This is a genomic window from Sporosarcina gallistercoris (assembly GCF_014836415.1).
GTDB lineage: Bacteria > Bacillota > Bacilli > Bacillales_A > Planococcaceae > Sporosarcina > Sporosarcina gallistercoris.
In genome coordinates, this window is the sequence record NZ_JACSQY010000007.1 from 1 (window position 1) to 57,671 (window position 57,671).

Sequence of the window (57,671 nt, forward strand, 5' to 3'; positions counted from 1 at the left end):
ATCGCCGGTTCAATACCGACAATTGGCTGCATAATAAGGTGTTTTTTACTTGTCTCAAAAAGGTTAGTCAGTGCCGACGCTGCAGGTGGTTTCATTTCATTAATTTCCAAACTTCGCAGCTGCCACAATCAGCATAATCCAGCCGGCGATAAATGCAACGCCGCCAATCGGTGTAATGGCACCGAGGATTCCGATTCCCGATAGACTTAATACATACAGGCTTCCTGAGAAAATGATGATCCCAGCTAACAGGAGATATCCTGCCCATGATAGGGCGGTCGATGAACCGAACAGCGCCGGACTCATCAGAATTCCGATCGCGAGCAGTGCGATTGCATGGAACATTTGATAATGGACCGCTTTCTCCCAAACATCCAAGTAATGTGCAGATAATTTGTCAGCTAGTGCATGCGCGCCAAACGCTCCGAGCGCAACAGCAATCGCCCCGTTTACTGCACCTGCAATAATGAAAAATGGCATAGGTTATCCCTCTTTCCGATTAGTTTACATTAAAAATCAAACAGCGAGCCGCCGTTTGCATCTTCTTCGTCTAAAACTTTTCCTTCAAGACCAGATTGCATAGGAGCGGAGTATGCCTCTTTTGCGGGTGACATTCCGATTGGAGGCACTCCCTGAACTGGCCTATTCTCTTTCAACTCACCATCACGGAATGGCGGCTGTGGAGTCTTCTCTCCAAGTATCAAACCGCATAGCGACTGCATTGCAGCAATCGATTCGCGCATCGCGGCTTCATCAGAAGTCGTTTTCGCATTCGTCAGTTGACGTTGTAGTTCTTCCAGAATACGATTTGTTGAAATCATGCGCCACCGCTTCCTTTCTTCGGTTCAAACTTCATGCATTCCAATCCTGAGGAACGCAGAACCACTGCAGAAGGCAGCTCGCGCGTTTTAAATCCATACGCTTTGCAGCCCCGGGGGTGTTTCTGATCCCACGTTACGTAGAAATGACGGCATTGAAAACAATTCACAGCCATGACAGCGGCCCCCTTCCTTCATTCAGGATTCAACTCATTTTCTACAGTTCTGTTCTGCACCAATCAATCCCGAGTTCTCCCCACGAAGCAAGCTGTTCGTTCGTTTTCGAAAACGGACGCGACCCGAAGAATCCTCGATTCGCACTGAGTGGACTTGGGTGCACTGACTCAATCGTAACATGCTTTGTCAAATCGATGAGACGCTTTTTCTCTTGCGCAGGGCGCCCCCAGAGGATGAACACAATCGGCTCGTCGCGGTCCGACAGCTTCCTGATCACCTCATCTGTGAACGCTTCCCACCCTTGCTTACGATGAGAATGGGCCTCCCCCTCCCGGACAGTCAATACGGTGTTCATCAGAAGCACGCCTTGCTCCGCCCATCCTAGCAAGGAACCCGATTCAGGGATCGAACAGCCGATATCGCTAGCAAGTTCTTTAAAAATATTGCGCAAACTAGGTGGTTTTTTGACACCGGGTTGGACCGAGAAACTTAAGCCATGTGCTTGGCCTTTTCCGTGGTAGGGATCTTGTCCCAAAATAACCACTTTCACCGATTCATAGGGGGTACGCTTAAATGCATTCCATATATGATCCATCTCCGGATAGACGATGTGCTCTCCATATTCCTTCTTCAAAAACTCACGCAACTGCGCATAGGATGGGGCTTCAAATGCTTCTTGAAGCACTGCATCCCACTGACTTCCGAATTGTGGTTTCAACTTGATCACTCCTCAAACTGGATTGTCACGTCGTATCCCGCCAGTGAAAACATTTCACGGAGTGTTTGTTCCGCATTTTTTTCGGCAGTTTCCAACACACCTTGACCAGCGCTCTCTTCGCGGATCAATCTCTTTGCTTCTTCTGCAAGTTCATACGCTTCTTCGATGTCGGCTTTCTCTCGGAATACCCCTTCAAACGAGTACACTTCGACCTGGTCAAAGAAGATTTCGGCGCCCCCAAGGAATTCGGGTTTCGGCAACGTGAGTGTCGCGGTTTTTTTCCCCTCATTGATGTCCAGGTCTTTCTTGCTTAATGTCGATAAATCCACGCCTGCTTTGATAGCTCCGGGGATTACGACGAGCAGCTGCCGCTGTGTCCCTGGGAGGTTCAGTCCGATACTTTGTCCGAACAGCTGGTTATCTTGACGTTCAATAATGACTTTCGTATAGGCTTCCGCCGTCGCCATTTCATTCAAATCCTGAATTTGTTCTAAGAAACTTGTTTTCTGTTCGGTGAATGTGCTGCCTTGCTTCAATAGATAGAAAGCGATAAACGGCAGTGAAGCGACAAAGAGAATGACAATCAATGCAATTATGAGAAACGATTTGCGCCATAGCGAGAAGAAAAGTGTGAGAATGTGCCATAGACTTCTGCGCTTCTTTTTCGGACGGGCGAATGCTTCATCCACCGTGACCGCACTTTCTTTGTCCGAGGCTTTCAACTCTTTCAATAATTTCTCGATTTCTTCCAGTTTCCGCTCGTCATTCGATTTGTTGTCGTTCTTCATGTCAGCCCTCCTTTCCAACAGCGATTCTAGCTATTGGTCTTTCTTTATAGTCGATAAAAAACAGCCTTAATCAGTACGTACAGTTTGCAGGAAAGTTCCCGTGCAGACAAGCAATCCGGCATGGTATGATGGCGCGAAGGAGGGATTGCCTTGTCTAACGTTCCGATCCGTGAAAAAGTAAAGCGTATTGCAGAAGCCGCAAAAGATGGAGAATCGTATTCTGAGTCCTCAAAAAGTGCAGGAATGCTTTTCTTTTATAGCATCTTCGGCATCGCTATGTTGTTTCTCATTGCGCTAACAATCGGTCTCGCACAAGGAGGCCATTATATAGGAAGTGCAATTTGTCTCGTCGCAGGAGGGGGGCTTGGATTCATCCTCCTCAAGCTGGCACGGGCATAATTCGCACAATTTGTATTTACTTTTCTGTTTGAGTACACTTAAGTATACCCTATTCGTAAAGGAGTCCTCTACAATGACGTTGAAAAAGACATTGACAATTGCAGGATCAGATACATCCGGCGGTGCCGGCATTCAGGCGGACCTCAAAACCTTCCAGGAACTCGGTACATATGGGATGACGGCATTGACAGTGGTTGTCACAATGGATCCGGACAAGCATTGGAGCCATAATGTCTACTCCCTTCCGATTGATGTGATTAAATCGCAAATCAAAACTGCCCTTTCCACTGGCATCGATGCCATTAAGACAGGCATGTTAAGCACGGAAGAAGTCATCCAGACTGCAGGTGAAGCGATTGCAGAATCCGAGCTTTCACACGTCGTGATCGACCCCGTCATGGTTTGTAAAGGGGAGGATGAAGTCTTGAACCCCGGAACTGTAGATGCCATGATCGAATACTTGCTTCCGCGTGCTGAAATCGTGACGCCGAACTTATTTGAAGCGGGTCAGCTTGCTGGCATGAAAACCCCCGGGACAATCGAGCAGATGAAAGCGGCAGCTGAGAAGATCCATTCCCTCGGTGCACGCAATGTCGTCATTAAAGGCGGCAAGCAGCTGCAGCACGATAAAGCAGCAGACTTGTTCTACGATGGAAAAACCCATCTTTTGTTGGAATCCGAAAAAACGGATACCCATTACAACCACGGAGCAGGCTGTACGTTTGCCGCAGCGATTACAGCAAACCTAGCAAATGGGCAAGATATTAAAGAGGCAGTGATTGAAGCGAAAGAATTCGTTGCAGCTGCTATAGCGAACGGCTGGAAATTGAACGAGTATGTAGGACCTGTTATGCACGGTGCGAAAAACCGTTTTGGCGGATCTGAAATCACGACAACTGAAGTGTAATATTTTCAAGCACAGGGGGACATGTCCTTCTGTGCTTTTTGTTGCTGAAACGGCATAATCGCAATTGCTTCTCTTTCCGGATATAATTGAAGGCAGAGTAAAAATACAGCCAGAGGAGGAAGACATGTGGAACTTGTACAACGAGATCAGCTTCAACGCCTGATCGATTCCTTTGCGGGCAAAGATGTCTACATTCATTTGGAGACGACAAACGGCTCCTATGCTGCGCATTTTCAAGAAGGTTTCTTTAACGCAGGTGCGTTCATCCGCAATATTGTTGTAAATTATGAACTCGGAAAAGTGGCGGGCGACTCCCCTCACCGTATCGGATTAAAACTGCCTTCAGGGTGGATTTACGCACAAGGGATTACACACTGTGAATTGGACGAACACGGACGTCTGCTAATGGCAGGTCTAGGGCCGGATGGCAAATTGGCCGTTGCCTTAGAAATTAGCGAAACTCCGTTCACGTATTAATAAAAGGAGGTCCAATAGAGATGGAAAAAGAACGTCATGTATTAGTCATTTTCCCACACCCGGATGATGAAGCATTCGGTGTTTCAGGAACAATTTCAACTTATATCGAAATGGGCGTCCCTGTGACATACGCTTGCTTGACACTCGGTGAAATGGGACGCAATCTTGGAAATCCTCCATTTGCCAACCGCGAAACGTTACCGATGATCCGTAAGAAAGAGCTGCAGGCATCTGCAGACGCTATGGGACTAACGGATCTACGGATGATGGGTCTACGCGATAAGACGGTAGAGTTCGAGGATGATGAAAAAATGGTGAAGCTCGTTGCAGATTTAATCGACGAATTGAATCCTTCCCTGATGATTTCGTTCTATCCAGGATTGTCTGTTCACCCGGATCACGATGCTACTGGACGCGCTGTAGTCGAAGCGATTAGAAGAATGGCAGAATCTGAGCGTCCGAAATTGTACACGATTGCGTTCGATAACAAGACAGTTGAGCAAATCGGGCATCCCGATGTACACCATGATGTGTCAGGTGTGACTGAGAAAAAGCTGGGAGCCATGAATGCCCATGCATCTCAAACCGTTTGGATGATGGAAGATATGCAAAAACGTCTGGACGCGCAGGAACCTGATGCGTTAAGATGGTTAAAGACAGAACATTTCTACACATATTCCTTTAAGTAAGGAAACCGCTTTCAAACGCGGTCACGCCCGGATCGCTAGTTTTCAACTACTGAATCCGGGTATACATATAGGGCTTTGGAGAAAATTTCTTGTTTACTTTTTGATATTCATTCATTAATATGAATAAATATACATAGTATGCATTACTAATTAAGAAGGAGCTCATTCATGAAAAAAGCGTCTTTATCCAACTGGCTATTGTTTTTAGTTCCATCCATTATCGGAGTCATCCTCTTCATGATTCCACTGAAGATCGGCGACGGCTGGAAAGTCCCGATTGCGTTTCTGGCAGATAAACTAGCTGGTTTTGTAGAACCTGCAATGCCGTTTGCCGCAATGGTGCTCATTATCATTTCTGCTGTAGGTTCGGTAATCTTCCTATTCATCCGTAAAGACGAAAGCACGAAGCCTCCTTTCGTTCAAACGTTGTTCAAAGTGACACCGTTCTGGACATTGACGCGCGTAGTCGGTGCGGTTTTCGCTGTCATGGTGACATACAAACTCGGGCCTGAAGCGATTTGGAGTGAAAACACAGGTGGATTGTTACTGTCACCTGATGGGCTGGTTTCGTTCTTATATACCATTTTCCTATTCGCAGGTTTGTTCTTGCCGTTACTATTGAATTTTGGATTGCTTGAGTTCTTTGGAACGATGATGGTGAAAGTCATGCGTCCGTTGTTCAAGCTTCCGGGGCGATCTTCCATTGATGCTTTGACGTCATGGGTTGGAGACGGGACAATTGGCGTCCTGTTGACGAGCAAGCAATACGAGGATGGCCATTATACGAAACGGGAAGCAGCCGTAATTGCGACGACGTTCTCAATCGTCTCGATTACATTCTCTATTGTTATCATCACTACTGTCGGTCTCGAAAACTATTTCGTACCGTTTTACGCAACGGTTGCATTGATCGGACTCGTTCTCGGTTTGATCATGCCTAGAATTTATCCTCTTTCGAAGAAACCGGATGAATTCATCGATGGCTCGCCGCAGACAGGAACCGAAGAAAGTCTGCCTGAAGGATATAATGTCATCTCTCATGGACTGGAAAATGCGCTCGCGACTGCGGATAAAAACCGTTCTCCAGGTAAAATGGTGAATGAAGGGTTCCGCAACGTTCTAGACATGTGGATCGGTGTAGCACCGATTGTTATGGCGTTCGGTACGATTGCGACGATGCTCGCAGAATACACAAGTATTTTCACGATTCTCGGAAAGCCATTCGTTCCGTATTTGAATCTTCTCGGTATTCCACAAGCAGCTGAAGCCGGTTCTCTGATGGTTGTCGGAATTACAGATATGTTCTTGCCTGCTCTTCTGGCAGAAGGTATGATCTCTGATCCGATTACACTATTCACCGTGGCGACCATCTCTGTCATTCAGCTCATTTACTTGTCAGAAGTCGGAGGATTGATTCTCGGCACGAAGATTCCGGTCAACATCTGGGATTTAATTGTGATTTTCTTACTCCGTACGGTCATCGCGCTGCCAATCGTAGCAGGCGTTGCACACTTGTTATTTTAATGGAAATTAGAAACTCCGTCACGCGGCTGCGTGGCGGAGTTTGTCGTTTTAGGGGAGATCTATGAGTGCTTTCCATAGGTTATGATCACTTTTCATGATTTATGAGCGTTTTCTCACTGTTATGATCACTTTCTGCGATTTATGAGCGTTTCCCAACGGGTATGATCACTTTCTGCGATTTATGAGCGTTTTCTCACGGGTATGATCACTTTTCGCGATTTATGAGCGTTTTCTCACGGGTATGATCATTTTCCGTGATTTATGAGCGTTTTCTCACTGTTATGATCACTTTTCGCGATTTATGAGCGTTTTCTCACGGGTATGATCATTTTCCGTGATTTATGAGCGTTTCCCAACGGTTATGATCACTTTTCATGATTTATGAGCGTTTTCTCACAGTTATGATCACTTTCCATGATTTATGAGCGCTTTACAAAGGTTATGATTACTTTACACGATTTATGATCACTTCCCTCATACTTGTTCCGAGCAAAACCCCCGCAGGCTAGTAAAAACTGGCAAGCGGGGGTTCATATTTTAGGCATTCACTTTTTCGCGGATCTTTTCCAGCATATCTGCGACCATTGAATCGAGATCGTAGGTGGCTTTGAAACCCCATTCGGATTCTGCGACAGAGATATCGAGAGAGTTTGGCCAGCTGTCTGCAATCGATTGGCGAACCGGATCGACGTCGTAGCTGATTTCGAACGTCGGAATGTGCTTTTTGATAGCAGCCGCGAGTTCAGATGGTTCGAAGCTCATCGCTGTTACGTTGAATGCATTGCGATGTTTCAAGTTCGCTGCATCCGTTTCCATCAAGTCCACGATCGCTTGGAGCGCATCTGGCATATACATCATATCCATGTAAGTGCCTTCTGCGATGAACGACGTATACTTACCTTCTTCTACAGCTTTATAGAAGATATCCACCGCGTAATCTGTTGTTCCTCCACCTGGTTGCGCAACATATGAAATAAGTCCAGGGAATCGGACACCACGCGTATCAACGCCGAACTTTTGATAATAATAATCACATAGCAATTCGCCAGCCACTTTGTTGACGCCATACATCGTCGTAGGACGCTGGAACGTATCTTGTGGCGTGTTGTCTTTCGGTGTAGAAGGTCCGAATGAGCCGATTGAGCTTGGCGTGAAAAACTGGAGGTCGAGCTCACGTGCTGTCTCCAGCGCATTCACGAGTCCTCCCATGTTCAAGTTCCATGCGAGCATCGGATTCTCTTCCGCCTTTGCAGAAAGTAATGCAGCCATGTGCATCAGCGTGTCTGCCCCGAATTCTCTTGCAAGTTGAGTCATTTTTTCTCCGTCTGTGACGTCGAGAATTGCAAATGGTCCGTTCATTTCTGTTTGCGGCTCACGAATATCGGTTGCCAACACATTTTCAGTACCGTATTCAGCCCGTAGCTTGGTGATTAGTTCCGAACCGATTTGACCGAGTGCTCCAGTCACCATAATCTTTTTCATCATGTATTCCCCCTATGAATGATTGTCTTTTTGGAGAGGACAGTTGGTATTCATCAAATAAAATAACAAGTTTCAATAGCTGAAACTGATTATAAACTGTTCTGCTGAAAAACACAATTCTCCTACTGGCAATCCCTCTCGTTATCGGAATTGTATGTTATAATGAAGGTAACAGGAGGGTATGTAGCTTGAAAGATAATCCATTTCTCATTGGCGGTGTATCCCGCTGGCTGTTACTATTTGGTGGCGGAGTTCTCCTCACCGTCGTTCTATTGTTTCTGAACATTCCTTTTTGGGCAGTATTCGTTATTGTCATGGTTGTGTATATGGCTAGCACAATGGGATGGCCTGTTTATATTATTTACGTGACGAAAGATATGAAAAAGATCGATGCATTTCTAACAAAGAATCGTACCAATGCCATTTTCGCTTATGGCTATGCAATCTCCCATGAATCTGACGAAAAGATCATCGAGACGATTGAAACCATTTTACAAACCTATAAACAAGCTAAAGTCCAAGCAATTTATGGCGCGAATCTTGCTGTTTGGCAACAAGATGCTGAGGCACTCCATCGAATCGCCATCCATCTGCCTACAGCCGATTATGTGAATTATTATACGGCCAGTGCACTTTTGATGGAAGGGAATATGGAACGTGCTCAAACTCTCCAAACCTCTATTAAAAAACCGTGGATGAAACACGCGCTGCAAGCTAGTATAGCCAAGGAGTCGGGCGATCAAACCGCCTATCGACGGGAAGTGGAATTAGCCACTTCCAACGCACGCGGTGTTCAGTATTATGTATTGGTTTCTCTGTTCCAACGCGAAGACCAAGTATCTCCCATTATTCAATAGGAGGGATGGCCATGATTTACGAAGAAGAGACTTACGTAGAGCTGCATGACGGTCGTAAAGGACTTATTGTACTTGTCCGATCTGATGATCGCACCCAATATGATATCGAACTTGCACACGGTGAATTGACGACTGTGTATCACGAAGAAGTCGCACGGCGTGTTGAAATGCCAACGAAATAAAAGCAGTCTGGAAAGGATAACTCCCTTTCCAGACTGCTTTTTTATTCAAATTCCATTACTGAATAACGCCAAGTTCTTTGCCGACTTTTTCATAAATCTTAAGTGCATCGTCGAGCATTTCTTTCGTATGGGCTGCAGTCGGCATGTTGCGAACGCGGCCTGTCCCTTTTGGCACGGTCGGAAAGACGATCGATTTTGCATAGACGCCTTCTTCCGCAAGTCGTTTCGAGAATTGCTGTGTCAGTTTTTCTTCTCCGATAATACATGGAGTAATCGGTGTTTCAGAATTCCCGATATTGAAGCCGAGTTTTTTCAAGCCCGCTTTCAAATAGTCTCCGTTCTCCCAAAGCTTATCGTGCAGTTCAGTGGACGCACTGATTTTATCGAGCGCCCCCATAATTGCTGCAACGTCACCTGGTGGCACTGCTGTAGAGAACAAGAATGGACGTGAACGGACTTTCAGCCAATCGATCAGTTTTTGTGTTCCGGCTACATAACCGCCAACGACGCCCACTGCTTTTGAGAGTGTTCCCATCTGCATGTCGATTTCTTTTTCAAGACCGAAGTGCTTCACAGTACCTTTCCCTTTACCTGTGACGCCTGAACCGTGCGCATCATCTACGTATGTGATGAGGTCGAATTCTTTCGCGACTTCAACAGCACCCGGAAGGTTTGCGATATCCCCATCCATCGAGAATACGCCATCCGTAATGTACATGACTTTTCCGTATAACCCTGACTCTGTCGCTTCTTTTGCTTTCGCACGCAGATCATCCATGTCCTGGTGTTTCACACGGATGATTTTTGCGCCTGATAGACGGCAGCCGTCGATGATCGATGCATGATTCAATTCATCTGACAAAATCGCATCATTTTTATTCATGACTGCAGAAATTGCGGCCATGTTGCAATTGAATCCGGATTGGAATGAAATCGCCGCTTCCGTCCCTTTGAATTCAGCAAGCTTTTTCTCAAGTTCGATATGGATATCAAGTGTACCATTGATGGTACGTACAGCTCCCGCACCGACACCGTATTTATTCACAGCTGCAATATTCAGCTTTTTCAAGTCTTCGTCTGTCGCAAGACCTAAATAGTTGTTCGATGATAAGTTAATGAGGTCGTTGCCTTTAATTTTAATGATCGGACCATTCGGACCTTCGACCGGCTCAATTTCGTTATAGAGACCTTGGTCACGAAGTTCTTGCAAGTTCTCGTCTAGAAATGCATTCAATATGTTAGACAAACTCATCTTCCTTTCAGACACGTAATGCTCTTAGTGTAGCATATTTGTGCCCTTCCCCCTAACTGAAGCGTGTTAAGGTGCAATGAGTTTTGTCAGCAGTTCCGCTTTTTCATGAAACGCTTTCAAATCCAGCGCGCTGTCCATCCCTGCGTCGATTTGACTCGACAAACGTGCATAAGATTGCATATACCCGGCCGCATTCGCAATTGTTTCTTTGTAGCGTGTGCGGATGCCATCGATTTCCTGCTCCGCCTTTTCGCTCGGCACACACATCTCAACGAGGTCCAGGATTTCATCGCCTTCTCGTTCTGCATCATAGACGTGGGGCTCCGTTGCATCGAAGATACAAACGGAAAGCTCAGGAAATTGGACAAGATCGATACTTCCCGTATCTAACCCGCACCAGCCATACAGCACATCTATCCCGCGTTTTTCCGCTTCCTCTCCAAGCGCTTTCATCATCGTGGACTTGCCGGTTCCTGGCAGGGCTTTGATCAACAGTCTTCGCTTTATGGATTTAGTGATGGACGGGATGAAGTCGTGCGCACCTTTTGAAGATAATGACCCAATGATGCGATGGGAAACGGCGGCATTTTTGTGTAAATCCAGTGAGCCGAATAAATCATTTGCGAGCGACTGGATTTTTGCTTCGTGTGCTGGCCAATCCATACGACGGATGTTGACGGTTTCCCATTCGTCATGGATCGCTTTCGCTTCAGAGAGTGACGCAAGTGCTTTTTCCAAGTAAGTGGCCGCCTCTTCGAGATGCCCCGCAATTTGTGGGTTGTTTTCACGTAATTTGGTTTCATCATAGACATCATAAAAACTGACTACGCGGTGCTTTCCACCAAGGTCTGTCGGCTCGAGTGGAATTGGATAGGAAGCTGAAACGTAAAAGAGCTCGGGCCCCTTCACGTAAATCCCATCCGTTTTTTCGATATGCAACGGGCTCCGGAAACGATCTACATCGTATCCTCGTTTTACATAGAAGACTGCAAGCTCATTCAATATGTTGGATAACGCAAAGGTGGGGGGTGATTTTATGAAGACAGTCGTCGCAGCTTGTTGAATGAGATGCTCGTACTTATGAGTCAGTCCCCCTCCGGTATAGGCCGTTCCCATTGATTCTGTTAATTTCCCGTTCATCGTGACCATCCCTTTCTGGTGTTCTTCAGAACAGCTTATGAAATGGCGACGAAAAAAAGCACAGCCACGGAGGACTATGCTCTTCATTATAATAAAACTTCACTATTTTCCTGCTTGGCCACTTTAAGTAACAACCGCTGGCATTGCGGCATTGCGTAATGAACGAATTGTCCAATCAGTAAGGCGATAAGCACAGTCCCGATTCCAACCGGTCCTCCGAGTGCCCACCCCAGCAGTGCAACAATAACTTCAATGGAAGTTCTCACGAGCTTTACACTGATATTGAACTTGTGCACGATGAGCAGCATCAGACTATCCCGCGGGCCTGCCCCCATATTCGGAGACACATATAGTCCGATCCCATAAGACATGATCACAACGCCTGTTACGAAAAACACGACTTGTGCTGCAATTGACGTCACATCCGGCAGCAGCCAATTGAATAGATCGATAAAAGTGCCGAGCAGCAGCATATTGAGCCATGTCCCATACTTCGGCCACTTTTTTTGCGCGGCTGCTGTAATGAGAACGATGAGCAATCCTGTGAGGATACTCCACGATCCAATGGACAACCCGATATTTTGATAAAGCCCGACGTGCAGGACGTCCCATGGACCAATACCGAGCAATTGCCCTTTGATGGTCATCGCAATCCCTAATGAGAGGATCATTTGCCCTACTATGAAAAAGATCCATCTCCACTGTTTTAACGTCATCATACACATTCTTCTTTCCACGAGCCGCTCTTTGAAGTAGCGGCGTATTCTCTAAAGGCAATTGTAGCATGTATGGCGCTTGTGGTGAGGGATTTCTGTGTTAGAAGTGGTGATTATGAGCGGATTTCTTCGGATTATGAGCGGTTCCGCTAGGTTATGAGCGCTTTTCTCGGTTTATGAGCGGTTTCGCTGCGTTACGAGCGCTTTTCTCGGTTTATGAGCGGTCCCGCTGAGTTATGAGCGTTTTTCTCGATTTATGAGCGGTTCTGCTGCGTTATGAGCGGTTTTCCCGGGTTATGAGCGGTTCCGCTGCGTTATGAGCGCTTTTCTCGATTTATGAGCGGTTCCGCTGAGTTATGAGCGGTTTTCCCGGGTTATGAGCGGTTCCGCTGCGTTATGAGCGCTTTTCCCGGGTTATGAGCGCTTTTCTCGATTTATGAGCGGTTCCGCTAGGTTATGAGCGCTTTTCTCGATTTATGAGCGGTTTCGCTGCGTTATGAGCGCTTTTCTCGGTTTATGAGCGGTTCCGCTGGGTTATGCGCGCTTTTCCCGGGTTGATCTAACTGCTTTAAGTTTCATTTACACAATTCCACAAACGAAGCACCCGTCACTTTCGCGTAATCTGCCGGGGCGAGTTTCATCTGGAAGCCTGGTTTCCCAGCGCTCGCGTAGATCAACGGTTTCGATTGGGCAGAAATGTCCAGGAACGTAGGAAGCACCTTCTTCATACCGATTGCCGAACATCCCCCGCGGATATAGCCCGTTACTTCTGTCAGTTGTTTGAGCGGAAGCATTTCCAATTTCTTCTCTCCGGCTGCGCGTGCCGCTTTTTTCAAGTCAAGCTCGCAGACAACTGGAATGACAAACACATAATGACGTGCCGTTCCAGCTGTCGTTACGAGTGTTTTGTAGACATCCATCTCGTCCCCGCCGTCTGCTGCAGCATTTGCCTCTTCTGACAGATCGCGTTCCAACAACTCATGGGGGATTCCTTCAAACTCCAATATGCGAATCGCATTGGTTTTAATATGTTTATTCTTCTTCGCCATAATAAGTGCCTCCCATTTTCCAATTCAAAAACCCGCCAATGTGTAGGCGGGTTGTCGATTTTGATCAAGCAATAAGTGAGTATACCGGGCTGGCTCCCATGTATCCATGCTGTTTCGCACTCGTTTGGATGGCATAAGCTGCTGCAGCTTGGTCATATAATTTGCGCATTGCGTCGGCCAGCGAGGAATCCGTTGCCGAATTCGACTGCTGTGGCTGAACCAATGAAGCTTCACGACTCGCTTCTGCTAGTTGTGCAGAGCGTAGGCGATCTTCCAATGCTAGCTGGGCCTCAGCTTCCATGATTTTAGCGGAAGCCGCTGCTGCCAGCTGATGGTCCACTTCAGATGAATCTGTTTTAGATAGTGCTTCGCTGCGCACATTCCGCCAGCTCGCAATTGTTTCTTCCAATGTTTCACCGAGCGGAAGTGCGACTTGTTTCAGTTGACCCGCACCCAGTTTCCGGAATTCTTGAGGCTGCGGATCTGCCTGAGTAGCAGTCAGCCGTTGCGCCAACTCATTCCGTTTAGCTTCGTTACCACCTGTATAATCCGCGTGACGGGCATAAGCCACTTCTGCAGAACGCTTTTTTGCATTCTCATATCTTGTATTTTCCGTAACTGCCGGATTTGTTGAAATAGAGACCATGAACTCACCCCGCCATTAATTAGTCTGTTAATTATACAGCTTCTTTGCCTTCGATTCATGAGGCAAACGATTTCAATTATTACTTGTCAAATAGTTTCTTTAGCGCATCCGCCATTGCCGTGTTTTCAGGTTCTTCATTCTCTTGCTTCTTAAGGTACTTCTGAACATCACGTTTGTCAGCCTTTTTACCTGTTGTTTGGGCTCTTCGTTTTTCAAATGAGGATAGCTTTTCACGATATCCACACTTACAAACAAAAATCTTACCGTCACCGTGTCCGCGGAGCTCCAATTTCTTCTTGCAATTCGGGCAGCGTGCGTTCGTCAGTGTAGAGATCGTTTGACGATGACCGCATTCACGATCTTGGCAGACGAGCAGTTTGCCTCGTTTTCCGTTCACTTCAAGCATCGGTTTTCCGCAATCCGGACACATTTTCCCGGTTACGTTATCATGTTTGAATTTCGTGTCATCCGATTTTATATCCACGATTGTCTTCTTCGAGAAGTCGATCATCGTGCGGATGAACTGATCTTTCTTCAGTTTTCCAGCTGCAATTTTAGATAAGTCGCTTTCCCATTCAGCAGTGAGTGCCGGGGATTTCAAATCTTCCGGGACCAGTTCCAACAACTGGCGTCCTTTAGATGTCGTGTAAATATCGTTCCCTTTTTTCTCTATGACAAACATGCCGAATAAGCGTTCGATGACGTCCGCTCTCGTCGCAACGGTCCCGAGTCCACCGGTTTCACCGAGTGTTTTGATCAATTCCTTGGACTCGCCAGCCATGAACTGCGCAGGATTCTCCATCGCAGCAAGAAGCGTTCCTTCATTGAACCGTGCAGGTGGCTTCGTTTTACCTTCTGTTCTTGAAAACGCACGGATCTGCAAAGTTTCTCCTTTTTTCATTGCAGGAAGTGCATCTGTGTCCGCTTCTTCTTCATCGGATGAATAGACCGCCTTCCAACCTTCGTCCGTCACGGTACGACCTTTCAATGTAAAGATTTCGCTGCCCGCCTGTAATTCAGCACTCAATTGTTCGTATTGGAATGGAGGATAGAACACAGCCAAAAACCGTTTTACGATGATGTCGTAGAGACGTTGTTCTTTGTCCGAAAGCGAATGCAAAGAAGGAGTTTCCTCCGTTGGGATAATCGCATGGTGATCGGACACTTTACTGTCATTGATCACACCTTTTTGTGGTTTGACAGGTCCTTTTCGGAGCAACAAATTGACAGCTTTCCGATAAGGGCCGATTTCCACCGCTTTGACGCGATCTTTCAACGTACTTGTCATATCCGCAGTCAAATGCTTGGAATCGGTCCGTGGATAGGTAACCGCCTTATGTCGCTCGTACAAGTTCTGCAAAGTCGATAACGTCTCCTTGGCGGACCATGACCAACGGCGATGTGCTTCTTTTTGCAGTTCAGTCAAGTCGAATAACGGAGGAGCCGGCTGAGATTTCGGCGTCGATTTCAGGTCGATGATCTTGCCCTCTGTGATGCCGTCCAACGCGTTCATTTTCGCATCGATGACGGTTTCATCGAAGAGTTGAGTTTGACCTTTCGTATCCCGCCATGTAAAACGGCCAGCTTCCGTTAGGGCTTGCATACCCCAGTACGGCTTCGGCTGGAACTTCTGAATCGCCCGTTCGCGTTCAGCAATCATCGCAAGCGTTGGTGTTTGCACGCGACCTGTTGAAAGTTGGGCATTGTGTTTAACTGTGAGCGCACGTGTTGCGTTAATGCCGACGACCCAATCCGCTTCCGCACGTGCAGCTGCAGCTTCATACAAGTTTTCATACGCTTTTCCGTCTTTCAGGTTGGCAAATCCGTCTTTGATGGCTTTGTCCGTTACGGATGAAATCCATAACCGCTTGATCGGCTTGCGGTTTTTCGCGAGTTCCAAAATCCATCGAGCCACGAGCTCCCCTTCCCGCCCTGCATCCGTTGCGATGATAACGTCCTTTACATCTGCGCGACGTAACTGTGCTTTGACCGCATTATATTGTTTCGAAGTCTGTTTGATAGGGGTGAGCTTGAATGGCTCAGGAATGATTGGCAGATGCTCCATTTTCCATTCTTTGAATTCCTGACCATACCCTTCAGGATCTGCGTGTGTCACTAAATGGCCCAGTGCCCAAGTGACGATGTACCGATCTCCCTCTAAAAATCCGTTCCCTTTTTTATGACAACCGAGCACACGGGCAATATCGCGTGCGACAGATGGTTTTTCTGCAAGTACGAGTGATTTAGACATCGTTTAATCCCCTTTCGTTCTTTCCATTATACGCAAGTTAGACGGTTTCTTCAGTTTTGACCATACGAAAAACGTCCATCCCGCGGAATTCCGCTCGGACGGACGTTCAAATTTGTTATTGTGCGTCAAGCATGCCATGGGTCAGTTCTTTACCCATTTCTGTATATTTCACGAAAACACGTGCTAATTCCTTCAATCGATCGTGCACATTTTCATCTATAATTTTACTGTTTTCGTCAAAATGATCACGATGCGTGTACACATAATTCGGTGTTACGAGGCACCGGAAATAGTCAAGAATCGGTTTCAACTGATTCTCTACAACGAGGTGATGCTGATACGTCCCCCCGTTTGCAACGATGGAAACGGGTTTGTAGCGCATCGTATGCGGATGCAGCAAATCGAACGCATTTTTCAGGACCCCTGGGATGGACCCTTGGAATACAGGCGTCGCAATAATATAGCCATCCGCTTCTTCAAACTTGCGGATCAGCTTTTTCATATCTTCATTATACTTTTCTGCAGGTCGCCCATCGACAAACTGGTGTTCATACTCCGAGAAATTCAATCTCTCTATCTCGAAACCGCAGCCTGTTTCTTCAATATACTGCTGCACCGCTTCGAGTACGACACCCGTTTTGTTGCCGATAATGGTCCCGTCCACAAACAAAACTTTCAAAATAACCGTACCTCCTAGTTATATTCTCACTCTACATCCTATCAGAATGTATGGGAATTTACTTGCAATTAGCTTGATGGACTTTTTGTCGGGCCGGCTTGGATCGAAGGGGGTGCTTCACCCGGAATCGGTGATTTCGTTTTCCCATGATCCTCACTGAAACGTTTCTCTATTTCCTCATGCCTAACGTCCGTCTCACCTTTTTCTTCAGCAATCCGCTCTATCGCACGTTCAATCTGTTTATTCGGATGGGATAGCGCAACAATCGTGTCTCCTGCTACTGCTTGCAGCTCTTCTTTCGGCGTGTAGAATTCGACGGTACCGTCTTCCCGTAAAATGTAGAGCAGTACAGATCGATCGTCCCGCTCACGCAAATATTGTGTGTAACTATACTGATGGGAGAGTACCGTTTTACGGAATACATGCCCAGAATTCATACGTTCCTCCAAATCATAGATCGATAACGCAGGAGTGAATAATGTGCGTCCACCTGTGACGTTAAACGATGCCACTCCATCCCCTACATGGAATGCTGTTTGGAATAAATTCTCACGTCCTATGTCGTACAGGAAATCCGCACAAATATGTGCATTGTACGTATCCGCTTTTGTCATCGCAAGCATGTATCGATACGGTGACAAATCCAGTGTATATTCCGTTTGCTCCGTCAAAATATCCCCTACATGACTGGACAACCCAAGTTTCCGCGCATGTGATAAGCCTGCCCAAGAAGTATCCATCAACAGTACTTCATTTCCAGTATCTTGAATGGACTGCGCCAGTTCTGCCGCGAATTTCGTCCCCCCGACGATGAGCACACCTGATTCATCAGTCGTCGTTAAATTGAGTCGCCGTGCAATCGGGCCAATCGAAAATCCATGCAGCACAACAGTTGAAAGCACAAGTGCAAACGTAAGGGCTGTAAGCAATTCAGCATCTTTGTAACCATTTTCAAGTAATATCGATGCGAAGTATCCCGATACGGTGAGTGCGACGATCCCACGAGGAGCCACCCAACCTATCAGATTCTTTTCCCGGTTCGACAAATCCGTACCTATAGTAGACACCCAAATCGACAATGGGCGGACGATGAATAACATCGCCAATACGTACGTGATGATACGCCAATCGAAAATTTCAATCAGTATATGAGGGTTTAACGATGCAGTAAGCATCACAAATATTCCCGAAATGAGAAGCACGGATATATTCTCTTTGAACTGGCGGATATCATGGATGGACGTCAAGTGCATATTGGCCATCACGATCCCCATCGCAGTGACGGCGAGCAATCCCGTTTCATGCATGAGTTCATCTGATAGGACGAATGCAAACAAGACAACCGCAAACAGTACGGGTGCTTTCAGAAATTCAGGGACATTCCCTTTTTCGAACGCACTACCAAGAATCCGGGCAGACGCCCAACCGATGAATACAGCGAAAATTGAAGCGACTACGAATAGTCCAAGCGCTGCGAGAGTAACTTGCCCATTGACGAATTTGATGAATTCAAAAGCGAAGACAGCAAGTAACGCACCGAATGGATCGACAATAATCCCTTCCCATTTCAGTAGGGCTGCTGGACGCGGCTTCAATTTCGCCTGTCTCAGCATCGGTAGAATCACCGTAGGTCCCGTTACGATAAACAGCCCGCCGATAATGAAGGCGACTGCCCACGAAAGTCCCGCCAAATAGTGCGCCGCAAGTGATCCGGCGATCCATGCGATGAATGCGCCAAACGTAACGATACGTGTGAGCGGCTTACTGAATCCTTTGATTTCACGGAAGTCGAGATTCAGACTTCCTTCAAATAAGATGATTGCAACCGCAAATGAGATAATCGGACTGAATAGCTCTCCTAATGTTTCTTTCGGGTTGATGAATCCGAATATAGGTCCGACGAGCAGACCTGCGATTGCCATAACGACAATTGCAGGAAGGCGATAGCGCCAGGCAACCCATTGCGAGAGGATACCAATCAAAACAACGAGCATAAGGTCTGCAGCTATAGATCCGAACATGGGATTTCGCCACTCCTATCGAGTTGAAATTTCGTACTAGTGTACCACAACTATTCTATGAAACCACTTTTTGAGGTTTTTCGGATGACGGGTCCCGAAATCTGTCCAACCCCTGGTTCCGCAGAGGAAATCACACGCTCTATACTGCACAATCTCTTGCCCAGTCAACAGCAGGCGCAGATGGTGCTCATAAGCTTTGAAAATTGATCATAAATCTCGGATTCTGCTCATAACTCCAGCTTTTTGATCATAAACCTCGAATTCCGCTCATAAATCCACCTTTGTGATCATAAACTTCGAATTCCGCTCATAACTCCAGCATTATAATCATAAACCCCGGATTCCGCTCATAACTCCAGCTTTTTGATCATAAACCCCGGATTCCGCTCATAAATCTAGCATTATGATCATAAATTCAAAATTCCGCTCATAAATCTAACATTATGATCATAAATTCAAAATTCCGCTCACAACTCCAGCATTATGATCATAAATCCCGAATTCCGCTCATAACTCCCACAAAATGATCATAAACCCACATCCACCCACAGTTCCCACCTGAAAAATCCTTTCCATACATTCCCTCATAACTCCCGTATCCTCTTCATAGACTGGGAGGTGAAGAGACTGCATAGAAAGGATGATTCCTATTACGACTCAAACAACTAAGCTGATTGCACTCTGTCTTTCATCTACAGAAGAAAAAAATGGCTATCCTTTACGGAGAGCGTTACGAATTGCTGAAGAACTATCTACTGAAGCAACGATTGTTTTCATTACAGATACCCCTAACCCCGACCTGCCGACTGCTTATCGAAGTATGGAGGCGAGTAACCATCGTGCCCTTCTTCAAGTTGTGTCCTTTTTGAAACCCGACCTACTCATTCGTGATACGGGCAGCACAGTAAAAGAAGAGGTCGAGGCAATTTGCAAGATCGTCCCCTCTATTTTACATTTCGATGATTTCGGCGAAGGCGGACATGCCGCTGACTTTGTTATCCAAACATTATATGGAGAAAATGCGACGGACGTGACTGATCAATTCAAAACGGGAATCCGGACGTTCATGCCAGATCCGCGCTGCGCTTATTTACGCACAAAGCGGGATCAGCAAACGTTTGGCGATCCTCCTCGACTACTTATTGCGTTCGGCGAGAAAGATCCGGGTAACTTGACGTTCCGTGCGTTCCGTCATGTAATGAACTTGCAAATACCTCTCAATGTAACGGTTTTGCTCGGGAAATCGTATGAACACGATGCAGGCACTCTTCAAATGATGGCGCTGAGCCGAAGGAATACGACTGTCAAAAAGGCTCCACACGATTTCCTCGATCTCTCAGCAGAAGCGGATATCGTCCTTTGCGGTGGAGGTTACATGCCATATGACGTAGCAAGCATCGGGGTGCCATGTATCGTGCTTGCACAAAACAGCTTCGAGTCCGAGCTGCAATTCCCCACTGACCGGGATGGATTCTCCCACTTAGGACTTGGACGCAAAGTGAAGCAATCCAACCTCTTGAACGCGATTATGGAGCCTTTGCTGCACGACTCCCTCCGAAAGCGCGACATCGATCGTCAGCTCGCTTTGCCACTCGGAGAAGAAGCAGACACCGTAGTTGAAACAGTTCGCTACTTACTCGATCACCCGAAGCGTTCAGTCCCCGGCAAACCCATACGCGATGTGGTAAACTGAGGGAAAAGCTAGTAGGAGGAACACGGACATGACTAAATCACAAATCGAATCCGAGATTGCAGAACTCAAAATGGACTACATCAGTCTCCAAGGCGACATCGAAAAACTGGAATCCACAGGTCACGGCGACTCCGTGCAAAAAGCAGAAATGCGTCTCGCGAAGATGGAAGAGCGTCTCGCTGAGCTTAACCAGCAGCTCGCTGCCTTTTGAAATCGCCTTCCTTAAGATGAGCATTCACCCTGTTCACTACCCGGACATTCAGATGTGGATGCAAACTAAAATCCTCTCACCTGCAATTAGGTAAGAGGATTTTTGTCTTCCAGCGTTACAACTCGATTAGTAAGAAGTCAATTTCAACCACTCCTGTAATGCATAGATGACACGCTGCGGACGAGTGAATGTATTTTGGTATTCTTCCATATCGAGTGTGAACAGAGCATCTTCGTTATTCCACAATCGTTCGAAATACGCACCCAACTCACCAGCCAGTTCGCTGTCTGTCGGGGCGATGACATATAAATCATTCTCTAAATTGTAGTTGTCAAGAGTCCGCTCCGTTAAATTAGCAGATCCGTTCAGAATATGCACATTGTCGCCTCGTTCAATCATGACGAGTTTTGTATGATACTGGCCGACTACTGTGTTGTACCAGCGGACTTCAATCGCTCCCTCACTGTCTTCTACCAGCTTTTGTACGACAGGACGATTGGGAAGACCGGACTTCTCGTTTCCGAAAGAATTCTGATTCGGATCTAAAATGAGTTTCACTTCGACGCCGCGCTTCGCTGCTTCCGTCACTTCCTTCACCACATCCGGCTCCGCAATGAAAAACATCCCCATCCGGATTCGGTCACCTGATTGTGCAGCGGTAAGCTGATCCAGCAACACGTCTTTAATCTTCTTCTCGGTTACATATTGAACGGCGTATTCCCCGTCCTCAGGCTCTTCCGCTTCAATTCTCGGCAAGGTTTGCCCGGTCTTTCCTGTCGTATAATTCAGTACCGCTTCTTCTGCTTCCAACAAATCGTTAATGATGGGTCCGGATACTTTAAGTGCTACATTTCCGTGGAAACCACTCGCATCATGCGGATTGGAAGAGGTGACGAGACCTGCTTTTTCCGTTGCGATCACTTTTCGGTGATTCGACTTCACATTGAGCAGTTCAACATACGACGCTAACCGGAATTTCGGTGCTTCAGAAGCCATCGCGTTCGGAATCCATCCCTTTCCGCCAATGTCCCCCCAGCGGAACAACGTCCGATACAATCCCGAATAGAGCGGCATTGAATCGCGTAAGGGTTCCAAATCGGTATATACGACTTCCACTCCTGCATCCTTCAACTTGCCAAACCATTTCGACTCGTATGACCCATACCCTTTGTTGATCGGATCTGTGATGAAGACGATCGGCATGTCGGGATGAGCTTTCTTTTTCTCAACCAACTTCTTTGTGATCGTTTCAGCAATCTTCGGAAAGTCTAACTTTTCGTCTGAATAATGATCCATCAAAAAGAAATCGAGTACGATGAATTCATCCGCTTCTTCTATCATTGAATACACTTCGTCAAAAATATTCAGTTCATGCTGCATGTCGTCTTTCTTCTTTGTCTTCGAATAGGTTAGATCTGTAAAAACTTCTACATCATCAGTCCAATGGACCTCCCCTTTGTAGTTAACACCTTCCGGCAAGGGTTTGTATGTATGATACAAAATGACAGCAATATAAATAAGCAGAAAAACCGCTGCTGCGAGCCACAATATTTGTTTTTGCTTTTTTGTAAATCTCTTTCGTTTCGGTTGTTTCTTCCCCATGACTTCCCCCCGCTCCAAATCCATCACTGTAACATTCCCTGTCTACCAATCAACCAAACACAAAAAAGACTTCCCCTGATCCAGGGGAAGTCCAAAAGCGTTATGATCACGCAATCACAAGTTCGTTGATAGACTGATCTTGCGTTAATAGCTCTTTTAAATACTTTTTTGCACGGAACAGGCGTGATTTCACCGTACCGATAGACACTTGCATCATTTCAGCGATTTCAATAAGCGAGTATTGGTTCACATAAAAGTACTCGATTGTCGTCTTATAAATGCCATCGAGTTCGTCGATCTTACTGCGGACTGCAGCACGAAGATCTTGTTTCTCGACGATATCACCCGGCAGCGGACTGCCGCTTGGCACTAAGTCGAGCAAAGGGATGTCCAGCGTATCCGGCTGATTCATGACATACTTGCTGCGACGGACGTCCTTACGATAACGATCTCTGAACGTATTCATGCAAATCGTCGTCAACCAGGCTTTCATGCGGTCTACACCTTCCATACGATCGCTCGTGCGGACTACTTTGACCCAAACGTCTTGCATGAGATCTTCAGCTTCTTCTTTATTACGTGTCAATTTCAAACATAAGTGATATAAGTATCTGCCATATTCTTCATGTAATTCATTAAGTGTTGGTTTCATCCGTTAACGCCTCCGTGTTCTAGCTGTTACGTTAAGTATGCACTAGAACAATCAGCTGAACTATCGGAGTTTCTTTCAGTTACCTTACAAACGTGTAAGGTTGCTGTATTTTAAGATTCATCATCTATCCATTCTTCTGGACGGCGGATGATTCGAAGACGTACGATTCGATTGCGATCCATCTCTTCGATTTCAAACAGTAACGGGCCGTATGTGAATCGTTCTCCGGGGTCTGGAACATGGTCCAGCTCCTGGAAAGCGAAGCCGCCAATCGTTTCGTTTTCAGTCGGCAAATCGATTCCTAGAAGCCTGACTGCCTCTTCGATTTCGAGACGTCCCTGACAAACGAGCATGTCTTCCGTATGTTCATAGACCATTGCGTCTTCGGCCTCATCGGTTTCATCTTCAATTTCCTGACCGATCATTTCCTCGATAATATCTTCGTGAGTTACGATACCAAGCGTTCCCCCGTACTCATCCAATACAATCGCCATATGCTTTTTATGCGCAAGCATCATTTTAAACACTTTTTCGACACTCGCTGTCTGGACAACAAACAATGGATCATGGTCAATCATATCTTTGAATGGTTCATCCGGTGTCATCGACCATTCGATCAGCCGCTTGGAATAGAACACACCGATAATCTTATCGATGCTTTCTTCATAGATCGGGTAACGCGTATAGAAATACTCGAGCACCGTACTGCGAACGTCTTCATAGCTAGAATCCAGTGGCAGGGCAACGACGTCTGTCCGGTGGGTTCCCATGACGTCTGATACGTCTTTTTCCGGAAAGTCGAGGACCCCTTTTAACCGCAGGGATTCGTCTTGTTGGAACGTTCCTTCAGTTGACGCAAGATCGACCATGGAACGCAGATCTTCTTTAGTCAGTGTCGCTTCTGTCACTTTCCCTTTAGACAGGATGCGGATGAACAGATTGGTGAAAAGCGATAGCAGGTAAGTGAGCGGGGTCATCAGCTTGACAATCACCCGGATCACAGGGGCTACCGAATACGCCAGCTTGTCCGCAAATGTTGCGGCAATCGTCTTCGGTAATACCTCGCCGAAAATGATCAGGATGACGGTTAATACTCCCGTCATGAGACCGACATTCAGTCCCTTGTCGATTGCAATCATGGTCACAATCGTCGGCATCATGATATTCGCGACATTATTGCCGATTAAGATGGCTGTAATCATTCGATCCGGTTTCGAAACGAGGGCGCGGAGCCGAATTGCTTTAGGGTCTCCTTGCTCTGCTCGCATTTGGATTTTCATCCGGTTGACGGCGGTTAGTGCAGTTTCACTTCCTGATAAGAAAAAGGACATTGCCAAAAAGAAAGCAAGTGCGATGAACAAGAGCGATTCCTCCCGAAAAATTCCTGGTTCGTTTCGGTTTGCACATATAGACGTATGTCCAGGTGTTGAAGTTGCAAACCTAAGACGGCTACAATTTGAATCCGATTTCATAGCTGTTGAAATAGTATAGCATAAGTACTAGAAAGAAACGGATTCAGAAGTCTCCTCTTTTTCGATTCCACTTCAGTTCTGCTATACTAAAGGAATCAGCACCGTCTCAGTGAACAAAAACTTTTTTGGGGGTTCAGCCCAATAGCAGGAGCCACTGACGGCGAATGATGGGATGCAGCAGGTCTATCTTTGCAGCAGGTCCCATTCATCCAAATGAAAACGAAAAGGGGTAATTTCATGGCAACGCTTGACCAATTAAACGAGTACTTTGAAAAGAATCGCGACACGCATTTGAACCAGATGAAAGAATTTTTAAAAATCCCGAGCATCAGTGCGTTATCTGAGCACAAAACAGATATGCAAAAAGCTGCGGAATGGTTATCGCATTCGTTCAAAGAAGCAGGTCTTGAAAACATCTCCATCGAACCTACTGCAGGACATCCGGTCGTCTACGCTGATTGGCTTCATGCGGAAGGCCAGCCGACAATCCTGATTTACGGCCACTACGACGTGCAGCCGGTTGACCCGTTACACTTATGGGAAAGTGCGCCATTTGAGCCTGAAATCCGTGATGAGAAAATGTTCGCTCGTGGGTCTACTGACGACAAAGGACAAGTGTTCATGCATGTGAAAGCGGTGGAAGCGCTTATGCAATTGGATGGCAAACTTCCCATCAACGTGAAGTTCATCATTGAAGGTGAAGAAGAAGTCGGCAGTCCGAACCTCGTTCCGTTCATCAAAGACAATAAAGAAAAACTCGCTGCAGATACGATCGTCATTTCGGATACGGCGCTCCACGCTCCTGGTCAACCTGCAATCTGCTATGCACTTCGCGGATTGAGCGGCGTACAAATCGATGTCTTCGGTGCGAAGAGCGACCTGCACTCCGGTGTTTACGGTGGCGGTATCCAAAACCCGATTCATGCAGTCGCAGAGATCTTGGCGTCTTTCCATGACCAAGAAGGAACGATTGCTGTGGACGGATTCTATGATAACGTACGTAATTTGAGCGAAGAAGAACGTCAAGCTTACAAAGATCTCAACTTCGACGAAGAAGCGCTTAAACAGGAAATCGGTGCTGCCGAGCTATTCGGGGAGCCTGGTTATTCGTTCCTGGAACGCACTTCTGCCCGTCCGACTCTTGAAGTGAACGGCGTCTTTGGCGGATTCAGCGGTGAAGGCATCAAGACCGTCCTGCCTGCAGAAGCGGGAGCAAAAATCACGTGCCGCCTTGTTCCGGATCAAGATCCAGCGGAAATCGTCGAAAAGTTGAAAGCACACGTTGAAAAGCACAAGCCAGCAGGCGTTAACGTGACGGTCACACCGTTCGATCAGGGACGTCCGTTCATTACACCATTCGACCACCCAGCACTAACAGCAGCAAGCCGTTCGTACGAAAAAGTGTACAACGTGCCGACTGTGTATACACGTGGCGGCGGATCGATTCCTATCGTTGCAGACTTCGACGAAATCTTAGGATTGCCGGTCGTCCTCATGGGCTTCGGTCTTGAGTCCGAGAACTTACACGGACCAAACGAACACTTGACTCTCGAGAACTTCGACAAAGGATTGCGCGTCCTTGGTGACTATTACCAAGAGCTCTCTGCATTAACTAAAGATGAATTGCAGAAGTAAATAATTTGCCCCCTATTGCGCTTGCCCGCGATAGGGGGTTTATGGTTAGGATAGGGAAATGCCTTCCTTCGTTCAAACGGGTTTCTTTGGTAAGTTCCGTTCCTATCTTTCCTCATCCTTCTACGCTAGATGAGTGAAACTATTCAATCTGAAGGTTGCCGTCAGATTAGTGTAAAGAAAAAACCTCCTCCAATGAGTTGGAAGAGGCAGTGTATTATTCGGTCGGTTCAGCTTGCCAGTAGGTGATGATGTCCTCCACCGGGGTACGCGGCTTCGATTTTGGTAATTCATCAAAGTGACCGAACTGAAGCATGCTGATGATCCGTTCACCTGGCTTGACGCCGAGTACGTCTCGGAACTTAGGGTCATCGAGGAAGCCTGGAGTTTTCCAGCATGTACCGATGCCTTTGTCCCAAGCAAGCAATTGGACATTTTGAATCATCGTACTTGCAGCCGCGAAGTCTTCATGACGTTGTTTTTGCCGGGTATCTTCCGGAACAATCACAAACATCGCTGCGCTTGCGCTCGTAAACTTGCTCATTTGTTTTGCCAAGGTTTCATCCGACAATTCTTTCCATTTAGGTACACCAAACTCACGCAAGACCTCTAGAAATTGTTCGTAGTTCTCTTCTGCAGCAAGTACAAAACGCCAAGGATTACGATTCCCATGATTGGGTGCCCAAATTGCATCTGCTAAGATATCGTCAATTTCGCTTTGTTCAACAGGCTGTCCATTAAAACTCTTGATGGAACGGCGCGAAATAATTGCGTCTCTTACTGATAGTGCTTGTTCATCCATTTTTGTATCCCCTTTTGTCATTGATAACTTCCAGTATACATCATTTTGACGGCTAGTTTCTAATTCATTGGCATGTCAGGTGTTAAGAGAATTCATCATTTATCCGAAAGAAAATGTATTTTGCGTTCGGACGATAGGCGTAGGAATCTTTGTAATCCCAACTTCTTCTTTGGACATCGTAGGTATGCGCATTAACAAGTGGTGACGATCCGTCTTTAGCAGTCACAATTGTAGAATGGTCAAAACGCCCATCTCCTTGGAAGTCATATAATATGACATCTCCAAGTTGCAACTCTACGGCCGATTGCACCTGATAGGCTGTCAATCCCTTTTTTGAACCCGCTAAGTACCAGCGCAGCGAATGGGCGACTGACCAGCTGAAACTCCAGTTTGTATTCGTGATCCACCATCCCCGATCTCGGACGGGGCTGCCGTGCATCGGTGCACCACCTGCACGTAAGCATTGAGAGATGAAATTTGTACAATCGACATCGAATGAAGGATACTGGGGATTTCGGCCATCCCACCATTTGTCCGCATACCAGACTGCGGCTTCGCGGTCATACATCGATTCGCCTCCTCAGCTTAGTCTATGTGAAGGTCTGAGGTTTCATCCTTAAAACTGTACATAAAAAACGCCCGCTGAGCGGACGCTTTTTCTATGGAGCATACCGGATTCGAACCGGTGACCCCTTCGCTGCCAGCGAAGTATTCTCCCGCTGAACTAATGCCCCGTTATTTCACGGAATATCGATTGAAAATCAGCACTGTTGAATAACGCTAATTTTGCCCCAATCTGATACAATTATAAGTATAACAACAAATGCGATAGATGACAATGTCTAGGAGGAAGGCTTATGCAACATGCAGAACGTGAACTGTCTTCGCCTGTATTGCTTTGTGACAGCAAGGGATTACTGAATCCTGACGCGATCGGCTATGCAGAGAAGCCGATCATCCAAAGTAATCTGAAGGGGCAGTTCCCTAATAAGAAAAAATGGAATACGTGGACCGTCTACGGGGAAGAAGTCTTGTTCACCGCAACGATTGCTCATTTCGACATCGGTGCTGTGTGTCTCGTCTATTTCCTTGACTATGAGACGGAGCGTTTTTTCGAGAAGCGGATCTCCTTACCCTTTGCACCTCATGTAAAGATGGCTGAAGATGTACTGACAGATAGTAAATTCGTAGACAATCGCCTTTCTATACATTCGAGCTATACAAATGAGGAGACGCACTTATATGTCACCATCGCCGATTTTGACAATGAAACCTTACATGCTGACCTTCATATTAGTCACCCTGCAGAGGATCATTCCTTGAATGTGGTCGTTCCTAAAAACCGGAACACCTTCCAACATACCGCAAAGCATCATACGCTACCAACTTCGGGTTTCTTGAAAATTGGTGAAAAACGATATGAATTTAATCCTGATTACAGTTTTACGGTATTGAATTATACACGCGGTGTATGGCCAAAAATGACAGAATGGAATTGGGCAATGGCTTCCCAACGTTCAAGAGGTCGCCGGATCGGTTTGAATTTTGGCGGCAAGTGGACAGATGGCACCGGCATGACAGAAAACGCTGTGTTTGTCGATGGTGTGATGACTAAAATCCATGAAGATGTGATTTTTTCTTTTAATCCTGAACGTATGATGGAGCCATGGACTATCCATACTAAGTTCACAGATTGCGTAGAATTGTCATTTACGCCTTTTTTCGAACGCGAAGCGATTGCTCGTAGAAGAGGATTAAAAGCGGATTTCACTCAAATGTTCGGCTACTTTAACGGGAAAGTAAGATTAGCGTCTGGCGAATGGTTATCCATTCGCAGCCTCTTAGGATCTTGTGAGGCGTTCCAAGCTAAGTGGTAAAATGCTTTTTCCGCCCTCTGCTGTTTAATTTCGTTTAAAAAAAGGTACAGTAGTATCAAGCAATCGAATGATTCAGAGAGGACGTGAGACGTTGAATAAGCTAGCAGCGATGGGTTCTGTTGTGTTTGCGAGCGTTCTATTTGTCAGCGGGTGCGGAAACGCAGGGAAAGATGCAAACAAAGACAATCGGGAAGAAGCCGACATTGTTACGAACGAGCAAAAAGAAGGCGGCGACCGTGATACCGGGGACGCGTACGGTTTCAACAAATTCGAATTGGAGATTGACGTCGATAACAAAGACGCGATCGATGCCGAGTACGAAGTCGAGAAGGAATTTAATCCGGAATACCAGAACAAGTTGACCAATATCGATTTAGAAGGTGCAGAAGCGATGGATGAGCTCGACAAGATGTTCGATGCCGTGAACCTTCAACATGATATGTCAGCGGAAGAAGCTCGGGATAAAATTTTGAAGTATTTCCAAATTGACCTGTATTCCAAGTTTAAGTTGGATGTCGATTTTGACGATGGCACCAAGTTGGAGTTTGAGGACAAACAGTAAGTGATGGATCGAAAACCACCGATTTGGTGGTTTTTTTGTTTGGGATGGTTTTAGCGTGGAGGTGCTCGGGCATGGAACGGGCGGATGCGTGGCTGGAACGAGCGGGTGCAGACGCGAAACGAGCGGGTTCAGCGGGGAAACGAGCGGGTTGCACATCGGAACGAGCGGGTTCAGCGGGGAAACGGGCGGGTTATGTGGAAATGCTAACTCCGTCCCCGTCCCCCTTCCCCCTTATTAAAATGCGCAGCGCAGCGGAGCACACCAATCAATCTTGGTTTAAAATCAGGGAAAGAACGATTGGTCGCGAGCTTGGATAGGCGTGGGCTAAATGGAATTGCCGCGGAAATGAGCGGGTCACACGCTGGAACGCGCGGGTTCAGACGCGAAACGGGCGGGTGCCAATAATAGATCGCCTCATCCACTCATCACCAAACATTCCTCACAAAAAAAACGCTCCAGCTAGTTAAATCGGGAGCGCCGCTGTGTTACAACTTCGATTGCTGCAACATCATATAATACATTCCTTTTTGGGCAATCAACTCGGATTGGCTGCCAGATTCAATCAGTTTCCCTTGATCCATCACATAGATGATATCCGCTTTTTTCACCGTATTCAGACGGTGGGCGATGACGAAACTTGTGCGACCTTCCATGAGCTTTTCAAGCGCTGCTTGGATTTCCAGCTCTGTTACCGTATCGATACTGCTCGTCGCTTCATCCAGCAACAAAAGTACGGGATCCGCGACAAAAGCTCGGGCTATGGACAACAGCTGCTTTTGTCCTTGCGAGATTTCACTCCCGTCTGCTGTGAGCAGCGTATCATAGCCTTCTTCCAGGCGGCTAATGAATTCGTGAGCATTCGCCTTCTTCGCCGCTTCTTCAATCTCTGCGTCTGTCGCATCCAGTTTCCCATATCGGATGTTTTCTCTCACCGTAGACTCAAATAAGAACGGATCCTGAAGCACAAACGCCGTCTGACTGCGCAATGTCGCGCGCGGAAGCTCGTCAATCGGAATACCATCTATCAAAATCGTGCCTTTATCCGCTTCATAGAATCGGGCTATCAATTGTACAAGCGTCGTTTTCCCAGCACCTGTCGCCCCAAGGAGTGCAGCCGTCTCCCCCGCCTTCACGCTCAACGAGACGTCTTCTACTGTATAACCATCCGTTTCCGGTGCATAGCCAAAGGATACGTTGCGGAATTCGACGTTCCCTTTCAGCTGGATATCTCCATTCGCCTCAGCCTCGTCACGCTCAACGTCTTCTCCCATAATCGAGAATACGCGTTCAGCCCCGGCAATAGCGGATAATACCGTATTGAATTGGTTCGCCAAATCGTTCAGCGGACGCGTGAATTGTCGCGCATACTCCGCGAATACAACGATTGTTCCGATTGTCACAACTCCATCACCACGTAGTGCGAGTAAGCCACCGATTCCTGCGACGATTGCAAATGCCGCATTGTTCAACATATTCATCACTTTTGGGATGAACCCTGAATACGTCAACGCCCAAAATCCGGTCCGTTTCAATCGGTCACTTTTGGCTGCAAACTCTTCCTTCATCCGCTCCTCTTGAGAGAAAGCTTTCACAATCCGCTGACCGGAGATCGTTTCTTCGATCATCCCGTTCAATTCGCCAATAGCCCTTTGTTGTTCTTTAAAGAGAATGCCGGTCCGGCGCGTGATCCACCGCATCGCAATGAACATGACCGGAACGATTGTCATCGTCAGTACAGTGAGCAGCGGACTCAGATAAAGCATGACCGCCAGTGTTCCTCCGAGTGTTAAAATACTCGAGAATACTTGGATGAACGATGAATTCAATGTCTGGCTAATGTTTTCGATATCGTTCGTCATTCGGCTCATGAGCTCACCGTGCTGGCGCTTATCGAAGAACGAGACAGGCAGCTTCTGCAAATGATTAAAGAGACCGGAACGCAATTTATAGACCGTATTTTGTGCGATACCGACCATCCAAAAGTTCTGGAAATACATCGTCAATGACGTTCCTGTATAGATTGCTAGCAACAAACCGATTTGCATAGCAAGCCCATCGGTTTTCATCGGTATGATGAAGTTATCAATGGTCCTTCCGATTAGAAAAGGTCCGAGCAGTGAAAGGCCGGAGCTCGCGAACACTAGGAACAACACCGTGATAAGCAGCCCTCGTTGTTCATCGACAAGCCTCCACACGTTCAGCAATGCCTTTTTCCAGTCCCCGACTTCTTCCCGTTTACGTTTGGCACCTTTTTTCAAGTCTTCGCGCTTAATGATCGGTTCGTAACCGAAGGGCTTCCTCACGTTGTTCACCATCGTCCGCCACCTCCTCATCCAACTGGGACTCAGCTATTTTCCGATACAGTTCCGATTGGTTCAGGAGCTGTTCATGTGTTCCATACGCGGCAACTTTCCCTTCATCCAGCAAAAGGATTCGGTCCGCCCCTTGAGCAGTATGGATTTTCTGCGTAATGACAATCATCGTCGCCCGTTCGCCTTCCAATGCTTCCCATAATGCATTTTCAGTTTTCACATCAAGCGCACTCGTACTGTCATCCAATAACAAGATTGCTGGTTTCCGGACAAGCGCCCGCGCTATGGATAAGCGTTGTTTTTGGCCACCCGACAAGTTGACTCCTTTTTGGCCGACGCGTGTTTCGTAGTTTGCTGGAAAACGTAAGATCGAGGCATGGATTTGAGCCTTTTCGGCTGCAGCTTCCAGTTCGTCCGCCCGAGCTTCCGGATCGCCCCACGCTAAGTTTTCGCGGATTGTTCCTGTAAAGAGAACCGATTGCTGCGGCACAAGACCGATCGTATTGCGAAGCTCTTCTAACGGCCATTCTTCGATATTTTTCCCATCCATCAAGATTTCCCCCGACGTTGCTGTAAATATCCGGGGAATCAAATTCAGCATCGTCGACTTGCCGGATCCGGTCGCACCCATGACAGCAATCTTCTCTCCGGGATTGATGGTGAACGAAACGCTCGAAAGCACGTGTTCCGGATGACCCGGATAGTGGAACGATACATTATTGAATTCCAATGCCCCACGTTTTTCTGCACCATTTTCTGAAAAGCCCGGCACAATGATTTCACGATCATCCTCTGCAAGCAGCACTTCTTCCATTCGAACGGAAGATGCTTGAGCGCGTGAGAACGCGACAATCAGGAAGGAAAACATCGAGAATCCACCTGTAATCCGGAACGCGTAGTTGACGATCGCTACAATTTCCCCCACCTGTGCATCCCCTGCACGGACCACATCCACTCCAAACCACAAAACGATCATCAGACTTCCGTTCATAATAAGAAGTAGAATCGGCATAATGAGTTCCATCATCCGAAATGCTTTCACCGTATCTTTTCTTAATGAATCTGCGACTTTCGAGAACCGGCTGCCTTCATACACGCCGCGTAAATATGCTTTGATGAGACGGACAGCTTGCAAATTCTCCTGAATGACCCGATTCACGCGATCCAAGCGGCGCTGAACGTCCGAGAAGTATCCGACCCCTTTTCGCGCCATCACAAACAAAAAGACGAACAGAAAAGGAATCCCTATCAATAGAAATGATGCGAGTTTCACGTTGACGAGCATCGCCATCACTAAACTACCGATTACGACGAGAGGCGCACGCAGTAAAATCCGGAGTCCCATGAACAAAATGTTTTGCGCCATCGTGACGTCACTTGTCAGTCGTGTAATGAGTGAGGACGTCGGAAAGCGTAAAAATGTGGACATCGAGAATGCCTGGATCTGCTTGAATAGCGCCTGACGCAAGTCAAACCCAAAACTTTGGGCAGCGTGGGCGGCAAAGAAAGAATTTGTGACACCGGATACTAATGCGAGAAGGGCGAGCCCCATCATGATGCTTCCATAAAGAATAATCGTTTCCCGATTGCCAGCGGTAATCCCGTCGTCAATAATTTTTGCGATGAGGAGAGGCTGAATGAGCTCGACGCTTAACTCGATCAGCATGAGAACGAGCGCAATCGCGATTGGCCACTTATATGGCTTTGCATAAGAAAATACAGTTTTCATCGGCATGGTCCTTCCTGAACTGTTTCGTTTCTCGAACTACTTAGTTATCATTAGTATGCCATATTCCTTACAGACTGTATAGCTATTGAACAGAATTATCTGAAACCGAAAACTCAAGCCGCTCTACTATAGCTTCGATGAAAAAACGCCCTCAAAAGAGAGCGTTCCGTTAAATCATGTTTTCACTCGTCCACCCGCAATGGAAATTCCGGTAACGCCTACCAGCATCACGATTGCCCCTGTCAGCTGCCATGCCCCAAGAACAGCGCCCAGCCAAATGACCGATACGATCATTGCCGTCAACGGTTCGAAACTAGAAAGAATGCTTGTTTCGATCGGAGATATGAACTTCATGCTAGCGAGGAACAGCAAGAATGCGACAGTACCTACCACGATGATGCCAATCAACATCAAAGCAATTTTCCAGTCAAATAGATATCGGACCTCCCGGATTATCATGACTGGGTTCGTAATCAGCAAAGCGGCTCCTCCAATGACCATCGCCCAGCCGATTGATAGCAAGACGCCCCATTCTTGCATGAGACGTACTGGATAGAGCGTGTAAAACGTAAATGCAAATCCCACTGCGATCCCCCAAAATACAGCACTCGGACTTAGACTGAATCCGGATAACGACCCGTTTGTCAGCAATAGGAAAAGTCCCCCTAACGTGACGAACATACCGAGTATTTGAGCAACGGGCGGGATGAACCGCTGTCTCACCGAGACGAATAGAATGACGTATATCGGCGAAAGGAATTGGAAGAGTGTTGCAATGACCGCATTACTTTGTGCGATTGCTGACGTGAACGAAAACTGGACACCTAGCATACCCGCAACTCCGAATATCACCATTTGCCGAGCCCATACTTTTTGGCGCCATGGTCGAGTCACTTGTTTTCCTTTTATCTTCAAATAGGTAATAAGCAACAGACCTGCTGTGAGCAGTCGGATTGTCAGTAAAAATGAAACGGACATGCTGCTATGCTCAAGTGTCCATTCCATCATCGGACCCGAAAGCCCCCATAATGACGCACCTATTATAATCATCGCTAGTCCTTTTATCCGTTCCATTATTTCACCTTCTCTTCTATAAAATCTACCTATATCCAATTACACTACTTTTATTTTCAATAATAGGTGAAAAGTTCCGGGTTCTCCTATATACTAGTCTTATGAACTAGTTGAAAGGGGAACGTGGCATGACAACCTCACATGAACAGATTGATCTGGACTTACCCGATATCCGTCGAAGTCTCGATCATTACTATATGGTAACCCGAACTGATGCCGAAGGTCTCGTAATTTCGGTAAATAAAAATTTTCTGAACGTCAGCAATTGGACACCGAAACGAATTTTGGGCAAAACCATTTGGCAGATGTTTGATGATTGCGAGCAAGCACAAGACAACATCCACGATATTTGGACACAGCTAAAAGAGGGGAAAACCTGGTTCGGGACTGCTCAAAAGCTGAAGCGTACGGGTGAAACGTACTATACGAATTTACTCGCTGTCCCTTCCATGGATTCGGATGGATCGCTAAAAAGCACGATGTTCCTTGAACTGGATATTACTGAAGAAGTCCATTTGAAAGAGCGTCTTGAACAGATTGCATTCATCGATGTAGAAACCGGTTTAATGAGCCGTCACAAATTAGAAGTGCTCGTGAACGAGATGATTCAGGATGAAAAGAGTTTCTCGTTCGTCTACTTGTCGATTGACCACTACTACACATTGAAAGAACTTCAGGCAGGAACTGCTGAGACAGAACTTACCCAAGCCTTTGCGAATCGCCTGAAGCGCTATTTCCAAGATAACCCGATTGCACGAGTCGGAGGAAGCCAGTTTGTCATTTTAACTCCGTTTGGCGACTGGTACGTCCAAGGATTCCTGGAGTTCCTTGAACAGCAACCGATTTATGTGGGAAATGAAGCATTGCCTCTTTCCATCAGCGGTGGAATTGCCCGCTACCCGGAAGACCAGAAGAGCTTCGTGAACTTGCTGGATGCATCCGCCATGACATTGGAGGAAGTACGGCAGCAAGGCGGAGGGAAAATCATGTCATTGTCCGCTTCCTCTCACAAAGTGCTCGACCGCCGCTCGCTTATCAATCGCAAATTATTAACTGCACTTGACCATAATGCCCTTCAAGTCGTCTATCAGCCGCAATATGACATTGCTTTGGAGAAAATCGTGGTCTATGAAGCACTTGTCCGATGGGAAGATGACGAACTTGGCACTGTGACGCCTGATGAGCTCATTCCAATTGCTGAGGCAAACGGACTCATTGCTAATATCGGTTCGTATGTATTGACCGAAGCCGCACAGTTAGCTGTAAAACTTGGAGAGCAGGAAGGAACCCCCCACGTCTCAGTGAATACATCTGTCCGTGAGTTTTCCAACCATCCGATGAAAGACAACATTCTCGCTATACTGCAAGAAACATCTTGTCGCCCCGATCAGCTTGAGCTGGAAATTACGGAAAAGTTCGCGTTCCAGGCTGAAGAAGAGCAGTCCATCGTCCAGCAGATGAAAGAACTGCAACATGCAGGGGTTGAATTCACCCTCGATGACTTTGGTACAGGCTACGCGTCATTCCGCTATATGCAGCATTTGCCGATTTCAAAAGTGAAGATCGACAAAGTATACATGAACAGTTTGCTGACACACCCGAGAACACAGCAACTTGTCGAAGGAATGATTCAATTCAGCAAGTCCATGGGATTGTATACAATCGCTGAAGGCGTCGAGCATAAAGCACAGTACGACTTGCTGAAAACGATGGGCATCGACGCTGTCCAAGGGTATTACATCGGGGCTCCTGTAGCTGCAGAAACCATATTGAAATGAACCGAACAAAAAGAGCTTTTCCGTACGCCCTTCTGGGGCAAACGGAACTGCTCTTTTTTATGGAATCGTAAGTCATTTCGACTTGAATCGTTGCGTCTTATCCCATCCAATCACTTGTCGATTCTTTTTCGCCTTCACATACAGAATCAGACTCCGTACGAACAAGTACGAAAACAGCTGGGCATACGTGAAATACATAATGACGCTGATGAAGACATTGAGCGGCGTGAAGGTTCGCTGGGTCGCTTGTGCTGCGAACAGCTGCGTCGTGTACACGATATATGCCAAGTACCATATGAACAATAGTGGATACGTATACTCAATATAGAAAATATCCAAAATCCCTAGGGCGAACCATACATACGAAATGATAAGGAACAGCCAAAAGATGACGTACACGAGTAACTGGTGAATGGAGTGAACGAGTAACTTTCCTTTGAAATAACCAGGTTCCGTTAATGTTTTTTCAACAATGTACAAGTTTCCTTGTAACCAGCGCGTCCTTTGTTTCAAGTAAACACGCAGCGTTTCCGGTTCCTGCTCCCACGTAATTGAATCCGGGACAATCGGTAAATAGTAACCAGCTTTCGTGATACGAAGCGTCAGTTCCGCGTCTTCCGCGATCGCATACGGATCATATCCGCCCAGTTCCTCAATGACACTTCGCTTTACGAGCATGTTCGTCCCTGTTAGCGAGCCCGTCTTAAACAGCTGCCAGCGTCCGGATTGCATGAGCAATTGAAACACTTGGAATTCGATTGAAATCATGCGAGTCAGCCAGTTTTGCTGCTCGTTAATGGTCCTCACATAACCTACAGCGCCTGCAGACTGCTCATTCCCCTCTGCTGTTGCCACTAACTTGATGAGAGCTTCAGGATCTGGTTGATTATCCGCATCATAGACGCAATAGTATTTGTTCAATGAAATACTCAAACCATAATTGAGTACACGGGATTTCCCACGCGGTTCACCAGGAGGTACTTGAATGTGGTGGACGTTTTTGAACGTCGCCGCAAAATCTCCCGCAATCTCTCCGGTTTCATCCGACGAATTGTCGTTCAACACATATATCTGTAAATCTCCGGGGTAATTCAGCGCTGTCATCGCTTCAATCGTATCTTTAATAACAACTCCTTCGTTATGCGCGGGAATCAGAATATCCACGCCCGGATAAAAATCCAGCACAGGAATCTCCTGTTTCTTCAATCGATTATATAGACCCGCGAGCGTCAAAAGTGAATAGTATCCGAGCAACGTCAAAAACAATGCAGTTGTGATAAACAGCAGGATTTTCACGTTAAAAATCGCTGCCAGCACGAGACCTACTAGAAAAAAGGTTGCTACGACGAGCAAGATGACGAGACGCTTATTCATGGAATCACCAACAATTCTTCAATGGAACGTTCCCCTTCAATCTGCCGGATGTTCCAGTTGATCTGCTCATAAGCTCCCTCTTCAATTTGCAGCTTCATCTTTTCTTTCAATCGGTCCTCTACAATCTTGAATCCATCCTCATTCGTATTTTGCAGTAATACGACAATCGTTTTGTCATCGAAGTGACCTACGAGATCATAATGCTTCCGCAATGTACCCATCAGAATAGATGAGCAAGCAATCAATGCTTGTTTGCGTGCAACTTTCCGGATTTCCGATAGATTTACTTGAACGAAATATCCTGGCTCACCGTGCCGTTCCATTGTCGACAAAACGATGGCAGATTGCTTTTCAAATTCTCTTTTCGTCAGTACGCCATGCTCGGAAATGTATTCTTGTAACTCTTCGAGACGATTTTTCAAAAACGTGTTTTCTGAGCGATACGAATACACATACTTCGCAATGCTGTAAAGCGCAAAGAGATGCAGTAAAAATAGGAAATGTATCCCGATCCCGGATGCTTGCTCACCTGGGGACCACCCTGCTGCAAAGGCTCTGTATAAGAAATAGAAAACTGTAGTCAACGTCAATACGATAAAAGCGAAAAAAGCCACGCGGTCTGTCACTAGGAAAAAGAGGACGGCAGCACCGACAATTCCAAACAATATGTACACTGTATTCTGCTCACTTTGCAGTCCTATCAATACGACAGCGGATGCTAACCAAATTGCTGCGGCTACCGGCATTTGAAGCCGTTGCCAAAGAGTTGTGCCCTTCACCTCTACATACCCCCACTCTTTTCGTCCATCTTGTAATACTCTTCCCTATTAGTATATTCAAAAAACCATCATGTTTGCCAGTATCACTTATGGGAATACTTGAATTAGATACTCGTTAAGGAGGATGTTACACATGACTAAAGACAAATATGAAAAAATCGACGAAAACGTAAAACCTCAGACTCAGGATCAGCAACCTGGGGTGGAAGCGGAAATGTCACCTCTGCCGATTTACGACGACGAGATGTACAAAGGTTCGGGCAAGTTAGCCGGGAAGAAGGCGTTGATCACCGGAGGAGATAGCGGAATCGGACGTGCAGTCGCCGTCGCTTTCGCAAAGGAAGGTGCAGATGTCGCGATTGCTTATTTAAGTCCGGAAGAAGATGTAGATGCTGATAAAACCGTAGAGCTCATTGAGAAATATGGCGGAAAAGCATTTGCAAAACGTATTGATATTAGTGAAGAAGAGAATTGTGAAACACTGGTGGAAGCAGTCGTTGAACAGTTTGGCGGTCTTGATGTGCTCGTGAATAACGCCGGAAAACAATTCCCGCAACAATCACTGCTTGATATTTCAGGTGATCAATTACGAGAAACATTTGAAACGAACTTCTTCGGACTCTTTTATTTAACAAGAGCCGCGTTGCCTCACTTAAAAGAAGGCAGCTCGATTGTCAACACGTCTTCTGTAACAGCTTATAACGGCTCTCCAGGACTGCTCGATTATTCAGCGACAAAAGGCGCAATTACAGCGTTCACGCGCTCACTTGCATTGAACTTGGCGGACCAGAAAATCCGTGTGAATGCAGTCGCTCCAGGCCCGATCTGGACACCGCTCATCCCTGCAACATTCGATGCACAGACAGTTAAAAAACATGGTGATAATACGCCGATGAAACGCCGCGGCGAGCCTGCGGAGAATGCACCTGCGTACGTATTCCTTGCATCAAATGATTCCAGCTATATGACGGGTCAAACCATCCATGTCGATGGTGGGGACTTTGTTGGATCGTAAGTGAATCTTAAAAAGCAGCGACACCTCATATTTGAAGGTGTCGCTGCTTTTTTAGGTATCCGTGGTGACGATGAATTGTGTACTTGCATCGGTTATTTCTTCGATTTGGCCGATTCTCACTGCGATTTGGCCGATAACCTACACCATCTGGCCGATTCATCCGCTGAGCGGTGGATAACTTGTTCCAATCATCCGATTGTCACGCAACGAACCAAAACCTCCTGTGGATAACCCCCATTCCATCCCCAACCGGGCATAACTACATCGCTGTCCGTCGATAACTTTTCTAAGCACTCGAATTTTATCCACAAAAAATCGGCAGACGCGTCTTACTGTCTGCCGATCTTTTGCACATCATTTCTTATGCTTCTACAACTTCAGTTGCAGAATGGCGTTTTTTGAACAACAATGCGAAATAGCCTGCTGTCAACGCGAGACATACGACCATGAAACCAAGCAGAATGCCATTTGACGTCCATAGATGCGTCATATCTCCTGTAGAAATGGATGCTTTGAATGCCTGGACAGAGTATGTCATCGGCAAAAATTTATTGAAAATCTGAAGCGGTTCCGGAATCAATTCCAATGGGAACGTTCCCGCGCTTGTTACGAGTTGCATGATCAACACGAGAATTGCCATGAAACGTCCTGCATCACTGAATATAGTGACGAACAACTGGACGAGAGCGATGAATGTGTAACTTGTAATGATCGCCGTGAGGATGAATAATGGTGTGTTGATCGTATCCATACCTAGTGCGTATTTAATGACAACAACAGCGATCAATGCTTGAATGAGCCCGACTACTGCGAGCACGGAAACTTTACTTGCGAACCAGCGGAACGGACCTGTTGGAGAAATTGCTGGTTGAACAAGCGGAAATACGATGGAAAGTAACAACGCCCCGACGAACAATCCTAGTGATAGGAAGTACGGCGCGAATCCTGTTCCGTAGTTCGGCACTTCGTTGACTGCTGACTTTTCTACATCCACTGGAGCAGCTACCATGTCGTATGTTTTGTCGGATGGCTTCACTTCTGAAGCTGTGTCATTCGCCTCACTCAATTTCTCTTGAAGTGTTCCCGTTCCTTCGTTCAATTCTTTCGCACCGTCAGCAAGTGCTTTAGATCCAGTTGCCAAATCTTGAGATTTAGAAGCGAGAGTACCTGTTCCGTCTGTTAATGTTTTCGTACCTGCTGATAATGCAGACAGTCCGTCTACCAGCTTACCTGAACCTTCTTTTGCAGCAGTTGCGCCTGCAGCAAGTTTACCGACACCGGCGTTCAGTGCGCTATTTCCTTCAGCAAGTGCTGATGATCCTGCGAGCAGTTGTCCCGATTTACTATTTAACTCGTTCACTCCTGCAAGGGCTTGTGCGTGCGCTCCTGCCAATTGCCCTGCTGCACTGTTCAATTCCTTCGCTCCCGATTGAAGCGCCGCGGTTCCTTGTGATAATTCTCCAAGCCCGCCAGCCACTTTTGCGCTACCCGCTTTCAATTCGCCGAGTGCACCTTGTAATGCCGCTTTTTGTTCTTCAGGCAGTGTAGCTAAAATCGGTGCAAGTTGTTCGGACAATTGCCCGATTCCTGCATTCACTTGCTGTGCGCCCCCTGTTAGTTGACCAGCGGCTGCATTCAGAGAACCGGATTTTTCAGCAAGGTTGTTCACACCTGCTCCGAATTCTTTTTCTTTAGCGCCAATCTGTTGATAACTACTTGCGAGCTTACTAACACCTTGTGTGTATTGAGACAATCCTGCATTCAATTCATTTGCACCCGCAGATGCTTTCTGAGAGCCGACTTGAAGTTCACTCACGCCTGACGACAATGTTCCGAGCCCTGAATTCAGAGAGGACGCGCCATTTGCTGCTTCAATAACACCTTTTTTAAGCTTATCTGAGCCATCTGCAAGCGTAACCGTACTAGATGCAAGTTGTTCCAAATAGCCTTTTAAATCGTCTGTGCCGGAAACAAGTTTGCCAGAACCGTCATGCAGTTTTCCTGCACCGTCTGCCGCATCTCCGAATCCATCCCCCATTTCTTTAATGGAGTCAAAGAGTTGTTCCGCATACGTGGAGGACACTTTTTCATTCACTTCAGCCTTGATGCGATCCATCGCAGTTTCCCCGATTTGTGCCGAAAGGAAGTTGAAGCCTTCGTTCGGTTTGTAAATGAGCGCTAGTTTCTCCGGTGATTCATCCAATAACGTCGTTGCATGTTGGGAGAAATTATCCGGAATTTCAATCGTCATGTAGTAATCTTGGTCACTGAGACCTTTCTTAGCTTCTGACTCGGATATACTTTGGAAGTCAAACTGCTTACTATCAACGAGTTTGTCGACGAGTTCCTTTCCGAGATCGAGTTCAGTTCCTTCAAAATCCGCCCCTTCGTCCATGTTCACAACTGCAACGGGTAACGCATCCATATTGGCGTATGGATCCCAAAACGCCCATAAGAACATTCCTGCATATAATACCGGTATGAATAAAATCGCAATCATTGGTACGATCATTTTGCGCGTGCGCAATAATTGCTTCCATTCCGCTCCTGTCATTGTCTTTTTCATCATTTTTCCTCCTTGACTGGTTGACCGTTTTAGCTTTATGGTCATTATTGCTTGAAAAAAGAAGTCTCAGATTATGAGACTTTTAAAGATGGTATTACTTAGTAAGTCGATGATTTCAGTTTCATCCAACTCTTGACCGTGGGTTTTTCCCCAGTCCACAACGAGTGCCATATACGACTTGAATAACAAATAGGCAACCATTTCGACGTTGCATGATTTCACTTCACCGCGATCAATGCCTTTTTGGATTTTTTCAGCAATGAATTTTACAATCTGTGTTTCGATATCCGCTAACACTTCTTGTACAGCGGGCGTCCGGATTTCTTTACCTTCATCAATCAGTTTGGCGTACAGTTGGTGCGTCGTTCTGAATTTCAATATCGACATGAGACGAGCATGCGCATTTTCTTCAAATGTACCGCCTACAATAGCGGCGGCTTCCGCTTTTGTCCTCATCTCTTCAATCATTCCGACAACAATGGCGTTGAACAGTTCTTCTTTGTTGGCGAAGAATGTATAAATTGTCCCTTTCCCAACGTTTGCAATTTTGGCGACTTGGTCCATAGTGGTTGCTTTGTAGCCAAACAGTGCGAAGGATTTTGCAGCGGCTTCCAAAATCTCCGTTCTGCGATCCATGTACCCACCTCTTTCATCGTGAAATGACTATAATTCAATTACGGTCATTTGGTCATTCCTTATACTACTCTCCCTTTTAAAAGATTGCAAGGGGTTTTGACCAGATTCTCAAAGAAAAAACGAAGGCCGCTTTGGACCTCCGTTATTCTTGTTCTATTCAATTTGAGATTTCTTATTAGGACTGATGGATGACAATAATTCCTCGGCATTTTCAAATCCTAGTTCTTCTACTGTGCGCGCATCTCGGAAGTAATCGTCTCCAACCATTGTACCTGCGAGGGTGATGATGGAATCGGCTACAGGCGTTGGCAGTCCGAGGTGCTTTCCAAGTGAGTGAAGGAGACCGAGACCCATGGGGACGTCTTCAGTAATATAGCGGTTGTTGACCGATTTTGTATGCAAGTCCTTAACACTGTCCGCATAGATGGCAAATGCTTCGTCATCTGATTGGTTTTCAGGGTTAGTGAATGTACGTACTTTGAACTCTTCAATATAGGATCGGCGTTTGGAGCCGATTTTTTCGAGCATATCCATTTTTTCCTGATCCAACTCGTTTGCCACTTTCCATGTGGATGGAGTGAACCCTTCCGTATACATCGAAAACTGGCCTTCAGAGTTCTCGATATATGCTGCGTTCAGCGCAATCCCGACTGTATGCATAATGAGATTCGGGTTATGGAGGGCGACTTCCGCAATGGTCTCACGCGGGATGCAGTTGCCAAGAACGGGTCTTAGCGTATGACATGCCTCTTGAACACGATCTGCCGGGAGTGACGCAATGGGATGTCCATAGTTCTCTGAATACAGAGTGACCTCACCGGGATTTGTGATCCTACAGCTATATGGCAACGTTTCACCTTCAACGAACAGCGGGGCGTCTTCCGTTCTGCCGATTCGTTTTAATTCGTTCAAAAAGTACAAGCTGCCGAGATAGCCCGGACAAATGTAGACGGTTTGGTGCTTGTGCAAGTGTGGAGCTAAAGCGCTCGCGAGGGACTTGTGGTAATTCGAGACGTAATAGATGAGGATAATGTCTGCTTGTGGAATAACTTCTGCAGGATTTCGTGTCACAGCATGAAGCAAAACGGTTTGTTGTTCATCACCCTCTTTCAATGTGATGCACTTCGTTTCTTCCAATTTGGCAAAATGCTCGTTTGGCTGATTGCTGAGCTTCAACATACTGACTTGGTGGCCATCTCGCGCTAGACAAGCAGCCGCGGTAGAACCTCCGTGTCCTGAACCGACAATCGTAATATTCAATTGTATTTCCCCTTTCTTATGAAATCTTTCACAATATAATGCGAAAAATGTTGAATTCTTCCAACTACTTTATGTTATCATAGTTTCCACCAAAAAACTATTTTATTGGATTTATCAGAATAAAATAGTTAGAACTTACGTGGAAAAGTCCCGATAACCTGTTAAGGCTTCGAGACTTTCTGCTGTGATTTCGAAAGGTTCTCCCAATATCGCGGATTTGGTATCTACAGCAATGGATGTAACAGACGCATAACAAGGCTTCATCCAAATTTGATTTTACGGTTTTGTGTATTGTTCTTATTGGGAATGTGAAAGTTACACGATTTCTTCGAATGGCCAGGACGGCAACATATTGTTGAGAGGCTTGTCTTGCCGATACCCAAGCACATACTCGGCTTGCATGATCGTATGGATTTCCCGTGTTCCTTCATAGATAACCGGGGCCTTCGAGTTACGCAAAAACCGTGCGACCGGATAATCGTCCGAATATCCATATGCGCCGTGGATTTGAAAGGCATCGTCTGCAGCTTGGTTGGCAAAATCACACGCCTGCCATTTTGCTAGTGACGTTTCGCGTGTATTACGCAGCCCGGCGTTTTTCAATTCACCCGCACGGTAAACGAGCAGGCGACTCATTTGATAGCCCGCTTCCATCCGTGCAATCATTTGCTGCACGAGCTGATGCTGACCGATTGGCTTTCCAAATGTAGTACGCTCTTCACAATAAGCGACACTCGCTTCCATACAAGCTTGGATCAGACCAACAGCACCAGCCGCTACTGTGAAACGTCCGTTATCGAGCGCAGACATCGCGATTTTGAACCCTTCACCTTCTTCCCCTAACAAGTTGGCTGCAGGAACGCGGACGTCTTCAAAAAACAATTCGCCCGTGTTGCCCGCCTTGATGCCATATTTGTTTTTGATGGCTTTGGATGAAAACCCGGGCATTGTACGTTCGACGATGAACGCAGAAATCCCATGATGTTTTTTCGATTTATCCGTATAAGCAAAGATGAGGAAGTGATCTGCACGATCACATAGTGAAATCCACGTTTTCTGCCCATTCAGCACATACTCATCGCCTTCAAGAACAGCGGTTGAAGCCATCGCTGCAACGTCTGATCCCGCACCAGGCTCCGTCAATCCGAATGCGCCGACTTTCTCGCCTGTTGCTTGCGGGGTCAAATACTTTTGCTTCTGTTCTTCCGTTCCCCATTGCAGGAGTGTCAATGAATTCAGACCCGTATGGACAGATACCGCGGTTCGGAACGCGGTATCCCCGCGTTCCAGTTCTTCACACAAAATGGCAAGAGCGTTATAATCCATACCGCTGCCGCCATAGATTTCCGGAATACACGTCCCCATGAACCCGAGGTCTGCGAGTTCTTTCCAGACTTTGGGATCGAAACCGCCTTCTGCATCCCATTTCGCGATATTCGGAAGGATTCGATCATCGACGTATCGTCTTACCGTTTTACGAAGCAGTAACTGTTCTTCCGTAAAATTGAAATCCATCTCTGTTCCTCCTCGCATCCAGCGGATTAGAGGGCAGCTTCACCAGTGTGTACGTCTTCTGTAATGTGAACTCCCCGTTTGCCCATCTCTTCTATATATAGATCTCCCGGAACAATCAATTCCGGCGGATAAACTCCACGTTTTGTAATCGTGCCGCTGCCGATCATCTGAGCGACAACGGATATTGTATTCGCAGTCGCGAGCGCCATTGCGGTTTCGTTCATATCCGTATCTTTGGTCACGGTCATGTTGTACTCAAAAGTTGCAGGCATGCCGGAAGCCTCGCCATTTACAAGGACACGGAGCAATACGGCATCTTTTTTGTCACCGAGCAGCATTTGAGGTGTGAGGTGTTCACGCATGACGTCACGGACGCGTAGTGGCTTGCCATCGACTTGGATGGTTGATTCACGCGACAATAAGCCGAGGTCTACGAGCAATTGGAACTTTTCAGCGTGTCCAGGATAACGCAATGTTTTATACTCAAGCGTTTGAACATCGGGGAACGATTCTATAAGTGTGGAAGTTCCACCTGATGTATGGAACGCTTCCATGTCACCGAATTCATCGAAATGAACCGTCTCAATTTCTGATAACGACGGCAATTCCAGAATTTCCCCGCCTCGGATGACACGAGAAGTATCGGTATAATGGTCAAAGACCCCTTCCAATGAAAATACGATGTTATAGTTAAGCGGAGGATCGGGATTGACGGGCACGCCGCCTACAAACAAGCGGATGGACTCGACCTTATCCAATTTATCCGCTCCGAGGCCAGTTAGGATGTTGATCATCCCGGGGGCGACACCGAGGTCCGGGATGACCGTGACGTTGCGCGCTTCTGCTTGTTCTTTCATTTGAAGGACAGCATCCGTCGCTCCGCCGATATGACCTCCGAGATCCACACAGTGAACGCCCGCTTCGATTGCCAGTTTTGCAACCTGCTCATTGAATGTGTAGAACAGTGCATTGATGACGACGTCACCGAGCGCAATGACTTCACTCAGTTGCAATTCGTTACGAGCATCCAGTACTAAGATGCTGAGTTTGTCGGACAAGAGCTCATCTGCAAAATTCTCCGCTTTTCGAACGTCTTGATCCGCCAAATAGACAGCTGTCACCCCGTCACTTTTCACCAAATCCCGAACGGCTTCTTTCCCCATTAACCCTGCACCTAATACGACGACTTTCATCCAATCAGCCTCCTTTTAGTTGTTATCGATCTGTGCCCGCTGAAGCTTACCGCTGAAATCTACGTAAATGCTCTTCCACTCCGTGAATACGTCGAGCGCCGCAACACCTGAGTCTCTGTGACCATTGCCCGTTCCTTTTGTTCCGCCGAATGGCAAGTGGATTTCCGCACCAGTTGTTCCGGCGTTTACGTAAACGATCCCTGTGTCAAGATCTCGTTGTGCTTGGAAAATCCTGTTGACGTCTCTTGAGAAAATCGAGCTGGATAAGCCATACACCACACTGTTGTTCACTTCAATCGCTTCTTCTAAACTGCTGATTTCTATCAACGAAATGACAGGTCCGAAGATTTCTTCCTGCGCAAGCCGGCTATCCGGTGCAACGTCTGTGAAGAGGGTCGGTTCAAAGTAATGCCCGCCTGTATAATGGCCTTCCGTCAATGTGTTTCCGCCTGCTAGCAGTTTCGCGCCTTCTTCTTTACCGACATTGACGTAATAACTAATTTTCTCGAGTGCTTTTGCATTAATGACAGGTCCGATTTTGTTCGATTCGTCCGCCCCATCTCCAATCGTCAGGTCTTTCATCGCTTCCAGCAACTTTTGCTCAAGTTCCTGCTTTATATCCCTATGCGCAATGACTCGGCTGCATGCAGTGCAACGCTGCCCGGCTGTACCGAATGCGCTCCAAAGAATGCCTTCAACGGCGAGGTCTATGTCCGCGTCGTCCATGACGATAATGGCGTTTTTGCCCCCCATTTCAAGCGAGACTTTTTTCAAATGACGTCCGCCCAGTTCCGCAACACGGCGTCCTGTTTCCGTCGATCCGGTGAATGAGACAACACGGACATCCGGATGCTCGATCAGCGCAGTCCCGACGGTGCCGCCGCTTCCGAATACGACGTTTGCCACACCTGCAGGTAAACCGGCTTCTTCAAAGATGAGTGCCATTTCATACGCCATCATCGGCGTTTCCGTCGCAGGTTTCCAGATGAATGTATTGCCCGCCACAATCGCCGGAAACGATTTCCACGTTGCGATGGCGACAGGGAAGTTCCATGGTGTGATTAACCCGACAACGCCGATTGGTGCTCGAACGCTCATCGCGAATTTGTTATCGAGTTCAGAGGGAACGGTTTCACCGAAGAGACGGCGGCCCTCACCTGCCATGTAATAGGCCATGTCGATACCTTCTTGGACTTCACCACGCGCTTCTTCTATGACTTTCCCCATTTCTTTTGTAAGCACATGGGAAAGATGCTCTTTCTTTTCAATCATGATTCGCCCGATTTCATACAAATAATCTGCCCGTTTCGGTGCGGGTACCCGGGCCCATTTCTTTTGCGCCGCTTTCGCTGCAGCGACCGCTTCGCTGACGTCCTCCGCTGTTGACAGGCGAACGTCCGCTAACGTTTTTCCGTTCGCTGGGTTTTTCACTGCTGTATAGTCCGCTCCTGTCTCGTTTCCCCATTGTCCATTGATGTAATTGTTCAGTTTCATTAGTGCATTCCCCTCTCCAGATAGATCGATAGATTTGTAAGCCCTTTCATACTCTATTCGACAGTAGTTTACGATTTCCTTTCATTAGATACGTGGAGAATTTGATTGGTTGCATTTGAGGATGATCGTTTTATTGTGGTTATGATCACTTTCCACGGTTTATGAGCGCTTTCCTGTGGTTATGATCACTTTCCACGGTTTATGAGCGTTTTCCTGCGGTTATGATCACTTTCCTCAGTTTATGAGCGTTTTCCTGCGGTTATGATCACTTTCCTCAGTTTATGAGCGCTTTCCTGTGGTTATGATCACTTTCCACGGTTTATGAGCGCTTTCCTGCGGTTATGATCACTTTCCTCAGTTTATGAGCGCTTTCCTGCGGTTATGATCACTTTCCACGGTTTATGAGCGCTTCATCAGATTTATGAACAATTTCCTGAGATAGGAGCGATTACTAAGCTTTTATTTTGTCTCTTGATTGACTAAGCTCCTGACAAATGGGAATCTGGGTGATATCTTTTAGTCCACCCCAAGCCTATGCATGAAATGGTCACTAAAAATAAGCGCAGCGCTACCAATCAATCTTTTAACCTTGCTGAAGGATATCTAGTTGCTACTTAACTCTATGGAGAAGGAAAACCCGAATGAATGGATTCCAAACAAAAAGCCCTTCATCGGAAATTCCATTCCAATGAAGGGCTTGTAATTATACGTTATCGCTATTCGTTTTTGTTTCCGCTGGCATCACCGGATTCATCGGATTTTCTAATTTAGGAGGAAGTACGCGTCTTATGAACAACGTCAAGACGAGTGCTACGCCAGCAATGATAGTTGAGATGAAGAACGCATGGTTAATGCCGTCGAGCTGAGCTTGTTGGGCGACTTGCACTTTGAATTCCGCCAAACCTGATGCGTCTGTCGGCAGTTTTCCAGACGTTGCTGCGTTTGCAGCAATCTCTGCTCCTGTCGATTCTGCCCGTTTTGTCATGAGTGTCAAGAGAATGGCAGATCCGATTGCACCTGAAACTTGTTGTACGGTGCTGTTCATGGCAGTACCATGTGGGTTTGACACCATCGGCAACTGGTTCATACCGTTCGTCATGATCGGCATGGTCACCATGGATAGTCCGAACATCCGGGCAGTGTAGATCGCCATAAGTTCAAAATAGCCTGTATCCATCGTCAGCTGGCTCAGCATATACGTTGTGAGCATCGTGATTGTTAACCCTGTAATCGCGAGTCCTTTTGGTCCATATTTATCGAACAGCTTACCTGTAATCGGTGACATGATTCCCATCAGGACAGCACCCGGCAGCATGAGCAAACCTGAGTCAAGCGGTGAAATGTGACGGACGCTCTGTACATAGAGCGGTGTCAAAATCATTCCTGAGAACATAGCTACGGATACGACAACCGATATGATCGAGGACAGCGCGAACATCGGGTGCTTGTAGATTTTGAAGTCGAGCATTGGATCTTTTTTTCTGAGCTGTCTTGTGACGAAAAGAACAAGTCCAATCGCACCTATAATAATCGTTCCATAGACTTCAATGGCAGTCCAGCCTTTACTCCCTGCGGAACTGAATCCATACAACAATCCACCAAATCCGATACTTGAAAGTACGATAGAGAAGACATCGACTTTGACTGGCTTATTCGGTGTAATGTTGTGCAGTTTGAAGAACGCATACACCATCGTGAATAATGCAATCGGTAAAACGATGATGAACAACGCTCGCCAAGAGTAGTGCTCCACGACGAATCCGGATAGTGTCGGTCCAATCGCTGGAGCTGTAAACATGACGAGTCCAAAATAACCAAGTGCCTGCCCGCGTTTTTCAATAGGAAACGCAACGAGCATGACATTCATTAGAAGTGGCATTAGAAGCGCTGCACCGGAAGCTTGAATCATCCGTGCCGCTACTAATAACGAGAAACTCGGTGTAACAATCGCCAAAAATGTTCCTGCTGAAAACAGCGCCATTGCTGTTAAAAACAGCTGTCGGTTTTTAAATTTAAGAATGAAAAAAGCGCTGGCTGGCATCATAATACCGCCGACAAGCATGTAGCCCGTCGTAAGCCATTGCACCTGGGAAGGGGTGATCTTAAATTCGTCCATAATTGTTGGGAGTGCAATATTAAGCAATGTATTGTTCAAGATCGCAACAAAAGCCCCGATGAATAAAATCGCGATTATGCCGTATGGCGGCTTATCTTGCATCTTCTTAATGTGTTCATTAGTTTCCATCCAGCAATACCTCCATTTCCTTATTTAGTTCGAACCTCGAAAAACATCATGAAGAACATTTTATACTCACAGTCCAAAAAAATCAACAAAAAAATCTCGATGTTTGAATTCCGTTGATAAATAGAGGTTTCGGGAGTAGACTGTCAGTATACTAACATACAAAAAGGTGATGTGATGAACGAGCGGAAACTGAAAGTCATTCTAGCTGCTCAGCAAGTGTTTCAAGAAAAAGGGATCGTTGCAACTTCTGTTCAGGATATTTTGACCGCCGCAGGAATTTCCAAAGGCACGTTTTACAATTATTTCAGTTCGAAAAATGAATGCCTGCTGTCCATACTCGAAATGGCAAACGAGGAGTCGATCACTAGACGCCGAAAATTGCTACTTGGACAAGACCGAACCGATAAGACGATTTTCGCTTTGCAGATTGTCACTCGCGCCCATGTAGACCGGGAACGGAACTTACTTCCTATCTATGAAGCGGTTTTCTTTTCGAAAGATGACGAAATGAGAACCTTCGTCAAAAAACAATATTTATCTGAAATCTCCTGGCTATCAGGACGGTTGCTAGAAGTCTACGGTCCCGACTCTGAACCTTATAATGCGGATGGTGCCGTTATGCTCGTCGGTATGATGCAACATATCCATCATTTTGTGAAAATTGGCGGAAGAGAAAAGGATTCTTTCAATTACGACCAACTCGTGCCTTTTGCAATACGCCGTCTCGATGATATCATGGCAGGCATGATGGCGAGTGGTGATAAGTTACTGGGCAAAGCGCTTCTTGACAAGTTAACGTACAATGACAATGAAGATACAAAAGAAGTGTTAATGAAAAAACTGCGGGACATTCTTACTCGTTTTGAAAAAGATCGGGAAGACAAAGGAATTGAATATGTGACGTTTCTATTGGAAGAGCTCGTTACTGGAAATAGTGGTCCTACCATTCTGGAATCCGTAACCTCCTCGTTCCAGGAACACTTTTCTTCTACACCGTATGCAGATGAAATCACGAAGCTATGTTTCCAAATTAAAGAAGTGAAAGATCTACGAAAAAAAGGCGCGTGCAATACGAATAACTGAAACCTTCCTTTAGGTCCTATCGTATAACTGAGTAATAAATTTGAATTATGGGGGAACCAATCATGAACAATCACGAAATCGACTATAAAATTCACGGCGATGATATGCAGTTTGTAGAAGTTGAGCTAGATCCCCAGGAAACTGTGGTTGCAGAAGCCGGTGCGCTCATGATGATGGAGGACCACATTGAAATGGAAACCATCTTTGGGGATGGTTCAGGCAATGGCGGTGGATTGTTCGGCAAAATCATGGGAGCTGGCAAGCGGGTGTTGACGGGAGAGAGTTTGTTCATGACGACTTTCACGAATACTGGAACCGGAAAGCGCCACGTATCCTTCGCTTCTCCATATCCAGGAAAGATCATTCCGATGGATTTAAGTGAACATAGCGGTAAAATCATTTGCCAGAAGGATGCATTTCTTGCAGCTGCGAAAGGGGTTTCTGTCGGCATCGAGTTCCAACGCAAACTTGGCACAGGATTCTTCGGTGGTGAAGGGTTCATCATGCAGAAATTAGAAGGCGATGGGCTCGCATTCGTCCACGCAGGCGGAACCATCATTGAAAAGAAATTGCAGCCCGGCGAATCGCTGCGCGTAGATACTGGATGTTTAGTTGCGATGACTCACGATATAGATTATTCGATTGAGACTGTGAAAGGTGTCAAAACCGCACTTTTCGGCGGAGAAGGATTGTTCTTCGCAACACTACGCGGACCAGGGACTGTTTGGATCCAATCACTTCCGTTTTCTCGTCTTGCGAGTCGGGTGTTCGCTTCTGCACCTCAAATACCCGGAGGCAGTTCCAAAGGTGAAGGCAGTGTCGCAGGCGGATTGTTTGATTTGTTAGGCGGTAAATGAGTGTTGATGGAAAGGAAAAGCTGCCCGCTAACGCGGACAGCTTTTTTGTGTAATTGTGATTCAGCATTTCGTGGAGTATAGAGCTTATGATCATTTTTTGAGATTTAAGAGCACTTTTCACGCTTTATGAGCACTTACTTAGGTTTATGATCACTTACTTAGGTTTATGATCACTTTCCTCGGTTTATGAGCAAGTCACCCTATTTATGAGCGTTTTGAACTCATTATGAGCACATCCCCAGATTTATGATCACTTCCGCGGTTCATCCGATTATTCGATCTGATCCATTACCTTTTCACGCCACTCGGTCCGTTCAGTAGTAACCAAATATATCGAGCTTCCTCTTTACTTCCCGGTTCAAGACGCTCGTGGCGCGGGTATTCAATTGTTTGGGCACGGAAAGCCATCAAGTGCATGACGTTGCCGTTTGCAGCAGAGGCTTTCTTCAGCATACCGGTCTCTTCATCCGACGCACCGCCTGTTGCTTCGTTTTCCAATTTCCAATCCAAATATAAATAAGTGGCATCGTTTTCTGATCCTCGTTCGTAACGGACCAGTAGTTCTCCTGCTTCCTTGTAACGTTTCGCGTGGATCAAAGAAGCAATCGCTTCATAGCGAGCGCCTTGGTTATCTGTCGTATTCATACGAACGAGGTCCATAAACACATCTGCCGCTTCGCTGAACTCCCCATGCATGAACAAATGAACGCCATATGCAAACGCAGCGCGCATGAACGGCCGGTTCGGGATATTCTGCCATGGGTTTTCTCCTGCTTCAAAACGTTTGCTTGCCTCCTGGATTGCCCGTTCATATAATCCGCTCGCCTTGCCCACGTCTTCAATCGTTTCCGCTTTCAACAAGAGACCATCCGACAAATCCGGTGCAATGGAATATGCCGTTTCAGCCAATTCCCGGCGCTTGTCTTCAGTTTCTGCGCGATATGCTTCATATGCAAGACGTTGAGCACGCCCTTCATCTACACCTGGTCGCCGCTCCGGTTCTACTACTCCAGAAGTCGTCATAGCCGTTTCCCACAACTCCGACTCAGTGGGTCTCGGGTCTGTGCCAATCTCATAGATGGCAGCGGCGGCTGCGTCTCCGTCTTTCATCATCGCATCGTACAACTCTCTCAGCTCTGTTGAGAAATGCCCAACAGCTGCAACGTCTTCTGCAGTTTCAAGCGCAACCTCTGATTTGACGAGCGATAACGACTGACCGATTTGAAGAGTTGCTTGCACAAATGCAGACACGTCCAATTCCTCGTCTTCTTTCACTTCCGTATTCAAAAAGTAGGCAACAGCCAACTTCTGAAGCATTTCACGAACATCAGCAGATTCTTCAGCTGTCGCAAGCTGTTCATCAAGTTGTTTCAATGCGGTCAACTGCACAGGGGCAAGCACATCTTCAATCATTTCGTTCATCGAAGCCATACTTCGTTTTACAAGAAGCTCATAAATTTCAAGTGTATGCTTGCGGATGAACTCTGCAGGCAACTCTTCAGAGGATTTCTCTCGCAATTCGAGCAGAGATTTCTTCGTCTGTTTACTCCATTTTGCTAAAAACAGCATGGAAGATACGGGTGCTACGGCAGTTTCACCGCGTCGGGCATCCGGCAGTACGACACCAAACAGCAGCGTGCCTTCATCAGCAGGCATCCCTTCAATACGAACGAGTTCCATGACATCCCCCGTCACAAGTTGCGTGACTTCCAACGTATTCGGCTTCGCAGCGGTAATTTCACCTAACAGCATGAAAGGCTCTTCCCATTTCATAAGAACCTCCTGTACCGTTCCCCTTGCAGCGGCTGACTGCTGCTTGCGGATATACTCCCGCCATTGCGAATTGTCCTCTATGAATAAATAAAATTCAGAAGCGGCCTCTTCAATGTGTGCCGGTTCCCAGCTCCCGCGCAGTTTTTCAGCCCACTGGTGCATAAGGTGCATCATGGACTCCCGGGCAGCGCCAGTTGGATATGTATCAAAAAATTGAATCAGAATACGGTCGAGCTCTTCATTGACGACCGCACTTAGTAAATCATCGCCGACTTTCCCACAGCACTTTTTATACTTTTTCCCACTGCCGCATGGGCATGGTTCGTTTCTTCCTGTCATGTTGTGAATCCCCCTGACTATTCAGGGGAGCTGTTGGTCAGCCCCCGATATAACTCATATTGATCTTTTTATTTTTGCGATTTTTCACAGTCTGTTCCGTGCGTTCATCCGAATAACGATCTGCACGGTTTTCCCATACACCTGTAATCGCCATCGCGAGTTCTTCATCAGTTGCTCCGTCTCGAATGAGTGCCCGGACGTCGAATCCTTCTGATGCAAACAAACACGTAAACAACTTCCCTTCTGAAGAAAGGCGAGCGCGTGTGCAGGTGGAACAGAAAGACTCGGAAACCGATGTTATGAAACCGACCTCTGCCTCATTATCCTCATAACGCCAGCGTTTCGCGACTTCTCCGTAGTATTCTTCCTCCACAGGTACAAGCATGTGCACAGCTTGCAGACGTTCCAATATTTCTTTCTTCGTCACGACCTTGTCGAAACTCCAGCCGTTATCATTGCCCACGTCCATGAATTCAATGAAACGCAACGTGATGCCGCGCTCTTTGAAGTGCTGAGCCATAGGCAAAATTTCTTGCTCATTGGTCCCTTTTTTCACAACCATATTCATTTTTATTGTAAATCCTAAAGCGTGCGCCTTATCGATATTTTTAAGGACGACTTCAGGCTTCACTCCCCGACCGTTCATCTCCCCGAATAGTTCAGGATCGAGTGCATCCAGACTTATATTCAATCGACGTAATCCCGCTGCGTATAAGGGTTCTGCGTACTGACCGAGCAAAACGGCGTTTGTTGTAAGTCCGATATCTTTAATGCCTTCGATTTTCATGAGTTTTCCCACAAGCTCCGGGAGTCCGCGCCTCATCAAAGGTTCGCCTCCTGTTAACCGTAACTTCTTCACACCGAGCTTCGCAAAGAGCTGCGCGAGTCGTTCAATTTCTTCGAAAGACAATAACTCATCTTTCGGGAGGAAAACGTAATTATCTCCGAAAATCTCTTTAGGCATGCAATAGGAGCATCTGAAATTGCATCGGTCTGTCACGGATATGCGTAAATCGCGAATGGGACGGCCAAACTTATCTGTTATCGGCTCCATTATTTCATCTCCCTTCAATCTGTCCGGGGCTGTTCACATTGTCAAAAATGGATGGTTTCTCATCCAATAACGCCTGTCCATCCACCCAGTTATCGATCAAAGGACGAACGCTTCGATTCTCCGTCTCGAGCGAAGCACGGATCATCGGTTCCGTCCCCTCGTTCCAGATGGAGAGCAGAGGATGTGGCTTGCCATCCACTTCAATCGCGACGGACATATGACCCGTTCTATAGTTCTGCAGCTCGCGGATGATCGAGTCATCCGCGAAGGGGACATCACATGGAAGCACCGCATACCAGTCGCTTTGGATGGTATGCATGCCTGTTAAAATCCCTGCGAGCGGTCCTTTTTCGGCATACTCCTGCAAATCTGTGACGACATGCAGTCCACTAGGAAACCGGTCAATGTCTTGCGGTCGGGCAACAATGACAATCTCCGTACAATGAGGGGTTAATGCAGCAATCGCGTATTCATAGAAACACTTTCCTCTATACTGTGCAAATGCTTTAGGTGAACCGTACCTTCTCGATTGCCCTCCTGCTAATACGATGCCAATCACGGCTTCACCCCCCGCTGACTGGCGGGATGAACGCGCACTCATCTCCAGAACGAATGATATCTTCCGGAAGCGCATATTCTTCATTCACCGCCACTTGAATATCGTCTTTTCCAAATCCAGGATACGTCTCTTCCGCCCAATCCAATAGCTGTTGCACTGTCAGCTGATCCCGATCCAACGTTTCTTGGCCCTTACCCGTAAGCTCTCGTAGCCTTGCAAAATACTGTACACGAATCATACCGAACCGACTCCTTTGTCAGGATATTTCTTTTGGGCGCCTAACCATTCTTCACCATCTTCCCAAATCTCTTTTTTCCAGATCGGGACGACTTCTTTTATGCGTTCGATTGCGTATTCATTCGCTTCGTAGGCGGCTTTTCGATGCGGGGAAGAAACAGCGATAACAACAGCAATGTCCGATATGTGCAACTCCCCGATGCGATGCGCAATCGCGACTTTGACCCCTGGCCATTTCGTTTCCATTTCCATACCGATTTCAGCAAGCTTTTTTTCCGCCATCGGGACGTACGCTTCGTATGCCAAGTATACAGTCCGTACGCCGTGTGTCCATTCCCGAACGTGTCCTGTAAACAACGTGACTGCACCGGCGCCGGCATGAAGCACGTAATCCGAATATACTTGGGGGTCAATCGGCGTTTCCACGACTTCAAATGGTTTCATGTCCTACCTCCTTGTTCAGCCAATCTATGAACCAACTATCGAGTTGCGCCCCTTCACTTCTATCTTTGATAACTGGATATTCGCCAGAGTCGATTTCCCCAATAACTAGCTGAATTCCTTCGAGTTCTTGCAATGTATCCCAGTCTTCACCACTCCGAATGAGAACAACCTTCTCGCCACGCTCATCCTTATAACCTTCAATCAGCAATACGTCTGGTGAATCGTATGTAACTAGCGCTTTTAATGCACCAAAAGAGGGCTCATTGTTCAATAAAAGCTGAGCATTCCCTCCGCCTGCCACTAATGTCACATCTGCGCCTTTCTCAAAAAAGCGACCCGAATCGGTTTCTACAGAAGGCAACTCAATCCGTCCACGGTGGCCATGATGCTTCAAAACAGCGACCGCAAGCCCTCTCGCATTCAAAACACCAATCCAACGTTCCAGCAGCGTCGTCTTTCCACTGTTTTTATACCCAACAATATGGAGCGTCTTCAAAGCACCCACTCCTCCACACCTTGTTCGGCTCCGATCAGCAACAAGTCCACCTCATCCCCTTTGGAATAGCCCCTTGTACCGCTTGGCAGGACAATCAGACAGTTTCCTCTTGCAATCGATGACACTGCATTGGATTTGTTGAATCCTGCTGGAGCTGCCGTCACACCAATCTCCGTCATTTGCCAAACGGCACGTACGAAACGTGTGAACGGATTCGGTTTCGTGAAATCTTCCGCTAAACGGGCTTTTAAATGCGGCAGATAAGGGGATGTGCTTCCCATCATCGAGAGCAAAGCTGGCCGTGCAAACAACTCAAATCCTGTAAAACAGGCAGAGGGGTTCCCGGAAAGTCCAAACAGGAACTTGTCCCGAAGAACTGCAACTGTTGTCACACTCCCTGGCCGCATGGCAACTTTGTTGAATAACACTTTAGCGCCTAAACGTTCGTATATTGCAGGAAGGTGATCGTAATCTCCTACAGAAACGCCGCCTGTTGTAATGAGTGCATCCGTTTCTTCCAGAGCACGCTTGATCACTTCCGTACATGCGTCCAAGTCGTCCGAAGTGGTTCCGTATGATTGAAA

Annotated in this window: 55 protein-coding genes and 1 tRNA gene (1 of these 56 running past the window's edge); 17 read left to right on the forward strand and 39 right to left on the reverse strand. The window is 46.7% G+C overall.

What is annotated here, in order from left to right; genetic code table 11:
- Positions 1-99 precede the first annotated feature (99 nt).
- Genes H9659_RS09960 through H9659_RS09980 form a run of 5 tightly spaced genes read right to left on the reverse strand, consistent with a single transcriptional unit; the run spans position 100 to position 2,501 of the window.
- Positions 100-480: a DUF423 domain-containing protein gene (locus H9659_RS09960; RefSeq protein WP_191690030.1), complete on the reverse strand. Its 381-nt coding sequence runs from the start codon at positions 478-480 to the stop codon at positions 100-102.
- Positions 481-509: 29 nt separating this feature from the next.
- Complete coding sequence (locus H9659_RS09965) at positions 510-821, reverse strand: YwdI family protein (RefSeq protein WP_191690032.1); 312 nt, start codon at positions 819-821, stop codon at positions 510-512.
- Complete coding sequence (locus H9659_RS09970; protein ID WP_191690034.1) at positions 818-994, reverse strand: uracil-DNA glycosylase; 177 nt, start codon at positions 992-994, stop codon at positions 818-820. The genes H9659_RS09965 and H9659_RS09970 overlap by 4 nt, the downstream gene beginning before the upstream one ends.
- 41 nt (positions 995-1,035) lie before the next feature.
- Complete coding sequence (locus H9659_RS09975; protein WP_191690341.1) at positions 1,036-1,719, reverse strand: uracil-DNA glycosylase; 684 nt, start codon at positions 1,717-1,719, stop codon at positions 1,036-1,038.
- A complete protein-coding gene (locus H9659_RS09980; protein WP_191690036.1) occupies positions 1,719-2,501 on the reverse strand; it encodes a DUF4230 domain-containing protein in 783 nt (260 codons plus the stop codon). Before H9659_RS09980 ends, H9659_RS09975 begins: the two co-directional genes overlap by 1 nt.
- A gap of 150 nt (positions 2,502-2,651) precedes the next feature.
- Here H9659_RS09980 and H9659_RS09985 point away from each other — a divergent pair, with 150 nt between their 5' ends.
- From H9659_RS09985 to H9659_RS10005, 5 genes are all read left to right on the forward strand, one after another.
- Positions 2,652-2,900 (forward strand): hypothetical protein, encoded by a 249-nt coding sequence (locus H9659_RS09985; protein ID WP_191690038.1) that lies wholly within the window; start codon positions 2,652-2,654, stop codon positions 2,898-2,900.
- Between the two features lie 73 nt (positions 2,901-2,973).
- The gene (thiD, locus tag H9659_RS09990; protein ID WP_191690040.1) at positions 2,974-3,807 is read left to right on the forward strand and encodes a bifunctional hydroxymethylpyrimidine kinase/phosphomethylpyrimidine kinase; all 834 of its coding nucleotides are present in this window, start codon (positions 2,974-2,976) and stop codon (positions 3,805-3,807) included.
- Positions 3,808-3,933: 126 nt separating this feature from the next.
- Positions 3,934-4,284, forward strand: coding sequence for a YojF family protein (locus H9659_RS09995; RefSeq protein WP_191690042.1), 351 nt, complete (start codon positions 3,934-3,936; stop codon positions 4,282-4,284).
- Between the two features lie 20 nt (positions 4,285-4,304).
- Positions 4,305-4,973, forward strand: coding sequence for a bacillithiol biosynthesis deacetylase BshB2 (gene bshB2, locus H9659_RS10000; protein ID WP_191690044.1), 669 nt, complete (start codon positions 4,305-4,307; stop codon positions 4,971-4,973).
- A gap of 168 nt (positions 4,974-5,141) precedes the next feature.
- Positions 5,142-6,497, forward strand: coding sequence for a YjiH family protein (locus H9659_RS10005; RefSeq protein WP_191690046.1), 1,356 nt, complete (start codon positions 5,142-5,144; stop codon positions 6,495-6,497).
- Positions 6,498-7,034: 537 nt separating this feature from the next.
- On the opposite strand, the gene H9659_RS10010 is transcribed toward H9659_RS10005, so the two are convergent.
- Positions 7,035-7,979, reverse strand: coding sequence for an L-threonine 3-dehydrogenase (locus H9659_RS10010; RefSeq protein ID WP_191690343.1), 945 nt, complete (start codon positions 7,977-7,979; stop codon positions 7,035-7,037).
- 188 nt (positions 7,980-8,167) lie between these two features.
- Here H9659_RS10010 and H9659_RS10015 point away from each other — a divergent pair, with 188 nt between their 5' ends.
- Positions 8,168-8,836, forward strand: a complete 669-nt coding sequence (locus H9659_RS10015; protein WP_191690048.1) for a hypothetical protein — start codon at positions 8,168-8,170, stop codon at positions 8,834-8,836.
- Positions 8,837-8,847: 11 nt separating this feature from the next.
- Positions 8,848-9,018 (forward strand): hypothetical protein, encoded by a 171-nt coding sequence (locus H9659_RS10020; protein ID WP_191690050.1) that lies wholly within the window; start codon positions 8,848-8,850, stop codon positions 9,016-9,018.
- Positions 9,019-9,073: 55 nt separating this feature from the next.
- Here H9659_RS10020 and H9659_RS10025 read toward each other — a convergent pair whose 3' ends face one another.
- The 8 genes from H9659_RS10025 to H9659_RS10060 all read right to left on the reverse strand — a co-directional run bounded on the left by H9659_RS10025 (position 9,074) and on the right by H9659_RS10060 (position 18,772).
- On the reverse strand, positions 9,074-10,264 hold the full coding sequence (locus H9659_RS10025) for a glycine C-acetyltransferase (RefSeq protein ID WP_025785528.1): 1,191 nt from the start codon (positions 10,262-10,264) through the stop codon (positions 9,074-9,076).
- A gap of 72 nt (positions 10,265-10,336) precedes the next feature.
- Positions 10,337-11,410 carry a hypothetical protein gene (locus tag H9659_RS10030; RefSeq protein ID WP_191690052.1) on the reverse strand — a complete coding sequence of 358 codons (1,074 nt, stop codon included), beginning with the start codon at positions 11,408-11,410 and terminating at the stop codon, positions 10,337-10,339.
- 86 nt (positions 11,411-11,496) lie between these two features.
- Positions 11,497-12,129, reverse strand: coding sequence for a YczE/YyaS/YitT family protein (locus tag H9659_RS10035; RefSeq protein WP_191690054.1), 633 nt, complete (start codon positions 12,127-12,129; stop codon positions 11,497-11,499).
- A gap of 572 nt (positions 12,130-12,701) precedes the next feature.
- Positions 12,702-13,175, reverse strand: coding sequence for an aminoacyl-tRNA deacylase (locus H9659_RS10040; protein ID WP_191690056.1), 474 nt, complete (start codon positions 13,173-13,175; stop codon positions 12,702-12,704).
- A 64-nt stretch (positions 13,176-13,239) separates the two neighbouring features.
- Positions 13,240-13,821: a hypothetical protein gene (locus H9659_RS10045; protein WP_191690058.1), complete on the reverse strand. Its 582-nt coding sequence runs from the start codon at positions 13,819-13,821 to the stop codon at positions 13,240-13,242.
- A gap of 79 nt (positions 13,822-13,900) precedes the next feature.
- Positions 13,901-16,072: a DNA topoisomerase III gene (locus H9659_RS10050; RefSeq protein ID WP_191690060.1), complete on the reverse strand. Its 2,172-nt coding sequence runs from the start codon at positions 16,070-16,072 to the stop codon at positions 13,901-13,903.
- Positions 16,073-16,187: 115 nt separating this feature from the next.
- The gene (locus H9659_RS10055) at positions 16,188-16,751 is read right to left on the reverse strand and encodes an NADPH-dependent FMN reductase (RefSeq protein ID WP_191690062.1); all 564 of its coding nucleotides are present in this window, start codon (positions 16,749-16,751) and stop codon (positions 16,188-16,190) included.
- A gap of 68 nt (positions 16,752-16,819) precedes the next feature.
- The gene (locus tag H9659_RS10060; protein WP_191690064.1) at positions 16,820-18,772 is read right to left on the reverse strand and encodes a cation:proton antiporter; all 1,953 of its coding nucleotides are present in this window, start codon (positions 18,770-18,772) and stop codon (positions 16,820-16,822) included.
- A gap of 640 nt (positions 18,773-19,412) precedes the next feature.
- Here H9659_RS10060 and H9659_RS10065 point away from each other — a divergent pair.
- Together H9659_RS10065 and H9659_RS10070 are read left to right on the forward strand one after the other, a co-directional pair.
- A complete protein-coding gene (locus H9659_RS10065; RefSeq protein ID WP_191690067.1) occupies positions 19,413-20,465 on the forward strand; it encodes a hypothetical protein in 1,053 nt (350 codons plus the stop codon).
- 28 nt (positions 20,466-20,493) lie between these two features.
- Entirely contained in the window at positions 20,494-20,676 is a 183-nt protein-coding gene (locus H9659_RS10070) for an SE1832 family protein (RefSeq protein WP_191690070.1), read from the forward strand.
- Positions 20,677-20,802: 126 nt separating this feature from the next.
- Here H9659_RS10070 and H9659_RS10075 read toward each other — a convergent pair whose 3' ends face one another.
- The 3 genes from H9659_RS10075 to H9659_RS10085 all read right to left on the reverse strand — a co-directional run bounded on the left by H9659_RS10075 (position 20,803) and on the right by H9659_RS10085 (position 24,291).
- Complete coding sequence (locus H9659_RS10075) at positions 20,803-22,278, reverse strand: phospholipase D family protein (protein ID WP_191690072.1); 1,476 nt, start codon at positions 22,276-22,278, stop codon at positions 20,803-20,805.
- A 106-nt stretch (positions 22,279-22,384) separates the two neighbouring features.
- Positions 22,385-22,930, reverse strand: a complete 546-nt coding sequence (locus H9659_RS10080; RefSeq protein WP_191690074.1) for an RNA polymerase sigma factor — start codon at positions 22,928-22,930, stop codon at positions 22,385-22,387.
- 110 nt (positions 22,931-23,040) lie between these two features.
- Positions 23,041-24,291: a hemolysin family protein gene (locus H9659_RS10085; protein ID WP_191690076.1), complete on the reverse strand. Its 1,251-nt coding sequence runs from the start codon at positions 24,289-24,291 to the stop codon at positions 23,041-23,043.
- Between the two features lie 348 nt (positions 24,292-24,639).
- Here H9659_RS10085 and H9659_RS10090 point away from each other — a divergent pair, with 348 nt between their 5' ends.
- Positions 24,640-26,037, forward strand: coding sequence for a dipeptidase (locus tag H9659_RS10090; protein ID WP_191690077.1), 1,398 nt, complete (start codon positions 24,640-24,642; stop codon positions 26,035-26,037).
- A gap of 214 nt (positions 26,038-26,251) precedes the next feature.
- Here the strand turns inward: H9659_RS10090 and H9659_RS10095 are convergent, their stop codons facing one another.
- From H9659_RS10095 to H9659_RS10105, 3 genes are all read right to left on the reverse strand, one after another.
- On the reverse strand, positions 26,252-26,836 hold the full coding sequence (locus H9659_RS10095; RefSeq protein WP_191690080.1) for a nitroreductase family protein: 585 nt from the start codon (positions 26,834-26,836) through the stop codon (positions 26,252-26,254).
- Positions 26,837-26,918: 82 nt separating this feature from the next.
- A complete protein-coding gene (locus H9659_RS10100) occupies positions 26,919-27,404 on the reverse strand; it encodes an amidase domain-containing protein (protein ID WP_191690082.1) in 486 nt (161 codons plus the stop codon).
- 94 nt (positions 27,405-27,498) lie between these two features.
- Positions 27,499-27,570 (reverse strand) — tRNA-Ala (locus tag H9659_RS10105).
- Positions 27,571-27,693: 123 nt separating this feature from the next.
- Here H9659_RS10105 and H9659_RS10110 point away from each other — a divergent pair.
- The 3 genes from H9659_RS10110 (at position 27,694) to H9659_RS10120 (ending at position 29,592) form a co-directional block, all read left to right on the forward strand.
- Complete coding sequence (locus H9659_RS10110; protein ID WP_191690084.1) at positions 27,694-28,713, forward strand: DUF2804 domain-containing protein; 1,020 nt, start codon at positions 27,694-27,696, stop codon at positions 28,711-28,713.
- 91 nt (positions 28,714-28,804) lie between these two features.
- The gene (locus tag H9659_RS10115) at positions 28,805-29,275 is read left to right on the forward strand and encodes a YusW family protein (protein WP_191690086.1); all 471 of its coding nucleotides are present in this window, start codon (positions 28,805-28,807) and stop codon (positions 29,273-29,275) included.
- A 71-nt stretch (positions 29,276-29,346) separates the two neighbouring features.
- Positions 29,347-29,592, forward strand: coding sequence for a hypothetical protein (locus H9659_RS10120; protein ID WP_191690090.1), 246 nt, complete (start codon positions 29,347-29,349; stop codon positions 29,590-29,592).
- A 168-nt stretch (positions 29,593-29,760) separates the two neighbouring features.
- On the opposite strand, the gene H9659_RS10125 is transcribed toward H9659_RS10120, so the two are convergent.
- The 3 genes from H9659_RS10125 to H9659_RS10135 form a co-directional block, all read right to left on the reverse strand.
- Complete coding sequence (locus H9659_RS10125; RefSeq protein ID WP_191690092.1) at positions 29,761-31,590, reverse strand: ABC transporter ATP-binding protein; 1,830 nt, start codon at positions 31,588-31,590, stop codon at positions 29,761-29,763.
- On the reverse strand, positions 31,544-33,316 hold the full coding sequence (locus tag H9659_RS10130; RefSeq protein ID WP_191690094.1) for an ABC transporter ATP-binding protein: 1,773 nt from the start codon (positions 33,314-33,316) through the stop codon (positions 31,544-31,546). The genes H9659_RS10125 and H9659_RS10130 overlap by 47 nt, the downstream gene beginning before the upstream one ends.
- A 174-nt stretch (positions 33,317-33,490) precedes the next feature.
- Complete coding sequence (locus H9659_RS10135) at positions 33,491-34,390, reverse strand: EamA family transporter (RefSeq protein ID WP_191690096.1); 900 nt, start codon at positions 34,388-34,390, stop codon at positions 33,491-33,493.
- A 128-nt stretch (positions 34,391-34,518) separates the two neighbouring features.
- Here H9659_RS10135 and H9659_RS10140 point away from each other — a divergent pair, with 128 nt between their 5' ends.
- Positions 34,519-36,168, forward strand: a complete 1,650-nt coding sequence (locus H9659_RS10140; protein WP_191690099.1) for a sensor domain-containing protein — start codon at positions 34,519-34,521, stop codon at positions 36,166-36,168.
- Positions 36,169-36,240: 72 nt separating this feature from the next.
- Here the strand turns inward: H9659_RS10140 and H9659_RS10145 are convergent, their stop codons facing one another.
- Entirely contained in the window at positions 36,241-37,542 is a 1,302-nt protein-coding gene (locus H9659_RS10145) for a glycosyltransferase family 2 protein (RefSeq protein ID WP_191690101.1), read from the reverse strand.
- A complete protein-coding gene (locus H9659_RS10150; protein WP_191690103.1) occupies positions 37,539-38,321 on the reverse strand; it encodes a hypothetical protein in 783 nt (260 codons plus the stop codon). The genes H9659_RS10145 and H9659_RS10150 overlap by 4 nt, the downstream gene beginning before the upstream one ends.
- Positions 38,322-38,454: 133 nt before the next feature.
- Here H9659_RS10150 and H9659_RS10155 point away from each other — a divergent pair, with 133 nt between their 5' ends.
- Complete coding sequence (locus H9659_RS10155) at positions 38,455-39,336, forward strand: SDR family oxidoreductase (RefSeq protein ID WP_191690105.1); 882 nt, start codon at positions 38,455-38,457, stop codon at positions 39,334-39,336.
- Positions 39,337-39,697: 361 nt separating this feature from the next.
- On the opposite strand, the gene H9659_RS10160 is transcribed toward H9659_RS10155, so the two are convergent.
- The 7 genes from H9659_RS10160 to H9659_RS10190 all read right to left on the reverse strand — a co-directional run bounded on the left by H9659_RS10160 (position 39,698) and on the right by H9659_RS10190 (position 50,245).
- Complete coding sequence (locus tag H9659_RS10160) at positions 39,698-41,902, reverse strand: YhgE/Pip domain-containing protein (RefSeq protein ID WP_225217769.1); 2,205 nt, start codon at positions 41,900-41,902, stop codon at positions 39,698-39,700.
- 66 nt (positions 41,903-41,968) lie between these two features.
- A complete protein-coding gene (locus H9659_RS10165) occupies positions 41,969-42,538 on the reverse strand; it encodes a TetR/AcrR family transcriptional regulator (protein ID WP_191690107.1) in 570 nt (189 codons plus the stop codon).
- Between the two features lie 153 nt (positions 42,539-42,691).
- Entirely contained in the window at positions 42,692-43,798 is a 1,107-nt protein-coding gene (locus H9659_RS10170) for an NAD/NADP-dependent octopine/nopaline dehydrogenase family protein (protein WP_191690109.1), read from the reverse strand.
- Positions 43,799-44,113: 315 nt separating this feature from the next.
- Complete coding sequence (locus tag H9659_RS10175; protein ID WP_191690111.1) at positions 44,114-45,313, reverse strand: acyl-CoA dehydrogenase family protein; 1,200 nt, start codon at positions 45,311-45,313, stop codon at positions 44,114-44,116.
- A 26-nt stretch (positions 45,314-45,339) separates the two neighbouring features.
- Complete coding sequence (locus H9659_RS10180; protein ID WP_191690114.1) at positions 45,340-46,506, reverse strand: saccharopine dehydrogenase family protein; 1,167 nt, start codon at positions 46,504-46,506, stop codon at positions 45,340-45,342.
- A gap of 15 nt (positions 46,507-46,521) precedes the next feature.
- Positions 46,522-48,000 carry an aldehyde dehydrogenase family protein gene (locus H9659_RS10185; protein ID WP_191690116.1) on the reverse strand — a complete coding sequence of 493 codons (1,479 nt, stop codon included), beginning with the start codon at positions 47,998-48,000 and terminating at the stop codon, positions 46,522-46,524.
- A 703-nt stretch (positions 48,001-48,703) separates the two neighbouring features.
- The gene (locus H9659_RS10190) at positions 48,704-50,245 is read right to left on the reverse strand and encodes a DHA2 family efflux MFS transporter permease subunit (protein WP_191690118.1); all 1,542 of its coding nucleotides are present in this window, start codon (positions 50,243-50,245) and stop codon (positions 48,704-48,706) included.
- Positions 50,246-50,419: 174 nt separating this feature from the next.
- Between H9659_RS10190 and H9659_RS10195 the strand changes: the two genes are divergently transcribed.
- Entirely contained in the window at positions 50,420-51,328 is a 909-nt protein-coding gene (locus H9659_RS10195; protein WP_191690120.1) for a TetR/AcrR family transcriptional regulator, read from the forward strand.
- A 62-nt stretch (positions 51,329-51,390) separates the two neighbouring features.
- A complete protein-coding gene (locus tag H9659_RS10200) occupies positions 51,391-52,185 on the forward strand; it encodes a TIGR00266 family protein (protein WP_191690122.1) in 795 nt (264 codons plus the stop codon).
- Positions 52,186-52,473: 288 nt separating this feature from the next.
- On the opposite strand, the gene H9659_RS10205 is transcribed toward H9659_RS10200, so the two are convergent.
- The 7 genes in view from H9659_RS10205 to H9659_RS10235 are tightly spaced (at most 37 nt apart) and all read right to left on the reverse strand, a layout consistent with a single transcriptional unit that may run on beyond the window.
- Positions 52,474-54,297: an SEC-C metal-binding domain-containing protein gene (locus tag H9659_RS10205; RefSeq protein ID WP_191690124.1), complete on the reverse strand. Its 1,824-nt coding sequence runs from the start codon at positions 54,295-54,297 to the stop codon at positions 52,474-52,476.
- Positions 54,298-54,334: 37 nt separating this feature from the next.
- The gene (moaA, locus tag H9659_RS10210) at positions 54,335-55,351 is read right to left on the reverse strand and encodes a GTP 3',8-cyclase MoaA (RefSeq protein WP_191690126.1); all 1,017 of its coding nucleotides are present in this window, start codon (positions 55,349-55,351) and stop codon (positions 54,335-54,337) included.
- Positions 55,352-55,355: 4 nt separating this feature from the next.
- Positions 55,356-55,910, reverse strand: a complete 555-nt coding sequence (gene mobA / locus H9659_RS10215) for a molybdenum cofactor guanylyltransferase (protein WP_191690128.1) — start codon at positions 55,908-55,910, stop codon at positions 55,356-55,358.
- 4 nt (positions 55,911-55,914) lie between these two features.
- On the reverse strand, positions 55,915-56,148 hold the full coding sequence (gene moaD, locus H9659_RS10220) for a molybdopterin converting factor subunit 1 (RefSeq protein WP_191690130.1): 234 nt from the start codon (positions 56,146-56,148) through the stop codon (positions 55,915-55,917).
- On the reverse strand, positions 56,145-56,591 hold the full coding sequence (locus H9659_RS10225; protein ID WP_191690132.1) for a molybdenum cofactor biosynthesis protein MoaE: 447 nt from the start codon (positions 56,589-56,591) through the stop codon (positions 56,145-56,147). The genes moaD and H9659_RS10225 overlap by 4 nt, the downstream gene beginning before the upstream one ends.
- Positions 56,578-57,087 carry a molybdopterin-guanine dinucleotide biosynthesis protein B gene (mobB, locus tag H9659_RS10230; protein WP_191690134.1) on the reverse strand — a complete coding sequence of 170 codons (510 nt, stop codon included), beginning with the start codon at positions 57,085-57,087 and terminating at the stop codon, positions 56,578-56,580. The genes H9659_RS10225 and mobB overlap by 14 nt, the downstream gene beginning before the upstream one ends.
- Positions 57,084-57,671: the 3' end of a molybdopterin molybdotransferase MoeA gene (locus tag H9659_RS10235; protein ID WP_191690136.1), read on the reverse strand. Its footprint extends 669 nt past the window's final position; the window shows 588 of its 1,257 coding nt (coding positions 670-1,257); its start codon lies beyond the right edge, outside the window — the gene reads right to left on this strand; its stop codon occupies positions 57,084-57,086. The genes mobB and H9659_RS10235 overlap by 4 nt, the downstream gene beginning before the upstream one ends.

What these genes read in the sequence shown, in the direction of transcription:
- H9659_RS09960 (WP_191690030.1), bottom strand. Translation starts at nt 480, where the DNA reads ATGCCATTTTTCATTATTGCAGGTGCAGTAAACGGGGCGATTGCTGTT.
- H9659_RS09965 (WP_191690032.1), bottom strand. Translation starts at nt 821, where the DNA reads ATGATTTCAACAAATCGTATTCTGGAAGAACTACAACGTCAACTGACG.
- H9659_RS09970 (WP_191690034.1), bottom strand. Translation starts at nt 994, where the DNA reads ATGGCTGTGAATTGTTTTCAATGCCGTCATTTCTACGTAACGTGGGAT.
- H9659_RS09980 (WP_191690036.1), bottom strand. Translation starts at nt 2,501, where the DNA reads ATGAAGAACGACAACAAATCGAATGACGAGCGGAAACTGGAAGAAATC.
- thiD (WP_191690040.1), top strand. Translation starts at nt 2,974, where the DNA reads ATGACGTTGAAAAAGACATTGACAATTGCAGGATCAGATACATCCGGC.
- bshB2 (WP_191690044.1), top strand. Translation starts at nt 4,305, where the DNA reads ATGGAAAAAGAACGTCATGTATTAGTCATTTTCCCACACCCGGATGAT.
- H9659_RS10005 (WP_191690046.1), top strand. Translation starts at nt 5,142, where the DNA reads ATGAAAAAAGCGTCTTTATCCAACTGGCTATTGTTTTTAGTTCCATCC.
- H9659_RS10010 (WP_191690343.1), bottom strand. Translation starts at nt 7,979, where the DNA reads ATGAAAAAGATTATGGTGACTGGAGCACTCGGTCAAATCGGTTCGGAA.
- H9659_RS10020 (WP_191690050.1), top strand. Translation starts at nt 8,848, where the DNA reads ATGATTTACGAAGAAGAGACTTACGTAGAGCTGCATGACGGTCGTAAA.
- H9659_RS10030 (WP_191690052.1), bottom strand. Translation starts at nt 11,410, where the DNA reads ATGAACGGGAAATTAACAGAATCAATGGGAACGGCCTATACCGGAGGG.
- H9659_RS10035 (WP_191690054.1), bottom strand. Translation starts at nt 12,129, where the DNA reads ATGATGACGTTAAAACAGTGGAGATGGATCTTTTTCATAGTAGGGCAA.
- H9659_RS10040 (WP_191690056.1), bottom strand. Translation starts at nt 13,175, where the DNA reads ATGGCGAAGAAGAATAAACATATTAAAACCAATGCGATTCGCATATTG.
- H9659_RS10045 (WP_191690058.1), bottom strand. Translation starts at nt 13,821, where the DNA reads ATGGTCTCTATTTCAACAAATCCGGCAGTTACGGAAAATACAAGATAT.
- H9659_RS10050 (WP_191690060.1), bottom strand. Translation starts at nt 16,072, where the DNA reads ATGTCTAAATCACTCGTACTTGCAGAAAAACCATCTGTCGCACGCGAT.
- H9659_RS10060 (WP_191690064.1), bottom strand. Translation starts at nt 18,772, where the DNA reads ATGTTCGGATCTATAGCTGCAGACCTTATGCTCGTTGTTTTGATTGGT.
- H9659_RS10065 (WP_191690067.1), top strand. Translation starts at nt 19,413, where the DNA reads ATGATTCCTATTACGACTCAAACAACTAAGCTGATTGCACTCTGTCTT.
- H9659_RS10070 (WP_191690070.1), top strand. Translation starts at nt 20,494, where the DNA reads ATGACTAAATCACAAATCGAATCCGAGATTGCAGAACTCAAAATGGAC.
- H9659_RS10075 (WP_191690072.1), bottom strand. Translation starts at nt 22,278, where the DNA reads ATGGGGAAGAAACAACCGAAACGAAAGAGATTTACAAAAAAGCAAAAA.
- H9659_RS10080 (WP_191690074.1), bottom strand. Translation starts at nt 22,930, where the DNA reads ATGAAACCAACACTTAATGAATTACATGAAGAATATGGCAGATACTTA.
- H9659_RS10090 (WP_191690077.1), top strand. Translation starts at nt 24,640, where the DNA reads ATGGCAACGCTTGACCAATTAAACGAGTACTTTGAAAAGAATCGCGAC.
- H9659_RS10095 (WP_191690080.1), bottom strand. Translation starts at nt 26,836, where the DNA reads ATGGATGAACAAGCACTATCAGTAAGAGACGCAATTATTTCGCGCCGT.
- H9659_RS10100 (WP_191690082.1), bottom strand. Translation starts at nt 27,404, where the DNA reads ATGTATGACCGCGAAGCCGCAGTCTGGTATGCGGACAAATGGTGGGAT.
- H9659_RS10110 (WP_191690084.1), top strand. Translation starts at nt 27,694, where the DNA reads ATGCAACATGCAGAACGTGAACTGTCTTCGCCTGTATTGCTTTGTGAC.
- H9659_RS10120 (WP_191690090.1), top strand. Translation starts at nt 29,347, where the DNA reads ATGGAACGGGCGGATGCGTGGCTGGAACGAGCGGGTGCAGACGCGAAA.
- H9659_RS10125 (WP_191690092.1), bottom strand. Translation starts at nt 31,590, where the DNA reads ATGGTGAACAACGTGAGGAAGCCCTTCGGTTACGAACCGATCATTAAG.
- H9659_RS10130 (WP_191690094.1), bottom strand. Translation starts at nt 33,316, where the DNA reads ATGAAAACTGTATTTTCTTATGCAAAGCCATATAAGTGGCCAATCGCG.
- H9659_RS10135 (WP_191690096.1), bottom strand. Translation starts at nt 34,390, where the DNA reads ATGGAACGGATAAAAGGACTAGCGATGATTATAATAGGTGCGTCATTA.
- H9659_RS10140 (WP_191690099.1), top strand. Translation starts at nt 34,519, where the DNA reads ATGACAACCTCACATGAACAGATTGATCTGGACTTACCCGATATCCGT.
- H9659_RS10145 (WP_191690101.1), bottom strand. Translation starts at nt 37,542, where the DNA reads ATGAATAAGCGTCTCGTCATCTTGCTCGTCGTAGCAACCTTTTTTCTA.
- H9659_RS10155 (WP_191690105.1), top strand. Translation starts at nt 38,455, where the DNA reads ATGACTAAAGACAAATATGAAAAAATCGACGAAAACGTAAAACCTCAG.
- H9659_RS10160 (WP_225217769.1), bottom strand. Translation starts at nt 41,902, where the DNA reads ATGAAAAAGACAATGACAGGAGCGGAATGGAAGCAATTATTGCGCACG.
- H9659_RS10165 (WP_191690107.1), bottom strand. Translation starts at nt 42,538, where the DNA reads ATGGATCGCAGAACGGAGATTTTGGAAGCCGCTGCAAAATCCTTCGCA.
- H9659_RS10175 (WP_191690111.1), bottom strand. Translation starts at nt 45,313, where the DNA reads ATGGATTTCAATTTTACGGAAGAACAGTTACTGCTTCGTAAAACGGTA.
- H9659_RS10180 (WP_191690114.1), bottom strand. Translation starts at nt 46,506, where the DNA reads ATGAAAGTCGTCGTATTAGGTGCAGGGTTAATGGGGAAAGAAGCCGTT.
- H9659_RS10185 (WP_191690116.1), bottom strand. Translation starts at nt 48,000, where the DNA reads ATGAAACTGAACAATTACATCAATGGACAATGGGGAAACGAGACAGGA.
- H9659_RS10190 (WP_191690118.1), bottom strand. Translation starts at nt 50,245, where the DNA reads ATGGAAACTAATGAACACATTAAGAAGATGCAAGATAAGCCGCCATAC.
- H9659_RS10195 (WP_191690120.1), top strand. Translation starts at nt 50,420, where the DNA reads ATGAACGAGCGGAAACTGAAAGTCATTCTAGCTGCTCAGCAAGTGTTT.
- H9659_RS10200 (WP_191690122.1), top strand. Translation starts at nt 51,391, where the DNA reads ATGAACAATCACGAAATCGACTATAAAATTCACGGCGATGATATGCAG.
- H9659_RS10205 (WP_191690124.1), bottom strand. Translation starts at nt 54,297, where the DNA reads ATGACAGGAAGAAACGAACCATGCCCATGCGGCAGTGGGAAAAAGTAT.
- moaA (WP_191690126.1), bottom strand. Translation starts at nt 55,351, where the DNA reads ATGGAGCCGATAACAGATAAGTTTGGCCGTCCCATTCGCGATTTACGC.
- moaD (WP_191690130.1), bottom strand. Translation starts at nt 56,148, where the DNA reads ATGATTCGTGTACAGTATTTTGCAAGGCTACGAGAGCTTACGGGTAAG.
- H9659_RS10225 (WP_191690132.1), bottom strand. Translation starts at nt 56,591, where the DNA reads ATGAAACCATTTGAAGTCGTGGAAACGCCGATTGACCCCCAAGTATAT.